The following is a 57,671-nucleotide window of genomic DNA, read 5'->3' on the forward strand; positions in this document are numbered from 1 at the left end:
TTAGCCTGTGCGTTACGACAAAACATTTCTGCCATTGTAGCCATTTATTTCTTTTTATATATCCCATTAGCACTTCTAGGAATTCCAGCAGAAGTTGTTGCTCTAGTAGCTCCTATTCATTTTTTTGCTCAGTTTTGGTACCATACGCGCTTGATTGATAAAATGGGATTTTTGGAATATGTCATAGTTACGCCCTCTCATCATAGAGTTCATCATGCTATTAACGATATCTATTTAGATAAAAATTATGCCGAAATTTTCATTGTTTGGGATAAGCTTTTTGGATCTTTTCAAAAAGAGCTTGATGAAGTACCTGCGGTGTATGGCGTAAAAAAACCAGTAAATACTTGGAATCCCTTTTTAATCAATTTTATGCATTTGTGGGGAATACTTAAGGATGCCTGGCGAACAAAAAGCCTTAAGGATAAATTGAAGATTTGGTTTATGCCTACAGGTTGGAGACCAGATGATGTTGCAGTCCTATATCCGATTCAATTAATTGAAGATCCATATGCTAGGGTAAAGTATACAGGTAATCGTTCTTATCTACTTAAAATATGGAGCTGGTTTCAATTAGTGATTACCATATTGCTAATGTATCATCTATTGATTAGTATAGCTGATCTTGGTTTTATTGATGTAGTAAACTACACACTCTTCTTGGCTATTTCAATTTTTGCCTATACTTCTTTAATGGATGGACATATTTTTTCATTGTATGCGGAGTTTATTAAATTGAGTTTTGGGCTTTATGTTGTTATTGATGCAGGGTGGTTTGGACTGGAAGAATTCTTTGGGTTTGCAAACACCGTAATGATCATTTACTTGCTTTCATCATTTATAATAACAGTTTACTTTCAGTGGGTAGCACCAAGAATGTTACTTAATGCTAAAAAAGTAGGTGCATAAAAAAACTCCTTTTCAATCTAATGAAAAGGAGTTTTTATGTCTTTAAATGGTTGATCTATTCAATCAAACCAGCTGAATATGTAGTATTGTAGGCTGATACATCTACTAAATTCCCTGAAGCTTCAAAGTTAGAGCCGTATGTAGCGTCAATAGCTTTAAGCATTTCATTGGCGATTAACGCATACCCTCTTGATGTTGGATGCACACCATCTAAGGAAAATGCACCACCAGTAACGAGGTTTGATGTTAATACCAAGTTATTTGTTGCGATACCTGTTGCTGCTAACTGATCTAATAAAGCGTTGGCATCTAATAGCGCAAAACCATTTGCTGTTGCGGCTGCTTCTATTACGCCATTATAGGCGATAGTTGCAGTTTCAATATCACTTTGCTCTTCAGGTGTTAATACCCATCTGTCTGCAAGGGGTATTGCTACACCATTTATGGTTCGTGGATCCCCTTCGACTGCTTCCGTACCAATAAAACTCGAAGCTGGTAATACTAATAAGTCTTCAGCAGTAGCTTGTCTCATATTAGTTAATGCCGGATTGATGGCAGTAAGGTCAGTTAAATCTTCATCAAGAATCACTACTGCGTTTCCTGCTCCTGCACTAAAGCTAATGGTTCTTCTTGCAATTTCTGCATCAGCTTCCTCTTGTGTAAGCGCCCCTTGCCCTACTAAAAAAGCAAAAGCCTGTACAATTCCACCATTATATGCAGCGTATGCACCATTAACAGCATCTGCTGTTGCTTGATCTAATGGTACTGGGTTGTGAGGAACCGTGGTAAAATGCGGTATAGCCGTTACATTTGGAATATTCGCTAAAATACCCTGTAAGCCGTCTATGTTAGCTGTTAACGACCCTATGATTGTTTGGTAAGTAGCTTCAAAACCTACACCAGCAGGTCCATCAATTGGTGTTATTGGGTTAGTACCATCACCACCAGATAGTGCATATCCTAATACATCATTGTTACCAATCCATAGTGAAATAAAGGATGGTTGCTGTGCAATAGCATCTGCTACAACGCTTGTACTAGCGCTACTAGCCATCCTTACGAAATAAGGATTAGCTGTTGCTGGACTTGCAAAAATACCATTTAAATCTCCATATCCAGGAGCTAGTAAATGAAAGCTTTTTGCACCTGGTACACCTAAGTTATTAAAGGGTCCTGTAGGATTATTCAATACGATATCCGTTGTTGAAACTGCAGCGGGATTTAATAGAGGTAGTGGAACAGGTCTAGGACTAGGACCACTTAGATCCAAAGCTAATCTTGCGCCAAAACCAGGTAGTTGATTTCCTCCGGCTAACAAACCACCAACGTTATCATTCATTAGGGGTTGTGTAAAACTACCTCCATTTCCTAAAGCAGCAAATTGCTGAGCCAATATTGCAGGCGTAGAATTTTCTTGAGAAATTTTATAAAGAGCGCCGTCAGCAAAACCAGCTGTTAACGAGTTTCCTAATGATACATAGGTGGAAAAATCAGCGCTTCCTTGCGTGAAAACTTCAAGCTCTACAGGCTCTTGTTGTCCTCTAGATCTTAAGTCTTCCAAAGTATCGTTCTCACAGGAAATAAATCCTATGGCAAGAAGAGACAATGTTATGTATTTAAGTTTTTTCATGATAATTTTTAATTTCTATTTTACAAGTTGTTAATTGTCCACGATAAAAAGTACTGAGAACCAATAAATCCAGTTCCAAACGCAGTAAAGTATTCATCTTGTAGTAAGTTGGTCGCACCTAACTTAAATGTAGACTTCAAACTAGGAATAGTATAGTTAAGCTGTGCATCAACTACGTGATAAGCAGGAACTTCACCATCTCCAAAAGAGGCTTCCCAGAAGAAGTTATCACTCCATCTCCAAGAAGTGTTAAATCCAAAGTTTTTAAATAAATCAGTTTTACCGAACGAAACTTTTACCTTATGTTCTGGTGTGTTAAACTGAGTTCTAAAATCTGGATTTTGAGTTACATCAAAGTCTAATCTTGCCCAAGTATAGTTAGCATCAAGATCAAAACCATTTAATATTTTGGTAGACAAAGAAATAGCTGCACCATACGAGTTAATATCTAAGTCTGAATTGGTATAGGTTTGATACGCTTGGAAATCACCGTTAGCAAGTGCACCAAAAGCCTGTGGATCTGAATCAACCTGACCATTTCCATCAGCATCAACACTACCATATAGAGGAGCTATAACCGTTTCGTTAGCTAAAAAGTCTTGATACTTATTGTAATATGCAGAAGCATCAATGATAACTTTGTTTACTTTACCACGATATCCAACCTCTACGGAAGTTACCTGTTCTGGTTGTGCTAAAGAAGAGTTTCCTACTTCTAGGTCATTTGGATTACCTGACTCAGCAAATGCTTGAACAGAACTTGCTAAATAAGAATTGAAATAAGCAGCTTCACCAGTTTGCGTTATCTGAGATGGTTGCCCTTGGCTTTGCCCATCATTACTCACAGGATATGTTCTGGAATAACGACCGGGGTTGTCAAAAGCACTACCTACTAATACCGCTCTACCAACATCTAAACCAATGTAAAGATCTTGAGTGGTTGGATTTCTAAATCCTGTTTGGAAAGAGGCTCTAAAGTTATGGTTATCATTTAAGGTAAAACCTGCAGATAGTCTTGGAGAGAAAAATCCATCAAACAACTCAGACTTGTCATATCGAATTGATCCTGTAAGTTTTAATTCTAAACTACTGCTTAACTCTAATTGCTTTTGAGCTTGTGTATACACCCCAAACTCTGAATAGTCGATAGGGCCATCCGTATCTGTATAAATGGTACCGAAAGAATTAAGCTCATATCGCCTTGCAGAACCACCTACTTGTATTTCTACAGCATCCCAAAGATGACTAAAGTTATAATTAGCATCTGCGTGATAAATTTTAGAATTATCAGCAAATCGAGATCCAGTTGAAAGGTCTGGGTTACTTGTTATTCTATTAAAAGCCTCTTCAAATTCTGGCGTACCTGGTAGGTAACGACCAGTGTCTGCTGCAGCTCTTGCAGCATCGTGTTTTTGCTGAGTTGTCAGGCCTTGTGGGTTACCCGTCAATTCTATAGTAGCATAGGTTGCGATATAATCTCCAAACCACTCTTGGTCACTTTTCCAATCGCGGTTAATGTTGATTCCAGTGAAAACCATATCGTAAGAATCTCCTGACTTATCTTCAGTAACATAACCTCTTACAAAAAAGTTGTTGTTCTTAATTTCTAATTTATGTTGCTGTAAAAAGAAGTTTTTAATATTGTAACGGTTTGCACCTTGATAAATGGTGTTACCAGTACCTACTTTTCCAACGTATTGAATTTCGAAATCTGTAGCCCACGGACGGAAGTATAATCCCCAATCTGCTTTAACACTTTCGGCGTTGTAGTTGGTCAAATTTACTTCATCATATCCTGTTCTACTAACCTCTACATCTGGTATAATCGCTAAACCAGAAGCATCTCTTATGTTGGTAGAAACTTCATCTCCGTAAACATTAATACCATCATAATCGGTGGCAGCTCTAGTCAACCCTCTATTAAATTTATCTTCTCGGTTTGTTGCAAACCAATCAGTACCTTTTAAATACCCGAAATTAACTTTGGCTGCAAACTTATCACTGAATTTATGGGCTATACGAATACCAAAATCCTTATATTCATTATCACCAGCAGCTTCTTGAGAGGTTACTCCTCCTTTAATATAAGCACTTATACCTTGGTGGTCAAAAGGAGTCTTACTTCGCATAAATAAAATTCCGTTAAAAGCATTTGCTCCATATAGAGCTGATGCAGCTCCTGGAAGAATTTCTACACTTTGAACATCCGTTTCAACCATTCCTAAAAGGTTACCTAAAGGGAAGTTCAGTGCAGGAGCAGAGTTGTCCATACCATCAACAAGCTGCATAAACCTTGTGTTAGCAAAGCTGGCAAAACCTCTCGTGTTTATGGACTTAAACGTTAAACTGTTCGTATTAATATCAACTCCTTTTAAATTTTCCAAACCACCATAAAAATCTGCAGATGGTGTATTTTTTACTTGTTTTATCCCGAATCGCTCCACTGTAACTGGTGATTCAAAGATTCTTTCTGGTGTTCGAGAAGCCGATACGACAACTTCATCCAGTTCCGTACCTTCCTTAAGAACAACATTTACTTCTTGTCCACTAGAAGTGATTTCTACCGTTTGTGAATCGAAACCAACAACACTTATATTAATAGTAAATGGTGGCTTAATATCGGTAGTTAGTGTAAAAAGCCCATCAAAATCTGTTACTGTTCCGACGGCTTGACCTTGAACCGCAATGTTTACTCCAGGAATAGGAACATTACTTTGGTCTGTTACTTTACCGGTAACGGTTGTTTGCGCAGTAGCGATAGTTGACGCAAGAAGAACTATCACCAACAAAATTTTTTTCATACCCCTTATATTTTTAAAGTTACGACACCAATATACGGTTTTTTATTAATTCCTTAACACAAAAGTTAAAAATTGACCACTTTGAACAATATTTAGTTAAAAAAATAGCTAAAAAAAGCCCACTTACCTTTATAAGTGGGCTTTTTTGATGGTTGTTTGGGGTTATAAATTGTTTAGTGATAAGCCAATATAATACTGTGATCCGATAAATCCAGTTCCTATGCCTGCATAGTATTCGTTACCTCCAATATTTGTTGCTCCCATTTTAAGTGCTGCTTTTAATTTAGGAATTCTATAATTAAGCTGCGCATCAATAACGGTAAAAGATGGAACTTCTGTCGATCCAAAAGCATCATTCCACTGAAAACTGTCACTCCACTTAAGACTAGTATTAAAACCAAAATTTTTGAAAAGGTTTCGGTTACCAAATAATACTTTTACTCTATGTTCTGGACTATTAAATTCTGATTGGAAATTACTTTGATTCTGATTGTCCAAATCTTCTTTAGCATAAGTATAGTTAACACCTAGATCATAATCTCTTAAAATACTACTTTCCACTCCTACAGTAGCACCGTACGAATTTACATCTACAGCGGTATTTGTGGCGATATTATACACTTTAAAATCACCATTAGCTATTGCTTGTACAGCAGTTAGTGAACCTACGGAGCCATATAGCGGAACTATTACAACCTCACTCGTAATAAAATCTTGGTACATATTATAATACCCACCAACTTCAATTGAAAAATCATCAAATTTTCCACGGTATCCTAGTTCTATACTTGATACTTGTTCTGGCTTAACTAATTCCGGTGAAGCTTGCTCTAGACGTGTAGGGTCTGCTGAAGATGAAAATGCCAGTGCCGAAGCTAAGGTATAAGAATTTTCAAAAGCGTCTCTACCTGTAATGGTAACGGAATTTTGACCAGTAAGTACTGTTCCTTGCGTACTTAAATCAAAATCTCTACGTTCTCTATCCAGGTTTTCAGGAGCTGAACCAATAGCTATGGCTCCGACAAGATCTAGTCCCATATAGAGGTTTTGCGTAGTTGGGTTTCTAAAACCTGTCTGGTATGAAGCTCTAATGTTATGATTTCTTTTTTCACCTAAAGTATATCCAACAGCTGCTCTAGGCGAATAATTTCCATCAAATAGTTGAGACTTGTCATAGCGCACAGATCCTGTGAATTTTAATCGTTCATCTAAGAATTTCTTCTGTATTTGTGCATATACACCAATTTCGGAATATTTTATAGGTCCATCTGCATCAGTAAAGATGGAACCGTCAGATCTTAAGTTATATTCTCTAAAAGATCCTCCGACTTGTATATCTGCAAACTCGTTGACAAGATGGCTAAAATTATAATTAGCATCTACATGTCTTAACTGGCTCTCATCCTTAAATTTAGCACCAGTGGTAAAATCAGGATCATTGATTACACTTTCAAAAACTTCTTGAAATTCAGGTGTTCCAGGAATTAGTCGCCCTGTATCTGCTTGAGCTCTAGCTGCTTGATGTGCTTGTTCTGAAGTCGCGCCTCCACCAATAGCTGCAGCATAAGTACCAAAATATTCAGCATACCAGGTTTCATTATCTTTCCATCTATTGTTGATGTTTGTTGCTGCAACTCGGGTGTCGTAAGTATCCCCTGCATCTGAATCGGTAATATACCCTCGAATAAAGAAATTATTATTTTTTATTTCTAATTTATGTTGTTGTAAAAAGAAGTTTGGGGAATAAAAACGATTGGCATTTTGAAAAATCGTCGTACCTCTACCTATACGACCATTGTATATGATTTCAAAATCATCTTCAAACGGTCTATAGTGTATTGCACTACTAAATTTAACGCTTTCTGCTTCATAGTCCACAAGGTCTATTTCTTGGTAACCAGTTCTACTTACAAACCCTATACCTGGTAAATTTAAAGTTACTTCATCACCATATACATTAACACCGTTATAATTAGGGTCTGTAGCTCTATTTAACGATGGGTTATTAATATTGTTTTGGTTAACGGCAAACCAATCGGTACCTCTGAACATGGTAAAATTAGCTTTAACTGCTAATTTTTTTGAGAATGCTTTGGCTACTCTTATTCCAACGTCATAAAATGGGTTGGTACCTGCAGCATCTTGTGAGGTTACACCACCTCTTGAATATGCGCTTATACCTTCTGCATCAAATGGGTTTTTACTGGTGTATGTTAATAAACCATTAAAAGCATTGGCTCCGTATAGTGCAGATGAAGCTCCTGGTAGTAATTCAACTCTTTGAATATCCAGTTCGGAAACACTTACTAAATTTCCTAAAGAAAAGTTTAAGGAAGGTGAGCTGTTATCCATACCATCGACCAACTGAACAAATCGTGTGTTTGAAAATGATCCATATCCTCTGGTATTAACAGTTTTGTACGTTAAACTATTGCTTAAGACTTCTACACCTTTAATGTTTTCTAGTCCACTATAATAATCAATTGATGGCGTAAACTTTATTTCTCGAGTTCCGTAATATTCAACACGTACTGGTGATTCGAATATTCTTTCTGGTTTTCTTGATGCTGATAAAATAACAACATCTAGATCGGTTCCTTCTTGAAGGGTAACTAAAATTTGTTTTTCACTTGAAGTAATAGTTTGGGTTACTGTTTCATATCCTACACTACTAAAATAAAGGGTTACGGGCAATACTTCATCCATAGGCAAAACAAATTCTCCATCAAAATTGGTTACTGCACCCACGGCATAGCCTCTTAATTTTACATTGACTAATGGAATAGGATTACCAGCTTGGTCTACAACCTTTCCGGTTAAGGTCGTTACCTGAGCGGAAAGTATACCGCATAATAAGGTTAAGAAAAAAAATAATTTTCTTTTCATAATAAATTAAATGTTAGGTTTAAGTGTTTGGGGCACTTGTTGAGTTATTAAATAGATCCTTTTTATTTTTTTAAAGGAAGACGAAAGTAATAAAAATTGGATAAAATACACAAAAAATAACCCTATTGTTTTGTAGGTAGGAAAAAACTTATTTTAAATAACAAAAAAAGATGGTTCTTATCTGATAATCCAAAAATATTGATGTACTGAAATAAAAAAACCGGCTAAGTTAGCCGGTTTTTTTAAAGTATTTAAATTTATTCTATAGATTATTAAAGTACAATCCAATATAATACTGTGAGCCGATATTACCGGTACCTAATGCGGTAAAATATTCTTCACCGGTTAAGTTTGTACCTCCTAATTTGATCTTTGCTTTCAGTGCAGGGATTCTATAGTTAATTTGTGCATCAAAGACAGTAAAGGAAGGAACTTCACCTACTGCAAATGCGGATTCCCAAATATAATCAGTGCTCCATCTAACAGCGGTATTGAAACCGAAGTTTCTCAATAAGTTTTCGTTACCAAACATAGCTTTGAACTTATGTCTTGGCGTATTAAAACTAGTTCTAAACCCAGGGTCTTGACTTTGATCAAAATCTTGCTCAGCAAACGTATAGCTGGTATTCAATTCATAATTGCCGAAAACTCTTGCAGATATTCCGAATACTGCTCCATAAGAGTTGATATCCGCAGTAGAGTTGGTTATGGTTTGGAAACCAGCGAAGTTACCCGCTCTTAACGAATTTTCTGCTTCTGTAGTTCCCACATCACCCGATAACGGACTTGCTACATCAACTGTAGCAATAAAGTCTTGATACATATTGTAGTACCCGCTAACATCTAATAATAATTTACCAAAATCGGCGCGGTACCCCAGTTCAATTGCAGTTACTTTTTCTGGTTTTACAATGTCTGGGTTTGCGATTTCTAATACAGAAGTATCCGTTCCTCCAGTTTGTAAAAACGCTCTTACCGAGTTGGCAGTATATGAATTTTCATAGGCTGCACGACCACTAATTTGTGTTCCATTAACTACTCTTGTATAACGATCTAAATTAGCTTCTGCAGAACCGACAACTGCACCCTCACCTATATCTAACCCAATAAACAAGTCTTGAGTAGTTGGGTTTCTAAAACCTGTTTGGATAGAAGCTCTAATATTTCTGTTTCGATTTCTACCCAGGGTATAACCTACAGAGAATCTAGGAGAATAGTTTCCATCGAAAAGCTCGGACTTATCATATCGAACAGATCCAGTTAGTTTTAAACGATCATCAATTAATTTTTTCTGTATTTGTGAATATATACCAAACTCAGAGTAGTCGATAGATCCATCAAAATCCGTATAGATGGTTCCGTCAGAAATTAAATTATATTCTCTAAATGATCCACCAATTTGTATATCTGCAAAATCACCTAATAGATGTGAAAAATTGTAATTGGCATCGTGGTGTGTAAATTGTGTTTTAGAAATAAATCTAGCACCTGTTTCAAAATCAGGGTCACTAGTTACTGAATTAAATGCATTCTGAAATTCAGCTGTACCCGGCTCAAAGCGACCCGTATCTGCAAAGTCTCTTGCAGCACTATGCGCTAATTCTTCTGATCCTGTTTGAGAAAATGCCTGTTGAAAAGCAAAAGCGTACTCGCCAAACCATTGTTGGTCACTCTTCCATCTGCGGTTAATATTTATTCCTGCAAATCGAGTGTCGTATGCATCTCCCGCATCTTCTGCAGTGATATAGCTTCTAATAAAGAAATTGTCATTTCTAACTTCAAGTTTGTGTTGTTGTAATAGGAAGTTTTTTAACGAGAAGCGATTGGAATCTTGAAACATAGTTTGTCCCTTACCAACTTTGGCAGCATATATAATTTCGAAATCATCACCAAAAGGTCTGTAGTGCAGTGATCCATCAAATTTTATACTTTCTGCTTCGTAATCGGTTAAGTCGGCTTCATCATATCCAGTTCTTGAAACAAATCCGATGCCCGGTAAAGCGGTCCTCACTTCATCTCCATATACATTTAAACCGTCGTAAGCAGGATCTTCCGCTCTACTTTCACCAGGATTTAATACGTTATCTCTATTGGAAGCGTACCAATCCGTACCTCTCAAATAGGCAAAGTTCACTTTGGCTGCAAATTTATCTCCAAAGGCTTTTGCCATTCGTAAACCTACATCATAAAACTCATTATCACCAGCTGCTTCTTGTGACGTTATACCAGTTTTAAAATAGGTGCTTATACCTTGATGATCAAACGGATTTTTGGTATTCATAAATAAAATACCATTAAATGCATTTGCTCCATATAAAGCCGATGATGCACCAGGTAATAATTCTATATTTTGGACATCCAATTCATTAACCCCAATAAGGTTACCTAATGCGAAATTCAAGGATGGAGAAACATTGTCCATTCCATCGATTAATTGTACAAATCGAGTGTTAGTAAAGGTTGCAAACCCTCTGGTATTTATAGATTGAAAGGTTAAACTATTGGTATTTACGTCAACTCCTTTTATATTTTCTAAGCCAGCATAAAAATCAGCAGATGGCGCAGCTTTGACGTCATTAATACCATAACGTTCAATACTAACCGGAGACTCAAAGATACGTTCTGGAGCTCTAGATGCTGCAACTACAAGCTCATCAAGAAAGCTGATTTCTTTTAAGGTAATATTTACTTCAATAGTTCCTGAGTTTACTACTTCAGTAACAGGTTCAAAACCTACACTGCTAATCTCTAAAGTATAGGGATACTCTTTATTGGTAGTAATAGCAAAAAAACCATCGAAATCTGAGATAGTTCTTTGGTCTGTTCCTTTAAGTTGTACGGAAACTCCAGGAATCGGTTGACCGTATTCGTCGGTAATATTACCATAGAGCGATGTTTGCGCAAAGCTAATAATGCTTATAAAAAGCATCAGTAGGGTAGTAATAATTTTCATAATGGATAAAATTTAGATTTGGATCCGCGAAAATACTGTAAATCCGTATATTAGAAAATTTTAATGCGGTTTTACCATAATTTTTATGGCTTTGAAAAATAAAGCCTATAAAATTTAAAGAAAAATCAACATATCCACTAAGTTCTTAAAAAACAAGCAAGTATTGTGTTAAATTAAAACTAAATATATAACGTATGGCTGTCTAGAAGTTATTCTACTGTAACTGATTTTGCTAAATTTCTGGGTTGATCCACATTTTTTCCTAACATAACCGCGATATAGTAGGATAATATTTGTAATGGGATGGTTGTAAGTAAGGGCGTTAAAAATTCTTCAGTTTCGGGGATTTCAATAACGTGATCAGCTAATTCTTTTACAGTAACATCTCCTTCTGTAACAACAGCTATAATTTTACCTTGGCGAGATTTAATTTCTTGAATATTGCTAACGATTTTATCGTAATGGCCTTTTTTGGTAGCAATAACAACTACAGGCATTTGCTCATCGATAAGAGCAATAGGACCATGTTTCATTTCTGCTGCTGGATACCCTTCTGCATGGATGTACGAAATTTCTTTCAACTTTAATGCTCCTTCTAAAGCTACTGGAAAATTAAAACCTCTACCTAAATACAAGAAATTTTTGGCTTCCTTGTAAGTTTCTGCAATACTTTTTACGTGCGCTGCGGATTGAAGTGAAATTTTTACTTTTTCAGGAATTCGCTCTAATTCTTGTAAGTAATAGTGAAAATCACTTTTAGGAATTGTTCCTTTACTCTCCGCTAGCTTAAGTGCAATAAGTGCTAAAACGGTGATTTGAGTTGTAAATGCTTTAGTAGATGCTACACCAATTTCTGGACCTGCGTGAGTGTAGGCTCCTGCATGCGTTTCTCTTGATATCGAAGAGCCAACTACATTACAAACACCAAAAACAAAAGCTCCTTTTTCTTTAGCTAGCTTAATAGCCGCCATAGTATCTGCGGTTTCGCCACTTTGAGATATAGCAATAATAACATCATCCTGGTGTATTACTGGGTTACGGTATCTAAATTCAGAAGCATACTCAACCTCTACAGGTAATCTAACTAATTCTTCGAAAATGTACTCAGCAACTAATCCGGCGTGCCAAGAGGTACCACACGCAACAATTACAATCCGTTTTGCGTTTAATAATTTTGTTAAATTATCATCAACACCAGCCATTTTGATAATGCCTTCATCCACTCGCATTCTACCTCTAAAGGTATCACTGATCGCATTAGGTTGCTCATAGATTTCTTTGAGCATAAAATGATCATAGCCTCCCTTTTCGATTTGCTCAAGGTTTAATTGCAATTCTTGTAAATAAGGATCAACGCTGGTATCATCCTTAATTTTACGAACTTTAACTTCTTTACCTCTTCTAACTATTGCCATTTCTCCGTCTTCAAGATAAATCGCATTATTGGTGTATTCGATAAATGGAGAAGCATCAGAGGCGATAAAAAATTCATCTTCACCAACACCTATGGCAAGGGGACTACCTAACCTAGCAACAATAATTTCATCAGGCTTATTTTTATCAAAAACCGCTATAGCGTAAGCGCCAATAGTTTGGTTTAGCGCTAATTGCACAGCTTTTCCTAATTTTACGTTTTCTTTAGTTTTAACTTCTTCTATTAGATTTACTAAAACTTCAGTATCGGTATCAGAAGTAAAGGTATACCCTCTCTTTTTTAATTCCGTCTTTAAAGCGTCATAATTTTCTATAATTCCATTATGAATTATCACTAGGTCGCCAGAGTTGGAATAATGTGGATGTGAGTTAACATCATTAGGCACTCCATGTGTGGCCCATCTGGTGTGTCCTATGCCAATAGTACCCTCAGTGCTAATTTCATTTTCTAACTTATCCTGTAGATCTGCTACCTTACCCTTGGTTTTAGAAAGCTTAATAGTCTTGCCATCATAAAGCGCTATACCAGCTGAATCATAGCCTCGATATTCTAATCGTTTTAATCCTTTTAATATAATTGGATATGCTTGTCTATGTCCTATGTAACCTACAATTCCGCACATATGAGTTGATATTATGTATTTGAATTACTGTATCGTAATTATTTTGTATAAAAAATTTCCAGCTTTACTCGCTTAGACTCTGGAACGTTGGCACCTGGTCCGTGTAAAATAGTACCCTCATGAGAAACTATGGATGAAAAAGGTATTCTTCTATCAGCTTCGTCTGCAGGGGTATTAAATCCATTAGCCAATCCGGTAATATTTACATTTTGAGAAACGGCTATACCTAATTTAACATTGTCCTCGTCGCGATTTAAGACATCAATTATATGTCTTGTTAATCGAATTTTATAGAATTCACCATTTTCATCAGCATCTCTTGATAATCTTTCCAGGTGATTTGTTATAGAATTAATAGGGTTACTTTCATTATTGGTGCCATCAAAATAATCTATAAGTACTGAGCCTGTATTTTCATTAAATATAAAAATTCTTTCTGGTTCATTGCTTCCGGAAACCATTTTATCTTGATCAACATATATCTTTAAATTTGCTTCATTAATTAACCATTCTTGGTTTCTGAGATACTCTAATTCAGTAATTTGCTCTCCCTCTTCGTTGAAAACAGGATCTCCATTTTCATCAAATGCAGGTTCATTAAAGAATTCTAAAACTCCATATGAACCTTCACCTCCTTTTAAATAGATATTCTCTTCACCAGAAATTTCTCCTTGTTCTTCAGGGCCATAAGTGGCCTCAATATCAGGGTTTAAGGTATTGGATATAGCATTAATTACATTGTTGGTAAAACTAAACACATATTCTTGTTGACCCCTTACCGTATCGTCTGTTGATCCGTCATTATTGGTGTCCTCAATATCTCTGATATCCGTGGTATATTGTAAAGTAATAGTTGCCTCAGAAATATCAAACTTAAACATATTACCGGCAGAGGCACTTTCTGTTTTAATATATATTCCTCTAAAATAATTTCTGAAGTTATTTGCATTGCTCAACTCTGGTTGCCCTTCTTTATCTATGATCTCTTGTTTGAAATAATTTACTATTTCTTCACTAAATTCTATTCTTAATTGAGGTGGAAGTCTTTGAATCTGAGGAGGCGTATCTTCATCATTGTCATCGTCTATTTCTACAAGAACTTCTTCTGCAGAAGGTTTAAAATCAAGTGTGTCTGCTAATAGTTGTCCTTCTAAGGATGAAAAAGTACTGATGTCGTTAGAATAATATATTTTTCTTTCCTCAGGCATACTAGGATTAAAGTCAGAAAGGAAATAATTAGACCTATAAATTCTTAAATTAATAGTGCTTTCTCCATATACGGAGTCCAGTTCATAAGTATTTACTATTTCTTCGTTCTCATTAGTTTCAGTTGAAATTAACTCTGAATAATAAGGGATGCTAAGTATCACTTTATCCAAAACAGGATTTTCCCCAAAAACAGGATTATAATTAGGAGGCTCTATCTGTGATAATAAACTATATTCTGTTTTGCCATAAACCGGATCTACATATATACCTAACATATTGCAGGGTAAATTCGTTGCCTGAACCGCACTCAATTTTTTGGTAACAGCAGTTGGATAGGCAATGTAACTGTCATTCTGAAAATTTACATCTCCAATAATTTCATCACCAACTGTATTAAAATCATCATTACAGGATATGGCTGTTAAAGCTATGGTAAAACAAACCACTGCTTTTACTATTCTATTTTTCAAATTCATAAATGTTTATAAGCTTATACCAATACTTCAGACTCATAAAAAGTCTCATAGGCATCCGCAAATTCTTCCGGTTTTTTATACTCTAAAACCGGTTGCTCAATACTTTTTAAATGCTCCTCAATTTCTGAAGGAATTTCTTCAGAACCAACAATAATGGCATCAGAGTGATTGATGGCAACTTTCATGATGTTCGCATATGAAGGTTTAGCCAAAATTTCAATTTTATCTTCAGCTATACCGTCAAATTTAATCTTATCCATCATTTTCTTATCTAACGTACCATCAAATCCTTGATTGTATACTGAGGTAACTATTTTGCTTTCGCTAAATAAGGGTTCATTAGCATAGTAGTTCCTTAAGTACAATGGTAATAAAGAGGCTAACCAACCGTGAACGTGAATCACATCTGGTGACCAATTTAATTTTTTCACCGTTTCAATAACTCCCTTAGCAAAAAAGATTGCTCGCTCATCGTTATCTGGGAAAAGATTTCCATCTTCATCCGATAAGGTTGCTTTTCTTTTAAAATAATCTTCATTATCAATGAAATATACCTGCATCCGTTCTTTAGGAATGGAAGCCACCTTTATAATCAATGGCATGTCCAAATCGTTAATTACTAAGTTCATACCAGACAAACGGATCACTTCGTGAAGTTGATGTCTTCTTTCATTAATGTTACCGTATCGAGGCATAAAAATCCTAATTTGGCCACCTTTACTATTGACCATTCTTGGAGCCTCAAATGACATTGATGAAATTTCCGTTTCTGGTAAATAAGGTATTACTTCTGATGATACGTACAATATCCTCTTGTCTTTCATATAAATCGAAACTTTGTCGTCTTCCTAAGAATAAATTTTTGCAAAATTACGAAAATTTATGTAGTCTCCCAGTAATATCTTATTTTTGCACGCTTTTAATGCAAAAAATCAATGGAGCTATACACCAAAAGACGGGATCTAGAAGCAGAAGTTGCAAAACTAAAAAAACAAAATCTGGATATAGGTTTTGTCCCTACTATGGGAGCATTACATAGTGGGCACTTAGCTTTGGTAAAGCAAGCCGCTAAAGATAACGAAATAGTGGTAGTTAGCATCTTTGTCAATCCAACTCAATTTAATAATAAAGCAGATTTAGCACACTATCCAAGAACGCTTAAGGAGGATATGGATTTGTTGACAAATATATTAGAAACTGTTATGGTTTTTGCTCCTGCCCCAGAGGAGGTTTATGGTGAGGAGGCAAAAGCTACTTCGTATGATTTTGGTGGTTTGGAGTTAGAAATGGAAGGAAAATTTAGACCAGGCCATTTTAATGGGGTAGGGACTGTGCTAAAACATTTATTTGATATCGTAAAGCCAGATCGTGCTTATTTTGGTGAAAAGGATTATCAGCAATTACAAATTGTAAAGAAACTTGTAGAAATTGAAAAAATGGCAGTTCAAATAATTGGGTGCCCTATTTATCGCGAAAGCTCTGGATTGGCTTTAAGTTCGCGAAATACAAGGTTAAACTCAGTGCAAACAAAAGCATCACCCAAAATATATGAAGTTCTTAAGCAAGTTAAAGAAGACTTTGGCACAAAAAGTGTAGAGGAACTAAATGCCTGGGTGTCAGAACAATTTAGTGATGATCCTGATCTCAAATTAGAATATTTTGAAATCGCAAACGCAATTAATCTCAAAACCGCAAAGCGAAAGAATAAAGGAGAAGAATATCGTGCATTTATTGCTGTTTTTGCGGGAGAAGTGAGGTTGATTGATAACATTGCCCTAAATTAAAATTAATTAACTTTGTAACATGTTTGTACACGTAGTAAAATCTAAAATACATAGAGTAAAAGTTACAGGAGCTGATCTAAATTATATTGGTAGTATTACCATAGATCAGGACCTGATGGATGCTGCCAATATTATTGAAGGCGAAAAAGTTCAGATTGTAAATAATAACAATGGAGAGCGCCTAGAGACTTATGCAATTCCTGGTCCAAGGAATAGTGGTGAAATAACGCTAAATGGAGCAGCTGCTCGAAAAGTAGCAAAAGGAGATGTGCTTATCTTGATCGCATATGCGATGATGGATATTGAAGAGGCTAAAAATTTTAAACCAAAATTGCTTTTTCCTGATGAGGAAACTAATTTATTAAAATAAGTGAATTCTAAACTCAGTAAAGCCTTAAAGATCATACTCCCACTACTGTTGGGAGTTTTTTTAATATGGTATTCTATAGCTTCTGCCACTGAGGAAGAAAAAAAAGAATTGGCTCATTATATCTCCAATGCTGATCTATCTTGGGTGGTATTATCTATTGTTTTAGGTTTAATATCACATTTATCGCGTGCCTATCGATGGAATTTTTTATTAAAACCAATAGGGTATTCTGTATCACTTCAAAATAGCTTTATGGCTATAATGGCAGGCTATTTAGCTAATTTAGGAATTCCAAGATCAGGTGAATTGATTAGAGCGGGCATTATCACTACCTACGAAGAGGTGCCTTTTAAGAAATCATTCGGCACTATTATTTCAGAGCGTGTGGTGGATTTATTGATGCTTTGCTTAATAATTTTGATCACATTACTATTTGAATCAGAACAACTATTGTCCTATTTAGGTAGCAAATTGGCGAATCCATTAATTACAGTTTTGATTTTAATAAGCGCAATACTTGCAGGTATTTTTTTACTGCGTTTACTTAAAAAATCAGAAAACCGTTTAGTGATCAAGATTAGAAATTTTGGAGAAGGATTATTGGAGGGCGTAAAAAGTATTTACCAGTTAAAAAAGAAATGGCCGTTTATTATACATACCTTGCTTATTTGGGCACTATATGTATTAATGTTTTATGTGGTAAAGTATACGGTTCCTGGCGGAGCAGAAATTGGGATAGGCATAATATTAGTCACTTTTGTTGCAGGATCCTTGGCCATTTCTCTAACCAATGGAGGCATTGGTGTTTTTCCATTGGCCATAGCTGTTGTTTTGCAATTATATGATATTGATAAATCTATTGGATTAGCTTATGGATGGATCTTATGGGGTTCTCAAACTGCAATAACTATCCTATTTGGAGCGTTATCCTTTTTGTTGCTACCGCTATTAAATAGAGTCAAATAATTATTATATATTGCTAGTTACTTAACCTAAATAAATTGTTTATGAAAAAAAGTATCTTTTTTTTATTACTAAGTTTGCTGATTGCGCCTGTAGCTCAAGCCCAGGCGATTTATGAATCTTTTCGCTCAGTAAAACTTGATCAAACAAGAGAGCTAAAAATTCAATTGCCAAGAAACTATCAAAGAAATGAGGATAAGATTTATCCTGTGATACTGGTGTTAGATGGGGATTATCTATTCGAACCTGTCGCAGGAATGGTTGATTATTTTTCGTATTGGGAAGATATGCCAGAGTCCATAGTGGTTGGGATAAATCAGAGAAAGACTAGGTTAGAGGATGGTAGGTACGATACAGCGCAGTATTTACCAACAGGAAGCGGTGCAAATTTTTATGAATTTATAGGGCAAGAATTAATGCCTTATATAAATGAAACGTATAGAACAGCACCTCTGAAAATTATTGTAGGTCACGATTATACTTCTAATTTTATCAATTATTTCATGTTTAAGGATAATCCAATATTTCAGGGCTATATCAACTTAAGTCCTGAGTTAGCTCCTACTATGATTGAGAAAATATCCAATGTATTATCCAAAGACCCTAAAAATACCTGGTATTATTTAGCTACAGGGGCAAATGACTCTGATCAAATAAAAGAAGATGTAATTCAATTAGATGCCAGAATTGATAGTTTAAAGTTACAGAATCTAAATTATCACTTTGATAACTTTGCGGAATCTACTCATTACACCTTGGTAGGAAAAGCTATTCCTAAGGCATTAGAGGATTTTTTCCAGATGTATAGACCGATCAGTAAAAAGATATATAGAGATGTTATTTTACCCATGGAAGACGAATCCAGGTTTGAGTATTTAACCAACATTTATAAAACTACTGAAGAGTTATACGGTTTTAAAAGAAAGGTTAGAATAAATGATTTTATAGCCATATCCACTGCAGTTGAAAAAACTGAAGACTGGGAGGAATTAGAACCATTAGGTGATTTGGCGGTTAAAGAATATCCGGATAGTATGTTGGGATATTATTATTTAGGCATTTATTATGAACAAATTGGTGAACCTAAAAAAGCATTACGAGCCTACGAAAAAGGATTTCAAAAGGAAGAAATTGCATTTTTAACTAAAGATTATATGTTAGAAAAAGCAACGAAGATCAAAGAAGATTTTGGTTGGTAGTAGGTATAAAAAAAGAATAGTAAAGATCTTCTGTTTAGAAGATCTTTTTTTTAACTGGTTATCTTGATATTGTAATTATAGCGTTAATATATTGGCTTCATTATGGCAAAAACAAAAACAGTATTTTATTGTCAAAATTGTGGCGCTCAGTATTCTAAATGGCAAGGACAATGTACCTCCTGTAAAGCCTGGAATACAATTGCTGAAGAACTCGTACAAAAAGCAGAAAAAAATGATTGGAAACAATCGTCTCTTACAGGATCTACTGCAAAAAGAGCTTCAAAGCCATTAAAAGTATCCGAAATTGATACTTCCACCGAAGCGAGATACAAAACCGATGATGAAGAACTGGATCGTGTTTTAGGCGGAGGATTAGTGCCAGGGTCTTTAACCTTATTAGGAGGAGAACCAGGCATCGGCAAAAGTACCTTGCTATTACAAATTAGTATTCGTTTACCTTTTAAAACACTATACGTATCTGGAGAGGAAAGTCAAAAGCAAATAAAAATGCGGGCTGAGCGGATTTCATCAAAAACTGATAACTGTTATATACTTACCGAAACAAAGACGCAACATATTTTTAGACAAATCGAGGCGATAACTCCCGATATTGTTATTATTGATTCTATACAAACGCTTCATAGTGATTATATAGAAAGTAGTGCCGGAAGCATTTCTCAAATCCGAGAATGTACTACCGAACTGATAAAGTTTGCAAAAGAAACTTCAACACCAGTTGTTTTGATTGGGCATATTACTAAAGATGGCCATATTGCCGGACCCAAGATATTGGAGCATATGGTAGATACAGTGCTTCAATTTGAAGGAGATAGAAACCACGTATATCGCATATTAAGAGCGCTTAAAAATAGATTTGGCTCTACTTCAGAGCTTGGAATATATGAAATGTTAGGTCACGGATTGCGACAGGTCAGCAATCCGAGTGAAATATTGATATCCAAAAAAGATGAAGAGTTAAGTGGTAATGCCATTGCAGCTACGCTTGAGGGTATGAGACCACTGATGATAGAGATACAGGCACTGGTAAGCACAGCAGTATATGGAACACCGCAACGAAGCGCAACAGGCTATAATCTTAAACGGCTAAATATGATCTTGGCAGTTTTAGAAAAAAGAGCAGGGTTTCGATTAGGAGCAAAAGATGTATTTCTTAATGTTACTGGAGGGATCTCTGTGGATGATCCTGCCATTGATCTAGCTGTGGTTGCAGCTATACTTTCTTCAAATGAAGATGTGTATATTCCTAAGGATTACTGTTTTGCTGCGGAGGTCGGGCTGGCTGGTGAAGTTAGACCAGTAACTCGAGTGGAGCAACGCATTCAGGAAGCAGAAAAACTAGGTTTTTCAACAATTTTTGTCTCCAAATACAACAAATTAGCCCACAAGCCTACCAATATTAAAGTGCAATTAGTTGCAAAAGTAGAAGATGTGGTAGAGCTGCTATTTGCTTAATTAAGGAGCTGGGTTGGGAATATCATTATGTACTTCATTTATCTTTTGCAAAATTTCTTTGGATAATGAAATATTGATACTATCGATATTCTCTTTGAGTTGCTCCATAGTAGTTGCACCAATAATCGTACTGGTTACAAAAGGTCTTTCTGTAACAAAGGATAGTGCCATTTTTGTGAGACTTATATTGTGTTCTTTGGCAATTTCATTGTAAGCTCTTGTTGCAGCAAATGAATTGGTATTATGATACCTATTAAATTGTGGAAATAGCGTAACTCTCGCGTTGGGTGGGGTTTCATCTAAGTATTTGCCAGTTAGTTGTCCAAATCCAAGAGGCGAATACGGTAAATGACCAATATTTTCTCGGTGCAGGATTTCAGTGAGTCCGATTTCATCTTTTCGATTCAACAAACTATATGGATTTTGAACAGTAATCATTTTTGGAGCTCCTTTGCGAGCTTCTTCGGCATAGCGCATCACTCCATAAGGTGTTTCATTAGACAAACCAATCTGACGAATTTTACCTTCTTTAATAAAATCTTCTAAATAGCTTAGGACAGCAGCAAAGTTATCTTGCCACTGTTCATCTGCATCGTGTTCATATCCTCTTACACCAAAAAAATTGGTATTTCGATCCGGCCAATGTAATTGGTATAGATCAATGTAATCTGTTTGTAACCTTTTTAAGCTTTTGTGGATAGCATCGCTAAACTCTGATTTGGTAAAACCGCCAGTTCTAATGTGTTTTACAAACTCTCTTGGCCCTACAATCTTTGTTGCTAACACAATTTTGTCTCTTTTACCCGTTTTTTGCAGCCATTTGCCAATTATTGTCTCCGTTGCGCCTTGTGTTTCTTTCTTTGCTGGCACTGCATAAAGCTCGGCTGTATCAATAAAATTAATGCCTTTTTGTAAGGCGTAATCTAATTGTTGATGGGCTTCTTGCTCGGTGTTTTGTTCTCCCCAGGTCATGGTTCCTAGGCACAGTTTACTAACGGATATATCGGTATTGGGTAAGCGAGTGTATTTCACGATGTACTTTTTTTCAAAAGTAGAAAGTTATACTGGAGTAGATCTAAAAATTATCTTAAATAGATAAATAAACAAAAGTAAAAAAACAAAAACGGATGCGCCTATACCCCCCGCATCCGTTATGTTATAAAAGACTCAATCAATAAATCCACTTATGATTAATGTCTTACGTTTCAGAAATTATTAATTCAAATATAGAATTAAACAAGAGCTTGTTATTCTATCAACTAGTATATGAGGAAAATAATTTAGCGAACGTTAGGTATTTACGAGAATTCGATTATTATATTTTTTGCTGCAATTAAAAAAATAGGTTTTTTTTGGAGAATAATATTTTGTGGCACACTTTTGGCAATAATGAAATAAATTGATTAATTTACCCCTTCATTAGGGTTACTTTAATACTAAACAGTTTATTATTCCGTTAGTTGATGATGGGATAGAACAATGAAATATAATTAATACTTTAACACCCAAACACGATGAAAAAATTATTTCTTTTATTATTTGTGCTTAGCGCAGGAGTTTCAATGCAAGCTCAACAAAACGATTGGACCGAATTAGCAAAAATTTACGATGAAGAGTTATATCCTTTAGCAAAAGATGTTGCTGAAATTACCGATAAAGTAATTGCAAACAAGAGTGTAATTTCTATTGTTAAAAGTACAGGTACTACTTCTATTGTTAAAGAGCGTGCCAATGATGTGCCCGTAGAGTTTTATAATTATAAGCTTTTAACTTCTGCAGGTAGAGAAATTAAACTTACAGATCAATTGATGGCCAATAAAGTTGTCAATAAATTTTTTGAAGTACTACGAAGAGTAAAAGAAAGTTCTAAGAAAGATAACAAAGCTGAAATTGAAGCTATCTTAGACTCTCTATAAGAAAAGATACCTACAAAAAGTAAAGAAAAAGCTTCCAAATAGTTGGAAGCTTTTTTATTTTGATTCAATATTTGAAATACAGATACCTAGTATTACATATCGTTAAGAAGCTTAGTAATTTCATCTAGCTTTGGCGTTAAAATTACTTCAATTCTTCTATTTTTAGCTTTTCCTTCTGCAGTTTCGTTACTCGCAATAGGAGAAAATTCACTTCTACCCGCTGCGGTCAGGTTTTTAGGATCTATTTTTTTGTTTTCTAATAAGAGTTGGACAATCGCAGTAGCTCGTTTGGTAGATAAATCCCAATTGCTTGATATCTGGCCGTTACCCAGGTAGGGGTCATTGTCCGTGTGTCCTTCTATTAAAACAGCAATATCAGAATTTTCTGCTAGCACCGAACCTAGTTGTTTTACTGCTTGCTTACCTTGTGATCCAATTGCCCAACTACCGGAATCAAATAGTAATTTGTTTTCCATAGAGATGTAGACCTTTCCATTGCGTTCTTCGACGGTTAATCCTTTACCTTCAAAATTACGTAGGGCATTAGCTATAGCCGTTTTTAAGGCTTTCATTTTTTGTTCTTGAGCTGCAATTAGACCCTCGAGCTCATCAACGCGTTTGGCTCTTGCTTGCAGGTCTCTTTGTAATTGATCTAAGCGTGTACGTTCTTTTGCAAGATCTTGCTCTTTTTGCTCTAATTGCGCTAATAGCTCTCTATTCTTTTTGCTATTGGCTGCAATGGCAGCTGAGCTGTTTTTTTCTAACGCATCATACGATTCTTTTAAATTGTTGTAATTGGCTAAAGTAGCATCATACTTTCGTTGTAATTCGTCTCGCTGCGCTATGGTTTTTTGGTATTCACCTGTTAATTTTTCAAGTGCAGTTTCAGTATTCTCATTTTGTTTCTGTAACGCTTCAAGATTAGATTGGAGCTGTCTATTTTCTCGCTTTACATTGGCATACTTACTTTCTAATTCTTTATGCACTTTTAACGATACACAAGAGGTAAAAAGCATACCTCCTACCATTAATACGATTACATTTTTTATCATATTATTTCTTACTTTGTTTTTTTGATATTAATTATTGTACTTTACAAAATTGAGTTAATCTGCCATCAATTTTTTAAAATTAATGTGTTACCTCCATTTACTATAATAACGGTATAAGTCTGGAAACATTACAAAATGTAGATTATAAATCAAGTTCTACTAAAATAGGGCAATGATCACTGTGCTTTGCTTCTGATAGGATGGCTGCTCTAGTCAATTTATCTTCGAGCGTTTCTGAAACCATTCCATAGTCTAAACGCCAACCCTTGTTATTAGCCCTAGCATTAGCCCGATAACTCCACCAACTATAGTTGTCAGGTTCTTGGTTAAAATATCTAAAGGAATCAATAAAACCACCATCAATAAAATTTCCAATCCACTCGCGTTCCACTGGTAAAAATCCTGATACATTTTTATTACGAACCGGATCGTGGATATCAATAGCTTTATGACAAATATTATAATCCCCACAAATAATTAGATTGGGATAATTTTTCTTTAATTCATCTATATAATCCCGAAAATCGGCCATATATTGCAGTTTGTGGTCCAGTCGATCTATATTAGTTCCACTAGGTAAATATAGGCTCATCACCGATACACCATTGATATCAACCCTTAGATTTCTTCCTTCGTGATCCATGTAGTCAATACCAGTACCAAATGTTACTTGATCTGGTTCTTTTTTTGAAAGGACGGCAACTCCACTATACCCTTTTTTTTGAGCACTATACCAGTAATGAAACGGATACCCAGCTTCTTCAAAAAGTGTAAGATCTAATTGTTCTTGATTTGCTTTAATTTCCTGAAGACAAATAACGTCAGGATTTGCCTGTTGTAACCATTCGATAAAGCCCTTTTTAATTGCGGCACGTATTCCATTAACGTTATAAGAAATGATTTTCATGAAATCTTTATTAATGTTAGTAATTTTTTTCAAAGATAAAAGACTTATTCATAATTGAAGGGATAAGAAGTACCCAAACAAGAAAAGCATTAGTTTTGTGCATATGATTAAGGTGGTGAAAAAATTAGGAGTATTTTTCCTCTTCGGAATATTTTTTTCGAATGCTCAGGAGATTCCATCCCATACAACCACTAAGCAATTTGCGATATCGGATACAATTAGAATTGATACCGTAAGTATCAACCCTGCAGTGTTTCAAGTTTTTATCAGAGATAGCTTGGTTGAAAAATCTAAGTATGCGATAAACTTTGAAAAAGCAATTCTTGTTCCTTCAGGTGTTTTAAAAAAAAGATCGGATTCTATATCTGTGGTTTATAAACGGTATCCTGATTTTTTAACACGAGCGTATTTTGAGTTTGATCCTAAAATAATTGTAAATAGTACCGGTAATCTTGAAAAACTATATGCATTATCTTCACCAAATACCAAAGAGGAGTTTACGCCCTTTGATGGATTAACTACATCAGGTAGTATCTCTCGTGGTGTAACAGTAGGTACAAATCAAAACGCCGTTTTGAATTCTGAATTGGATTTGCAAATCACAGGAAAAATAAGTGAAAAAGTATCCTTAAGGGCCTCAATACAAGATGCCAATGTTCCTGTTCAACAAGGTGGTTACTCTCAAAATTTAGATGAGTTTGATCAGATTTTTATTGAACTCAATAGTAAAAACTGGAATGTTAGAGCAGGTGATGTAATTTTACAAAATACAGAAAGCTATTTCAGCAGGTTTACCAAGAATGTTCAAGGTATTTCTATCAATGCTGCTTTGGATCATACCACTTCCAAAACCAATGTATTTGCTTCAGGGGCGCTGGTAAGAGGTGTTTTTAATCGAAGCCAATTTACTGGACAGGAGGGTAACCAAGGGCCTTATAAGCTAACTGGACCTAATGGGGAATTATTCATCTTAGTAGTATCAGGTAGCGAACGCGTATATGTTAATGGCTTATTGTTGGAAAGAGGAGAAAATGAAGATTATGTGATTGACTATAATGCTGGCGAGGTTACTTTTAATCCTACCTACCCCATTACTTCGGATATGCGTATTTCAATAGAATATCAAACTACTGAGCGCAGTTATGCGCGTATAATAGCATATGGTGGAGGGGTACATCAAAGTGATAAATTGAAACTAGGAGCTTATGTATATTCCGAAAATGATGCTAAAAATCAATCACTACAACAAAACTTAAATGATGATCAAAAACAGATTTTAGCTCAAGCAGGAGATGATAGTTCTCAAATGATTGCACCCTCCGCAGTACCTGATACTTTTGATGAAAATAAAATATTATATAGAAAAGAAGTAGTGGATGGCGTTGAAGTGTTTGTATATTCAACAGATCCTGAAGATGAATTATTTAATGTGCGATTTACTCAGGTGGGAACCAATCAAGGAAATTATAGGGTAAGTAATGTAAACACAATTAGTCGTGTTTTTGAATATGTAGCACCTATTGATGGAGTTCCGCAAGGTGATTTTGAACCTGTAATACAGTTACAGGCCCCAACAAAATTACAAATAGGAGTGGTGCAAGGAACTTATGATCCCAGTTCAAAAACTTCAATTTCTTTCGAATTAGCGGGTAGTAAAAAGGATTTGAATTTGTTTTCTGATATTGGTGATAATGATAATAATGGTTTTGCTGGTCGAATGCTTTGGAATCAAAAGCTAATTCAAAGAGATAGTAGTTGGACACTTAATTTTTTTGCCGGTGGTGATTACGTTCAAGATCAATACAATAGTATTGAAAGAATTTATAATGTAGAGTTTTCAAGAGACTGGAATCTCACGAATCCATTGGGAAATCAGCAATTATTAACTTCAGGGATGCATTTAATTCATCCCCAAAAAGGAGCTGCAAAATACTCCTTTGAACAGCTAAATTTTTCAGAAAATTATAAGGGTAACAGACATTCATTGAATGCCAATTTAACTTTAGGGCGGTTACGAGTAGCATCTGTAACAAGTTTATTAAACAGTAACTCTAGCACTATTGATTCTCGATTTTTCAGGACTTACTCTGGGGTAAGTTATGGATTTGATAAAAGTTGGATTGGTACTAGAACCAGTATTGAAGAAAATAAAGAAATCAATAAAGCAGATGTCCAATATACCAACAACACACAGCGTTTTAAATCATATTTGGTATATGCTGGGGTAGGAGACAGTACAAAAATTTACACGGAATTGGGTTATAAGCACAGAATAAATGATAGTGTGCGAAATAATAAATTAAATACCATTAGTGTTTCTAACACCTACTATCTTAAGTCTAATTTAATTAGTAATTCAAAAACGAGATTATCACTATTCTTAAATTATAGAAATTTGAATAATCTAAATGAAAACCAATCAGATGAAGAGTCTTTCAATTCAAGATTGCTGTATAATCAACGTTTTTTTGGTAATAAAATGGATTGGAATACAGTTTATGAAACAAACAGTGGAACATTAGCACAACAAGAATATACGTTTGTAGAAGTAGACCCAGGACGAGGAACTCATGTTTGGAATGATTACAACAATAATGGTATTCAAGAACTCAATGAATTTGAAATCGCACAGTTCACGGATCAAGCAACGTTTTTAAGAATTTTATTACCGAATCAAGTTTTTGTACAAACACATCAAAACAAATTAAGTCAAATCATAACCTTAAACCCGAATTCTTGGGTAAATTCTAATAATAGCACCCTACAGTTTTTATCGCATTTTTACAATCAAACCGCTTATATTATTGAAAGAAAAAATCGAAGACAAGGAGCTGAATTTCGACTTAATCCTTTTAACGAAAGTGATAATGAACTTGGATTAAATCTTAGTTTTAGAAATACTTTATTTTATAACCGAGGTAAACAAAAATATACTACGGCTTATACTTACGTTTCTTCAAAAAGCAAAAATTTGCTGTTAACAGGCTTACAAGAAAACACACAACAAAGTCATCAATTTAATTTTACGCATAAAATAGCCAACCTTTGGCTGTTGGATTTGAAATCAGATCTTGTTGAAATTAGCAGTAGCTCAGAGAATTTTGATAATCGAAACTATGAATTAAATGGATATATTCTAACACCAAAAGTGTCTTATCTGCTCTCCGATCAAACACAGTTTAGTCTCTCATATACGCTGGATGAGCAAAAGAATGATTTAGGACTTGAGCAGCTAACACAACAAAATTTATCAATTTCGTTTGCCTACGCAAACAAGCAAAGCTTTTCTGTGCTTGGAGAAATAAATTACGTAAATAATGATTTTACAGGAAATGCCTTTTCTCCTGTGGGCTATCAGTTATTAGACGGTTTACAGCCTGGTAACAATTTTACGTGGTCACTAATCGCACAAAAAAAGTTGACTAAGTTTTTAGATTTAAATCTAAACTACTCTGGGAGAAAGAGTGAGTCTTCATCGACCATACATACAGGCAGTGTGCAGTTAAGAGCATTATTCTAATTTTTTTTCTGATCTTTAGCACCAACAACCTAATCGATACGTTATGAGTATACTATTCAAATCTTTTTTCTTTTTATCTTTTATTATTGTGTGCACTAGCTGCAATGCAACCAAAACATCTAATTCATCAACCGAAGATAACGATTTAACGAATTCTGAGTATTCCGAAATGAAAAGCCAAGGTTTTAGCTTAGGAACTTTATCGACAAATAAATCTTCAGGATGCTCAATAGTTCTTACTATCGAAAAGATGGAAGATAAATTGGATCCCGTTAATATTGAAGAGTTTGTTAAAGGTGGGATGCCTCAAAAAGTTTGGGTGAAGTATGCAAGTATGAGAATGGCTAATCGTTGCGAAAATGCAAGACCAGTAACCATACAGGAGATGCAGATTATAGTACAATAAATTTCTTTTGTTTATCCCCTAGCGTAACGAAATATATACCAGTACTGGCATAAGACATGTCCAAGGCGTATACAAACCTACCATTAACATCTTTGATAAGTATATTCGTAGCGATAACTTGTCCGGTAATGGTATAAATATAAATACGTAAATTATTCGGAGCATTGGAATCATTCATAGTGATCAAATATTGATCATTCTCTTGATAGACTACAATAAGATCTGTAGTAGGTGTGGTGTTTTCTCCAATTACTACGGTATAATCGTGTGTGGTACCGAATTGCATAGAACCACACGGGTCGTTTAAGTCTGCTCCGGTATTACTTGAGGTATCTCCTGCTCTTATTCTTAGGGTATGGTTTCCTAAATTAGCTTGCTGTGGTACTAAAAAAGGAAAACTTAAATCCGTATTTTCTTCTGACAATACTTGATTACTGATGATACGTTCCTCATCTTCAAATATAGTATTATCATTAAAGTCAATCCACACAGACATCCGTTCAGCGTCTCCCTGAGCAAAACCAGTACGTACAACAAGATTATATACCCCTACTGCACGATCCAGATTGATATTTAAATTAGTATAGTCCTCGTAACCTGATCCACAGGTTATATTGGTATTGTTAATATTTGATAGCGAAAAAAAAGTAATTCCGTCTCCAAACTGAGCACAGTTCGAAGTAGGGGTGCATTGCCGATATTCTAAAATACGTAAGATATTATTGTTAGTGGTATCCTCATCGGTAGCTAAGGTTGTACCAAGTACAAATTCATAGGTGCCAAAATTGGATAGATCAGCAGTTTGCGAGAAAGCGTATGTTACACGAGACCCTGGCATTAATGTACCCGTAAAAACTTCAGAAATTATTACCCCAGAGTTGATTTGATAAAATACGGGAATGTCGGTTTGGGGACTACCCCCATAATTGAAAAGCTCTATAACAATAACTTCATTTGCAGTAAAACTGCTGTTTGCAATGGGTGAAAGTAAATCAACTACCCCGACATCATTATTGAAAAGATTTTTAACAATAATAGAGGCACAATCGTTTGCAATAGTTTCGTCACTAAGCAAATTAGTTTCTACTATGATTTCGTAATTAATTTCTTGTGTAAGATCGGCTGTAGTAGCAAATGAAAAGGGTAAACTCTCACCAGGGTTTATAGTTCCCGTAAAAATTTCTTCAACAGCTGGGCTGCCATTAACAGTATAGGAAATAGCGAAATTGCTTTGCGGCTCAGTTCCAAAATTCTTAACGGTAACTGTAATTGTTTCTGAAGTAGTAAAAACAGCTTCCGATGGATTGGTAACTTCTACAACCCCAACATCATTTGCTTTTTCAGTTGCTATTTTAAAAACCCCTACAATATTACGGGCATTATTACCGGAATTTTGAAAATATTCTGCGGTATGCCAAAATGTAAGATCGTCGACAGGATCGACGGTTAATTGGGCATAATCCCCATATCGTTGAGCTCCGTTCCTTTGTATATCTGTGCCTTCTACTATAGTTGTCTCAGCAAAGGTCATAACTCCTAATGGGTCATCAGCAAGCCTTCCTGTATATTGAATGGCAGCAAAACTATTTTGATTAGCTCCGTTTGCGGTGGTTCCCATAGTGGTATACCCCATCCCAATGTTACCATAAATATCCATAGCCATGCTACCACACCAAGCACTTTTACCATTGGGCGAAGTATAGGTGCCTTCCTGATATACAGACCAGGGTTCGCCATCAGCAGACTGTCTCAGTTCGTACCATCTTATGGCAGCAATATTATCGCTATTCGCTCGATCGTCAATATCAACCGCGAAATTTAATAGCACTGAATTATACTCGCAAAATCTGCGATAATTGGTAGCATACATTACAGCTCCTTGTAGTACGTCAATATCGTCTCCTTCAGTACCTGGTTGGGGTAAATTGCTAAAAGAGCCACCATCGAAGGTGGAATCAAAAGGACTAATAGTTCCGTTAGAAACACTTAGTTCCTCAGCTTCTTCGATCGTTGAGGTATTCGGATTTAACCAGTTTGGGCTAATTTTCCATAGTTTTAATGCATCATTATCCACTCCTTGCCAGGCATCATCTTGGAAATAAATGATTCTAGCATCTCCATTAGGTGGCAATAGGGTACCCATAGCATTAAAACCAGCTGGGCTATAAAATCCGTTAATACGGGCACCAGGTAACGGAAATCCTAAAAGTTTGATATTAGGTTCTCCGAGCAGCATTTTTTCACGCTCTATAACGTATACAACTTCTGAAGTTTGTTGCTGACCTTGATTTTTATTTGCAGTAATATAATATCCATCGGACCAAATGGAGAATTTAGTGTAATCAGGAAAACTACCGGTTTCAAAACGATAGGTATACCATCCATCGTTTACTGGATCTGGACTTTGACTAACTGCTACTAAAAATCCGTTTGGTGAATTTGAAAATTGAGTTATTACAAAACGATCTGCAAAACTATCGTAGAAAACGATAGGATCCCCTAAATTTTCTCTCGGAAAAATATTTTCTAGTCCAGTTGAAGGTATTAACGTATTTCCATTTTTATCAAAAATAGCAAAGGCTGAGTTTTTTGCGGTTACGTAGTGATTGGGACCCACGGCTCCGGTAGGGTCTGTTGGAGATCTATCGGAGGAATTTGATTCAAATGTTAGAATCGGAAACTTGGTAGACCTAAGTACGCTATTTGATTTCTGCTTAGACAACAAGGGGTCTTGCCCTTTTGGCAAACCTTTACCGGGTACTATTTGGTTTGCTCCTTTTAGTTTAGGATTAATGGGACCGATTCTTTCTTTTTCAGGTATCAATTTTCTGTTAGCAAGTGGTGTTATTTTACTAAACGAAGAAGCTGAGGTAATCAAAGTTGGATTGGCCCTTTGCTTTTTTACTTGTTGTGCTTGTACGGTTAGGAAGGAAATAAAAAAACAAATAATCCATGTTCTTCGTAGTAACATTGATAATGATTTAAATACTTGTAACTATTCGTATTACTAAAATAGAATTAATCCATATGTTAACCGAATTTTCAAACAGATAAATTTGATCATTAGTACTGTTGATTTTTAAATTCGTATTTGATTTACCTTGATTTTATTAAAATTAAGTTAAATTTGCGCATTGTAATTGTGTAATATTTAACACATTCAAATAAATAATAGTAACTTTTAATAGACTCATTTGATGTTAAAAAAATTAAATCTAATCAGTGTCTTAGTACTACTTTTGGGGATTAGTACTTATGGCCAGGTTAATGAAACAATTAAACCAAACAGAATTGAACAATCTTCATCTTTGCGAATAGTTCAGCCCCTGAACTCAAAAAGTCAACTTATTCCTGCTAAAAAGAGTGCTGGGGAAATAAAAGACGCCAGATCTTCAAGAAATAAAGTGGTGATAGGAAAAGGTTCTACTGGTGATGATAAACTGAGCAAGAATCCAAATAAATTGAATCAAAAGGTTCCTGGAACCCCACCTTCATTGGTTTTTGATACGGCTGAATCTAATTCTCAACCAACAGACCCTTCTTTGGCAGTTGGTAGAACTCAAGTAATTGCTGTATTTAATACGGGCTTCAAAGTATTTGATAAAAACGGTAATGCACTTACAGGTGATTTATCTCCAGATAATTTATTTTCTCCAGGCAGTTGTTGTGATTTAACTATTTCATACGATCATACCGTTGATCGATGGGTGATGTCTATATTGTACGGAACTGATGGTCATGTTGAGGTGGCAGTTTCTCAAGGTCCTGATGCAGTTAATGACGCTTGGTCCGTTTATTCTTTTGATAATGTAAATGATTATCAAAAATTATCGGTGTGGTCAGATGGGTATTATATGACCGCTAATGTAAATTCCGGTTCTGCAGGTACAAGTGATGTTATTTTCGTTATGGATAGAACCGCTATGCTTGCAGGAGAACCAACTGCAACATTGGTTACTTTTCCACTACCAGGAATAAGCACCAATGGATTCTATAGTCCACAGGCTTTTAATGTTAGTAATGGTGATATGCCAGCCCTGGGTAATGCACCTATTGTTTATATGCAGGATGATGCATGGTCTGGTGTTGCTGATGACCATATTAAAATATGGACTGTTGATGTGGATTTTGCCAATCCTGGTAATTCAACAATATCTCAACCAACTGAACTTGTAACAACAGATTTTGTTTCTGTTTTTGATGGTGGAAGCTTTTCAAATTTACCTCAACCTAATGGAGGAAGCTTGGTAGATGCACTGCAAGCAACAATTATGAATCAAGCTCAATTCAGAAAATTTGATAACCATAACTCGGCACTATTTAATTTTGTGGTCGATACAGATGGTTCTAATGCTAAAGTTGCAGGTATTCGCTGGATAGAATTAAGACAATCTGCGGATGGCCAGCCTTGGACTATTTTTCAAGAAGGAACCTATAACGCAACTGATGGTAAAAATGCGTGGAATGCAAGTTTAATTATGGATGGTGATGGAAACATAGGAATGGGTTATACTGGTATGGGCGGAACAACAGACACTTTTGTAAGTTCTTATTACACTGGGAGGTTTGCTGATGATCCTCTGGGAACGATGACCATTGATGAAACACTTATTGCTACTGGTAATGGAAATATTCCTGGAACAAGATATGGGGACTATAGCAAAATAGATATAGATCCATTAACGGATTCTAAATTTTGGTATGTAACCGAATATGTAAACGCCGCTAATAATAGAGCTAACGTAGCAGGAGTTTTTCAACTAAAGTCAGATTTAGCGAATGATGTAGCTCCTGTGGCCTTAGATATTGAAGCTGAGGGAATATTCACAAATAGTGAGGATATTACCATTACAGTTTATAATCTTGGTACGAGTCCGGTTTCTAATTTTGATGTAAGTTACCAGATTAATGGTGGAGCAATGGTCACTGAAACCATAACTAGTTCTATAGCTCCAAATCAGAGTGTTGATTTTACTTTTGCACAAACTGCAGACTTATCTGCGGAAGGTCAAGATTTTGCCATAAGCGTAATTACCAATTTAACCGGAGATGAGCGTATTGAAAATAATACGTATACTACCTTAGTTAAAACATTATTCTCTAAAGAAATTGGAGTAACTGATATAATTGCGCCTGTTAGCGGACAAAACTTAGGTGCTGAGCAAGTAACGATTGCCATTACTAATTTTGGAGGTGAGGCACAATCAAATTTCGATGTTTCTTATTCCTTAAATGGAGGTTCATTGATTATAGAAACATTTACCGGTACTTTGAACCCAGGAGCAACACAGAACTATACCTTTACACAAACCGCTGACTTTTCAACTGCTGGAACTTACGAGGTTGTTGCTACCAGTTTATTGGAAGGAGACAGTCGAGCTGACAATGATGCTTTTACCAAAAGCATAAGTAATTTTACCTGTACTGAATTTGAAAACACCACTGCAGTTGCTATTGTAGACAATACTACAGTTACTTCTATAATCGATTCTAATTTAGATGAAATCGTTGAGGATATTATAGTTCGGGTGAATATTGAACATACCTTCAATCAAGATTTAATCATTAAACTTATTGCACCTGATAATCAAGAGGTGATTTTGAGTAATAGAAATGGAAGCAGTTCTGATAATTTTCAAAATACTATCTTTAGTGATTCAGCAGCGGATCCAATAGCAAGTGGAACCGGACCTTTTATAGGAACTTTTAGACCTGATACTCCTTTATCTGATTTAACAGGTTTGTCTACATTAGGTCAATGGACTTTATCCGTGCAGGATAATGCTGGTGCAGATACTGGACAAATCGTAGATTGGTCTATTAGCTTTTGTACAGCACCACCATTGAGTACAGGAGAAAATCTAGATCCGAATAGTGATTTAATTATTGTATACAAAGAAAATAATCAGTTTGAAATTAGATTTGAATCTGAGTCTATTTCAAGCCAATTAGATATGGATGTTTTTAATCTCAGTGGACAGCGCTTGCTGAATTATAGACTAGACAAAGAAGGTAAAGGATATTTTTATAATTTAGATATGTCTTATGCCGCTTCGGGAGTTTATTTAGTAAGATTAAAGGATAAACAAAACAGATCAAAGGTAAAACGTTTAATCGTTAAATAAATATTTATAAACTATATAAGAAGAGGAGTTTGTTTAGCTCCTCTTTTTTTTAATAAAAAAGCCGTTTCATTTCGAAACGGCTTTAATATGTAGAGAACTCTTGTATTTATTTTAGCCAATGTTCGGCATCTGTCTTTTGGGCTATTATGGGTTTTAAGTCAGCTATGGCGACTCTTTTTTGTTCCATAGTATCTCGATCTCGTAAGGTTACCGTTTGATCGTTTAAGGTGTCATGATCCACAGTAATACAAAATGGCGTACCGTTGGCATCTTGTCTGCGATACCTTCGACCAATAGCATCTTTTTCATCATACATCACATTGAATTTCCATTTTAGATCATCTACAATTTGTTGTGCAACTTCTGGTAAACCATCTTTTTTTACTAATGGCAAAATAGCTGCTTTTACCGGCGCTACAACTGCGGGTAATTTTAAAACGGTTCGCTGTGATCCATCTTCTAATTCTTCTTCTTGTAAGGCTTTAGAAAATACTGCCAAAAATAAACGATCTAGGCCCACTGAGGTTTCCACTACATAAGGAACATAGCTTTTACCTAATTCTGGGTCAAAGAATTGTAATTTTTTTCCAGAGTATTCTTCGTGTGCTTTTAGGTCAAAATCGGTCCTGGAGTGAATGCCTTCTAATTCTTTAAAACCAAACGGAAAGTCAAATTCAATGTCTGCAGCAGCATTGGCATAATGTGCTAACTTATCATGATCGTGAAAGCGATAGTTCTCCTCACCCAACCCTAACGATAGGTGCCATTGTAAGCGGGTTTCTTTCCAATACTCATACCATTTCATTTCTTCTCCAGGGCGAACAAAAAATTGCATTTCCATTTGCTCAAACTCTCGCATTCTAAAAATGAATTGTCTCGCTACAATTTCATTTCTAAATGCTTTTCCTGTTTGGGCAATACCAAAAGGAATTTTCATTCTTCCGGTTTTTTGAACATTTAAGAAGTTGACAAATATACCTTGAGCCGTTTCAGGTCTTAGGTATAGATCAGTGGCAGACTCTGCGGATGCGCCAAGTTTGGTACCAAACATAAGATTAAATTGTCTTACATCGGTCCAGTTTTTTGACCCACTTTCAGGACAAGCAATACCAAGATCTTCGATTAATTGCTTAAAACCAACCAAGTCATTTTCTTCCTGTACTCTGGTAAGTTCCGCAGTAATATCATCGATTTCTTTTTGACGGCGAAGTACATTAGGATTTGTATTTCTAAATTCATTTTCATCAAAAGCCTCACCAAAACGTTTTTGGGCTTTGGCTATATCCTTTTCAATCTTTTGATTGATTTTTTCACGATAATCCTCTACTAAAACATCGGCTCTATAGCGTTTTTTAGAATCTTTATTATCAATTAAAGGATCGTTAAACGCATCTACGTGACCGGAGGCTTTCCAAGTGGTAGGGTGCATAAATATAGCAGAATCAAGACCTACAATATTTTGATGCATAAACACCATACTTTTCCACCAGTATTCTCTAAGATTCTTTTTTAATTCAGCCCCGTTTTGTCCATAGTCATAAACTGCACTTAGGCCATCATATATTTCACTAGAACCAAATATGTACCCATACTCCTTAGCGTGGGAAATTACTTTTTTAAAAACATCTTCTTGCTTTGCCATATGTGCAAAATAATTGAGTTGGAATGATTAGACTGCGAATTTATTTAATTATTGTGGTAGACAAAAAGTTATTCTATATAAAATGAAAAAACCCTTGTATTTTTAAAAAACACAAGGGTTGAATTATAGGGATAGATTTGAATTATTTCAATTCAAATTGAGTGTTTGCAATCATTTTTGGTCCTGAGAAAAGGTTTACCACATAATTTCCTTCTACCAACTCACCTTCTGCTGTATCCACCAGGATACAAACATCTAAAGCGTCATTTTCGTAAAATACCTTATTTCTACCACTGTAAGTAAGGACAGCATCTTCAAAATTAACGGATATCTTATCTCCGATTAGATTGTTTTTAGGATTAACAACCTGTACAAAAAGGTCTTTATCTCCTTTTTCAGTTAATTTATTAGGTGCTAAGGTAAAACAAACTCTTACTTTTTCTGCTCTGTTAGATCTGGATGTAGAAACAATTTTACCACTACTTCTTACTTTTACTCCTTCTGCTTTAATGTTAGCTGCTGTTAATGCAGCTCCACGCTCTACAATTTCGGCTAGCTTTGCATTTTCAGTGTTTAGAGAGTCAGAATAAATGATTCTTTCATTTAATGCAGTAGAAGTACTATCAAGATCGGTTGCTAGCTGCGTATTGGCAGCAGTAAGACTATCGGCTAGTTTGAAAAGTCTTTCGCGTTCTTTTTTAAGCTTACTTACCTCTCTTCTGTATCGAGCAATTAGGGCTACATTGGCCTCAAAATCTTTTACGCTATCAAGTAGAAGTACAATTCTTTCTTTTGCTTTTAAAAGATGATCGTCCATAACCTCGTTTAAGGCTATTGCATTATCGTATTTGGTAATTAGCTCACCTAATTCACTTTCAATAACTTCTTTTTCCTCTTGTAATATCGCTTTATTTCGCTTTTCTTCGTTATAGAATTTATAGGTAAAAATCCCAAGAATTAATAACAATGCCCCTAAAACTCCAATAAGGATTTTAAGTGTTAAATTATTGTTTTGAGTTGTCATAATAAATTTCTAAATTAATTTGATGGTTAAATAGTAGATTAAAATTAGCTAAATATAATAATTAATGTCAATTCCCCTAATAATATGCTAAGAGACTTAGTCTATCTATTTTTTCCTTATCACTGTCCGGGTTGTCATAATCCTATGTATCGTAATGAAGGAGTAATATGTATGTCTTGTCGTCACAAGCTACCATTAGGTAATTTCCATAACGTAAACGCAAAAAAATTAGAAAAAGTATTTTATGGTCGAGCGAATATTGAAAATGCAACTTCATTATTAATTTTTCAGAAGGGAACTATTGTTCAAAATATATTGCACGATCTAAAATATCGGGGCAATCAACGAATTGGTGAAGAGCTTGGAAAATGGTTAGGGGATGAATTAAAATTAAATGCGAGATATACCACCGTAGATACTATAATTCCGGTTCCTTTACACAAAAAAAGATTTAAAGAAAGAGGGTACAACCAAGTTGAAAAATTTGGAAAACAAATTGCAGAACGATTGCAGGCTTCCTATGAAGATAGAGTTTTGATCAAAACCACCTATAATAAAAAACAATCCAAATCAGGAAGATTTACCCGATGGATTAATGCTTCTGAAACTTTTGCTATTAAAAACAAGTCTTTATTAGAAAATCAACATGTATTGTTGGTAGATGATATTATAACTACCGGTTCTACTTTAGAAGCCTGTGTGGAGCAATTAAAAAAAATCAAGAACATAAAAATAAGTATTGCTACTATGGCTTTTACAGATGAAGATTCTTAAAAAGAGTTTAAAATATTCTTACAAATAATTGTTTCTTTGTGGTTTTATTAAATAAGAGATAAATGTCTAAAGGGCTAAAAATCATAGTATTAGTTTTAGGGTGTTGTATAGCTATAATTGGATGTGCAAAACGGGGATCAATTACAGGTGGTGAAAAAGACATCACACCACCGAAATTTATTAAAGCAAATCCACCTAATTTTTCTACTAATTTCGATAAAAAAGAAATTCGAATCTATTTTGACGAATATATAAAGCTAGAAGAAGCACAGAAACAGATCATTATATCACCACCTATGGACCCTAAACCTACAATCACACCATTAGGAGGAGCCAGCAAATATGTAAAAATTGAATTTTTAGATACGCTATTAGAAAATACTACGTACAGTATAAATTTTGGGGAAAGTGTGGTGGATAATAATGAATCCAATCCATTACCTTTTTTTAGATATGTGTTTTCAACAGGAAATTATTTAGATTCTCTCAGTATTAAAGGTACAGTTACCGATGCATTAAATAAGGTGCCAGACTCCTATATAACGGTAGCCTTGTATGAAGTAAATGATACTTTTAATGACTCCACGATTTATAAAGAAGTGCCAAGATATATCACTAGCACCTTAGATACGGTCGGTTTTGAATTAAATAATTTAAAAAGTGGTTCTTATAAGCTAATTGCACTAAAAGATGCTTCCTTAAATTATAAATATGAGCCAAAGCAGGATAAAATCGGTTTCTATGAAAAAACTGTTGAGCTACCTGCGGATACGGCAACATTTTTTGAATTTCCATTATTTAAAGAAAACCTGGAGTTTAGAGCGATTAAACCAAAACAAACTTCAAAGAATAGTTTTGATTTTGGATATGAAGGTGTTAGGGATAGTATGCAAATTAAAATACTTAGCGCAACTCCAGAGAATTTTGAAACACGGGTGTTTCCTGAAAAAGAAAAAGATACATTGCAATACTGGTTTAAACCTTTTTTTGAAGCAGATTCATTGGTATTTGAGGTTACGAATGGTAATTATTATAAAGACACTCTGGTAGCTCGTTTTAAAGATCAATATAAGGATTCACTTATGATTTCTCCTGTGGATAGAGGAACGCTACCTTTAAATAAAAAGCTGAGATTGTCTGCAAATACGCCTTTAGTTCGAATTAATGATAGCTTGATTAGTTTAACAGACAAGGATACAGTAGCCGTATCATTTAATACAAAAATCGATACAATAGCTAATGAAGCGATAATCGATTTTGAAAAAACGGAAAGTAATGCATATACCTTAGAATTACGACCTGAAGCGATACTTGATTTTGTTGAAAATAAAAGTGACTCACTTTCTTTTACATTTAGAACTAAAAAAATGGCAGATTATGGAAAGGTTTTTTTAACACTTCAAAATATTAAGAAATATCCGGTGATTGCTCAATTGACAAATGAAAAAGGAGAAGTGTTATCCGAAAGAATGGTGAAAGAAGAAAAAGTGATTGTTTTTGATTATTTGGATCCAGCCAAATATAACTTACGAGTGATACTTGATGAAAATGCAAATGGTCAGTGGGATACAGGTAGTTATCTCAAAAAACTTTTACCAGAAAAGGTTACCTATTATCCAGATGTTATTGAAGTAAGAGCAAACTGGGATTTGAAACAAACTTTTATCTTAAAAGAGTAATTTAAAGGAATCCCGGTCCTGTAAAAAACCTAATTTACTACGCTGCTCGATTATATGCTTTTTCACCAAAGTAGTCAATAAAATAGTTTCATTTTCAACCGGAAGGTTGTCAATAAGGCTATTTCCAAGTACATCATACACGGCAGAATGGCCGTTGTATTCAAACCCTTTTCCGTCAATTCCCACACGATTGACACCAATAGCATAACACATATTTTCAATAGCTCTGGCTTGCAATAATATATCCCAGGCATTGATTCGTTTTTTGGGCCAGCTCGCTACATATAATAAAACATCATAGTCTGTAGTGTTTCGAGCCCAAACAGGAAAACGCAAATCATAACAAATTTGAGGTTTAATTTTCCAACCTTTATAATCTATAATGACTTCTTGCTGTCCTGCAGTAAAAACATCTTGTTCCTTCGCCAAGGTAAATAATTGATGTTTGTCATAGTGCTGTATCTGACCGTTAGGTTGAACAAATAATAGCCGATTATAATAGGACCCATTTTCTTCAATAATAATACTTCCGGTGATAGCACATTCTTTTTCTATAGCCATCTGTATAAGCCAAGAGACTGTTTCGCCATCCATTTGTTCAGCAACTGGTGCTGCATTCATAGTAAAACCAGTACTAAACATTTCGGGCAAAATAATAAGATCAACCGGCTTTGGAATTGAGTTTATTTGATCAGAAAAATGAGCCTTATTAGCTGCAGGGTTTTCCCAAATAAGATTACTTTGTATAAGTGCAATTTTCAGCTTTTCTTTCATTCTTAAACCGTTATTATGGTTGTATAAATGTACTAATTTCATCACACTCTAATTTATGTGAACCGGTATAAATAATTAAGTTGATATTGTAACGTGTATTTCAAAGCGTAGTACTCGCCATTTTTAATTAAAATCCTTATTTTCGCAGACTTAATTGAAAGAACGACAAAATGAGCACTAAGTTTCCTGAATATAAAGGACTTGACTTACCAAAAGTAGCAGAAGAAATACTTGATTATTGGAAGCAAAATTCCATATTTGAAAAAAGTATTACCGAGCGTGATGGAGCTGAACCTTTCGTGTTTTTTGAAGGCCCTCCATCTGCTAATGGATTGCCAGGTATTCACCACGTTATGGCAAGAGCAATCAAAGATATTTTTTGTAGGTATAAGACTCAAAAAGGCTTTCAGGTAAAACGAAAAGCAGGTTGGGACACTCACGGTCTTCCTATTGAGTTAGGAGTAGAAAAAGAGTTAGGAATCACCAAAGAGGATATCGGTAAAAAGATCTCCGTAGAAGAATATAATGCAGCGTGTAAGAAAGCAGTGATGCGTTATACCGATGTGTGGAATGATCTAACGGAAAAGATAGGATACTGGGTAGATATGGATGACCCATACATTACCTATAAGCCTAAGTACATGGAAACGGTATGGTGGTTGCTTGCTCAAATCTATAAAAAAGGATGGTTGTATAAGGGCTATACCATACAACCGTATTCTCCTAAGGCCGGTACAGGCTTAAGCTCTCATGAGCTTAATCAACCTGGTACCTATCAGGATGTAACAGATACTACGGTAGTGGCACAATTTAAAGCCTTAAAAGAAACACTACCTAAAGCACTACAAGAGGTTGAGGGCGAAACATTTTTCTTGGCTTGGACCACTACCCCATGGACGCTTCCGTCTAATACGGCACTAACTGTAGGGGCTAAGATAGACTATGTACTGGTAAAAACATTCAACCAGTATACGTTCGAACCTATAAATGTAGTTTTGGCTAAGAACCTTATTGGTAGTCTATTTTCAGGTAAATTTAAGGAAGTTCCAGGTGAAGAAGAATTAGGAACGTATAAAGAAGGGGATAAGAAAATACCATATTACATCGCTCAAGAATGTAAAGGTGCTGATTTAGTAGAATCTAGATATGAGCAATTAATTGATTATGTAAAACCTTATCACAACCCAGAAAATGCGTTTAGAGTAATTGCTGGTGATTTTGTGACTACTGAAGATGGTACCGGAATCGTACATACCTCACCTACCTTTGGGGCAGATGATGCCCTAGTTGCAAAACAAGCAAAACCAGAGGTGCCTGCACTACTAGTAAAAGACAAAAATGGCAACTTAGTACCGACCGTTGACTTGCAAGGTAAATTTATTGAAGAGCTAGGTGAGTTTGGAGGCAAGTATGTAAAGAATGAATACTACGACAATGGTGAAGCTCCTGAAAAATCGGTAGATGTAGAATTAGCGATTAAGTTAAAGACAGAAAATAGAGCATTTAAAGTTGAAAAATACGTTCATAGTTATCCAAATTGTTGGAGAACGGATAAACCAATTTTATATTACCCATTAGATTCTTGGTTTATTAAAGTTACGGACTTTAAAGACCGTATGCACGAGCTAAACTTAGGAATCAACTGGAAACCAAAAGCTACAGGAGAGGGACGTTTTGGCAATTGGCTGGCTAATGCTAACGATTGGAACTTATCTCGATCTCGTTATTGGGGTATACCGCTACCGATATGGAGAACTGAGGACGGTAAGGAAGAACTTATTATTGGATCTGTAGAAGAGCTTAAAAATGAAATGGCTAAGGCCGTGGATGCTGGGGTAATGAAATCCGATATATTTAGTGATTTTGTTATCGGTGATATGAGTGAAGAAAACTATGACAAGGTAGATTTGCATAAAAACATTGTAGACCAGATCATCTTAGTATCTCCATCAGGTAAACCGATGAAAAGAGAAAGTGATTTGATAGATGTATGGTTTGACTCTGGTTCTATGCCTTATGCTCAGTGGCATTACCCTTTTGAAAATAAAGAAAAAGTAGAAGGTGGTGCGCGTAAAGCAGATTTCATTGCCGAAGGTGTAGATCAAACTCGCGGGTGGTTTTACACACTCCATGCCATAGCGACCATGACTTTTGACGATGTAGCCTATAAAAATGTAGTGTCCAATGGATTAGTATTGGATAAAAATGGACAAAAAATGTCCAAAAGGCTTGGTAACGCAGTTGATCCGTTTGAAACCTTAAAGGAATTTGGACCAGATGCCACACGCTGGTATATGATCAGTAATGCCAATCCTTGGGATAATCTTAAATTTGATGCAGAAGGTATAGGAGAAGTAAAAAGAAAGTTTTTCGGAACACTGTACAACACCTATTCTTTCTTTACATTATATGCCAATATCGACAAATTTACCTTTGCCGAATCCGAAGTGCCGATCGCGGAACGACCTGAAATCGATCGATGGATACTGAGCGAATTAAATACATTGATCAAAAATGTAGATGCTTTTTACTCGGATTATGAACCCACAAAGGCTACACGTGCCATATCGGAGTTTGTACAAGAAAACCTTAGTAACTGGTTTGTTCGTTTAAGTAGAAGAAGATTTTGGAAAGGTGATTATCAACAAGACAAAATCTCAGCCTATCAAACGTTATATACCTGTATGCTAACCGTTGCAAAATTAGGTGCTCCTGTAGCCCCTTTCTTTATGGATCGATTATACAAGGATTTAATTACTGGAACGCAAAAAGAAAAAGCGGAGAGCGTGCACTTAGCTGATTTCCCAACTTATGATGAATCCTTTGTGGATAAGGCGCTGGAACATAAAATGCAAAAAGCACAAACCATATCTTCATTAGTACTCTCATTACGTCAAAAAGAAAAGATTAAAGTTAGACAGCCGTTACAGCGCATTATGATTCCTGTGCTTAGCGATGCGGATAAAAATGAGATCAATGACATTCAGGATTTGATAAAAAGTGAGGTAAATGTTAAGGAAATTGAGCTAATTGATGATGCTTCAGGCATATTGGTGAAGCAAATTAAGCCCAATTTCAAAAATTTAGGCCCTCGTTTTGGTAAAGATATGAAGTTGATTGCTAATGAAATACGAGGTTTTGACCAGGTAGCAATTAAAAATTTGGAGCGTAATGGTCAAATTGATATAGAAATTAATAATAAAATTATTACATTAGGAATTGATGACGTAGAGATAAGTTCTCAAGATATAGCGGGTTGGTTAGTTGCTAATTCAGGTGCTTTAACAGTAGCTTTAGATGTAACGATCACTCCAGAACTTCGTAAAGAAGGTATAGCAAGAGAGTTGGTGAATCGAATTCAAAACATCCGCAAGGATAGTGGGTTAGAAGTGACAGATAAAATAGAAATTGTTTTTCAAGAAAATAAAACGGTTCAAGAAGCCGTCGCTACCAATGAAACTTATATAAAGAATGAAACCTTAACCGAGTCAATTGAGTTTGCTACCGATATAATAAATGGTACAGAAATTGCGTTTGACGACATTGCAACCCAATTGATCATTAAAAAACATTAAAATTATGGCAGAAGACGTAAAAGTAAGGTATAGTGATGCGGACTTAGCTAAGTTTAAGGAGTTGATCCTTGAAAAAATGGAAAAAGCTAATAAAGATTTAGAGCTTTTAAGAAGTTCGTATAAGAATGATGGTAATAATGGTACGGATGATACTTCCCCAACCTTCAAAGCTTTTGAAGAAGGAAGTGAAACCATGTCCAAGGAGGCAAATACACAATTGGCAATACGACAAGAGAAATTTGTACGTGACTTAAAAAATGCACTATTAAGAATCGAAAATAAAACTTATGGTATTTGTAGAGTTACAGGAAAATTAATTAATCCTGAGCGATTGAAGTTAGTGCCTCATGCAACTTTAAGTATTGAAGCTAAAAATATGCAAAGTTAAATCAGTAAACTTTATAAATGTATTAGAAAGTGCTTAACCATTCTTGTGGATAAGCACTTTTTTTAATTATTATGGGTAGTATGAAATTTCAATATCTGTTGCTTAGCTTTTTGCTGTCAATGGTTGGGTATGGGCAGTCTACTGTCGATAAAATCATCGATGCCGAGGGCATACAAAAAGTAATCATCAAATTAGATAAAACTGCTAAGGTAAAAATAGAAACGACTACAACTAATCGAATTACCTTAAGTGCTATCTCTGAAGGCGAATATAAAGATCACTTGTTATTTGATTCAACCCGAGACAATACGGTGTTGAACATAAGTGAAGTTAAGCAACCTTTTGTCGCTCAATTTAATGATAAACTAAGTGCACATAAAATTCATGCGATGTCCATCATTGTAAAGCTGCCTATAGATTTGTCTGTGGAGGTCTTTGCAAAAAATAGTTCACTCCATATAAACGGTGAATATGAGCTAGTATTTGTTGAATTATTTTCAGGAGACTGTTTACTGAAACCATTCATTGGAGATGCAAAAATTAATACGGTTAATGCGAATATTAGTGTTTATACCAAAAATGCTAATATTAACGCTCAAACAAAATTGGGAAAGATAAATAAAACACCGATACAAGGTAGTAATCGGCTAGAGTTAACTTCGATCCGAGGAGATATTAATATCCATAGAATGCAATGAGTTCCATAAATTACTTGTAACAACTAAAATAAAAAACCTATTTTTGTCCGTCAATCCATAAGATTACAATATACTAAAGATGTCATTGAAGAAATCTATCCTGGTGATCGTATTAGTTTTACTAATAGATCAAATATCAAAAATATATATCAAAACAAATTTTGCTTTACACGAGCAGGTAACCGTATTTTCTTGGTTAAAAATTGTATTTGTTGAAAATAAAGGAATGGCCTGGGGCTTTGAGTTACCAGGTAGTTATGGTAAATTGGTGCTAACGCTATTTAGGCTAATTGCCATATGTGGTATTGCATACTGGTTATACGATTCGGTAAAGAAAAATAGTCCAGCAATACTAACATTTTGCATCGCATTAATATTCGCAGGAGCCTTTGGTAATATTATTGATTCCGTGTTTTATGGTGTATTATTTAGTAAGAGCACACAGATTGATATTGCAACATTTATGCCTGAAGGCGGAGGATACGAAGATGTGTTTTATGGAAAAGTGGTGGATATGATTCAATTTACTTTCTATGATGACACCTTACCCGAGTGGATTCCTTTTTGGGGAGGAGAACACTTTTCGTTTTTTGATCCGGTCTTTAATATTGCGGATTCTGCTATAAGCATTGGTGTGTTTTTATTAGTCGTATTCTATAAAAAAGCATTTCCTAAACAGGCTTAAGAACTAAAGCTATAGACTTGTTGAGGAGTAATGCAATAATCAAGAGGAATGTCTGTTGTAGATAGATCAGCTATGTGATCTTCAGGTTCAAAAAAAGACAAACCTATCTTGATGACATCTTCTTTACATTGTGCTAAGAACCGATCGTAAAATCCTTTGCCATATCCAATTCGATTTCCTTTCTTATCAAAGGCCAGTAAAGGGATAAATACTACATCTAGCATTTTGGCTTCTATTGGGATTCCAGCCTCGGGTTCGGGGATACCGAAGGAGTTAACTTTAATTTTGGTTGTATCTGTTAGTAAATAGTGCGTCAAGGATGCGTCTTGAAAATTACTCTTGGAAAGCACTACATTTTTATCCTTTCCTAAAAGAATATTGAGCACGTACTCAGTTTCTACTTCTTTCAGTTTTTTAATGGCTAAAAACAGGTGATAAAATTCATGGTGCCAGATGTTGAGGGTAATCAAATGATTAGCAATAGCGATACTTTTATCATCGATTTCCTCATCGCTCAATGAGGCTCTGAGTGCCTTGTATTTTTTTCGTAATGCAGTTTTAGACATTTTCGTCTAACTCTTTTGAAATTCTAAAAATGGCATCACCTTTATACACAATTGGAGATTCATTTACATTTATCACATAACCTTCTACCGGCGATTTCACTACGTGTCTTTTACTGCCATATGGATCAGTAATAGTAGCCAGCACTTCTCCTTTTTCTACGTGCTTTGAGATTGGAATTTTAACATGCAATAATCCACTATATTTTGCACGGAGCCATTGACTATTTCGTATGATAATAGAATCGGCGTGGGGTATGGGTGGTTCAAATTGTTTGTTCAACATCCCTAGGTGTGATAATATGCGCATAGTGCCTTCTACACCTTCTCTGGCAATTTCTTTTGAACTGCTTTGTGATTTACCTCCTTCAAACAAAAGAATATCAATATTTCGTTTAGCGCAGGTTGAACGATATGAACCGTCTAAATTTTTAGAATATAAGATAAAAGGCGCATTAAATACTTTGGCATATTCAATTAACTTTTCGTCATTAGGAGCTACTCTAATATGTGGTGCGTTAAATCTACTGGCTCCTCCGGTATGAAAATCTAAACAAAATTCGGCGGCTGGTAAAATTTCATTGACAAATTGGTAAGCAAATCTACTGGCCAGAGAACCATTTTTTGTTCCCGGAAAAACACGATTGAGATCTCTACCATCAGGGAAAGCACGATCCATACTTAAAAATCCAAACACATTAAGTACAGGTATACAGATGATACTTCCCTTTGCCGGTTTATTTATCTTTTTTGCAATGATTTGCCGTACAATCTCTACGCCATTGATTTCATCTCCGTGTACACCGGCTGTGATTAAAATTGTAGGCCCAGGTTTCTTAGACCTTTCAATGATTACAGGTATCTCTATTTTGGTTGAGGTGTAGAGCTTTGCAATATTAAAATTTATGGTCTTGCTTGTCCCTAGAGGGATTTCTTCACCTAAAATATTTAGTATGTTCTTTTTTTTGGTGCTCATTAAATGCTGCGTTCTATATAACGAATAATAGATTTAGCAATATCTTTTCCTGTAGCTTTTTCAATACCTTCAAGACCTGGAGAAGAATTTACTTCCAAGATCAATGGGCCTCGTTCACTTTGCAATAAATCTACTCCGGCAATACCAAGGCGCATAGCTCTTGCAGCTTTAATAGCAGCATTTTCTTCTTCGTCACTTAGTTCAATGACTGATGCAGTTCCACCGCGATGCAAATTGGATCTAAATTCACCTTCTTTTCCCTGGCGTTTCATAGCACCTACAACGTGCCCATCCACTACAAAAACACGAATGTCCGCACCTTTAGCCTCCTTGATGTATTCTTGAACAATCACTCTGGCTTGTAATCCATTGAAGGCTTCAATTACAGATTCTGCAGCCTTATTAGTTTCTGCCAGGACTACACCTAAACCTTGGGTTCCTTCTAAAACTTTTATAATTAGTGGTGCTCCACCAACGTGTTCAATAACCCCAGATACGTCTCTACCATAATTGGTAAATACCGTTTTGGGTAAACCTAAACCCGCTTTGGACAGGATTTGTAAGCTTCTTAACTTATCTCTTGAGCGCACTAATGCCTGGGACTCAACTGTCGTAAACACGTTCATCATTTCAAACTGACGTACTACAGCGGTACCATAAAAAGTAATGGAAGCACCAATTCTTGGAATTACGGCATCTACGTGGTCCAGCTTTTTACCTTGATAATAAATTTCGGGTTTTCTCTTTTCTATGACGATGTCACATTTTAAAGGATCAATAACCTGAATATTATGTTTTCTTTTTATGGCAGCTTGTACAATTGCATCAGTTGAGTACAATTTAGAGCTGCGAGAAAGAATTTTAATGTTCATTTAAACTTTGATTATAGGATTGATTTTCTAATTGTGGATCCACAATATATTTACCGCTTAAAAATTTTCTGCCTATCAGAACAGGGAAACGCATGTCCTCTCTGGAGGATAAAGTGAGGGTTATAGAATGTGTTTCCCCAAAAACGATTACTTGGGTTTTTATGGCATAGCGCACTTCAACCTTTCCATTACTGCTTTTTACTGCAGTAATATCGTAATTGGTAAATGTAAATTTTTTACCATTATATTCAGGATGAGTAGCGTCAAGGAAACTGCATTGTAGCGTTTGATCTATTTCTATGATATCTACACAGTGAATTGAAGAGGTATATGCACCGGTATCAACTTTGGCGTCTATTCCATAAATTTCCAATAACGGAAAATCAATTTTATCCGTTCTTCCGATTATTTTTTTTTCTACTCCCAAAAATTAACATTTATAACGCTAATGTAAGAAAAATACAGATGTTATGTAAAGTTTGTTCATGAATTAATTTGATACTAAAAATCAGGACAGTGCTGTTTTTTAACAAAATTTATGTAGATCATTTCTGGGCTCATTAGTTCTATACTTTACCTTTACATTACAATTATGGAAGAAGCATCGCTAGAAATACAAATAAAAACTTTGCCGTCAAGTCCAGGGGTGTATCAATATTATGATAAATCCGGAAAATTATTATATGTAGGTAAAGCCAAAAACTTAAAGAAAAGGGTGGGTTCGTATTTTACAAAAAGTCACGACAGTCATCGAATTCGTGTTTTGGTAAAAAAAATCAAAAAAATAAAACACATAGTTGTAGAAACGGAGACAGACGCCCTTTTATTAGAGAACAATCTCATCAAAAAACATCAGCCAAGGTTTAATGTGATGCTCAAAGACGACAAAACCTATCCTTGGATTTGTATAAAGAATGAGCGGTTTCCTAGAATTTTTCTGACTCGAAATCTGATAAAAGATGGTTCTGAATATTATGGTCCCTATACTTCAGTCAAAACAGTCAATGCATTATTGGATTTGATACGAGGCTTGTATCCATTGCGGACTTGTAATTATGATTTAGCAAAAGAAAAAATCGACAATGGTAAGTACAAAGTTTGCTTAGAATATCATTTAGAAAACTGTAAAGGTCCTTGTGAGGACTTACAGTCTGAAGAAGAATATATGGAAAATTTAACCGCAATTCGTCAGATTGTAAAAGGTAATTTTAAAGATTCACTCCATAGGTTTCGACAACAAATGATGGAATATGCTGACAATATGCAGTTTGAAGATGCACAGCGAATTAAAGACAAAATTGTAATCCTGGAGAAGTACCAGGCTAAGTCTACAGTGGTTAATCCAAACATCAGTAATGTTGATGTTTTCAGTATCATTTCAGATGAAGCCTTTGGCTATGTCAATTTTTTGCAATTGTCGTATGGGTCGATTGTACGATCTCATACTATAGAAATGAAAAAAAAGCTTCAGGAGTCGGACAAAGAACTATTGGAGTTGGCTATTGTAGAAATTAGGCAACGGTTTAATTCTAAATCAAAAGAAATTTATACGCCTTTTAAAGTAGATGTAGGAGAAGAGCTAAAAATTACCGTTCCGAAACTGGGTGACAAAAAAAAGATAGTAGATCTTTCTCTAAGAAATGCTAAATATTATAGACAAGAACGATTTAAACAAATAAAAATTATTGATCCCGATCGGCATGTCAACCGACTTATGGGACAAATGAAAAAGGATCTTAGATTACCAGAAGAACCCAGGCACATTGAGTGTTTTGATAATTCTAACATTCAGGGTACAAATCCTGTGGCGGCCTGTGTTGTTTTTAGAGATGGAAAACCTAGTAAAAAAGAGTACCGAAAATTTAACATCAAAACGGTTGAAGGGCCTAACGATTTTGCATCTATGGAAGAGGTAGTGTATAGGCGTTATAAACGTTTGCTCGAAGAAGAACAGCCATTACCGCAACTTGTTATTGTTGATGGCGGTAAAGGTCAGCTTTCTTCAGGTTTAAAAGCATTAGATCAATTAAACATACGTGGACAAGTCACTATCATCGGTATCGCAAAGCGATTAGAAGAAATATACTATCCCGGTGATTCTATACCGCTTTATTTGGATAAAAAATCTGAAACTTTAAAGGTTATTCAGCATTTACGAAATGAAGCGCATCGATTTGGGATCACTTTTCATAGGCAAAAGCGAAGTAAATCTGCTATAGATACTGAACTAAATACGATACCGGGTATAGGAGAAAAAACAGTGGTTGAATTATTAAAGAATTTTAGATCCGTAAAAAGAATCAGTAAAGCAACCAAAGAAGAATTGTCAGAAATTATTGGTGATTCTAGAGCAACCAAAGTATATAATTTTTATCTTTCTAAAAAAGAGAAGTAAATGCGCAATACCAAACAAACTTTCCTGCTGTTATCAGTACTTATCCTGCTGCAGGCGATTACAGGTTTGGTTAGTGCACAAGAAATACAAATTAATAATAATGTAAATGATAGTTTGCCAAATGACGTGAAGGTAGGTTTGGTGCTCAGTGGAGGTGGAGCAAAAGGGTTGGCGCATATTGGAGCCCTTAAAGTGATAGAAGAAATAGGTATACGCATTGACTATATCGGGGGTACAAGTATGGGCGCTATAGTAGGTGCGCTCTATGCATCAGGATATAATGCTAAGCAATTAGACTCTATTTTTAGAGCTGCAGACTTCGATGCCTTTATACAGGATGAACTACCTAGACAGGCAAAAACATTTTATGAACGCGAGGACGCGGAAAAATATGCAGTTACTTTACCCTTTGATGATTTTAAAATAGATTTACCTAAAAGTCTATCCAAAGGGCAAAATTTTTACAATCAATTTTCCAGGTATACGCAGCACGTTAATCGCATACGAAATTTTGATAGTTTACCTATTCCGTTTTTTTGTATGGCCACTAATATCGAAAACGGATCGCAGGTACTCTTGGATAAAGGCTATTTACCAGAAGCTGTTTCTGCTAGTGGAGCACTACCCTCTGTCTTCAGCCCTGTAGAGGTAGATGGCATTTTAATGACAGACGGGGGAGTGGCAAATAATTACCCTATAAAAGAAATCAAAGCAAAAGGGGCAGAGATTGTTATTGGTATAGATGTACAGGATAGCTTAATGGACAGAAAAGAATTGAACTCGGTGACTAATATCATGTTACAGATCAGTAATTTTAGAACGATTAATGATATGAAAACTAAAGCTCCAGCTACCGATGTTTACATAAAACCTGCCATTGAAAAGTTTTCAGTCATATCTTTTGATCAGGCTGATGAAATAATTGCTAATGGCGAAAAAGCAGCTTTTGCTAAATATGAAAAGTTGAAGCGCATAAAGCAAATGCAACAACAATCGCCTCAAAAATTTAAGATAGAAACCACCGTATCAGATAGTTTAGACATCGATATCATGAGTATTACCGGGAATGATGCCTATACACGATCATATATTTTAGGAAAACTAAAGCTTCAATCACCAGCAAAAACAACCTATACTAAACTTAATGAGGGTATCAATAACCTATCAGCAACCGGCAATTTTGATCGCATAAGTCATCGAATCATAAATACGGATAATGGTAATGCTTTATTGCTTAATGTAAAAGAAAGTGAAAATAAAATGTTATTCCGTTTTGCATTGCATTATGATGATCTACTTAAAACTGCTGCTTTGGTTAATGTAACCCGGAAAAGGCTTTTGGTTAACAACGATGTTTTTTCCGTTGATGTTGCGCTTGGCGATAATATACGGTATAATATTGATTACTATATCGATAAGGGGTATTACTGGAGTATAGGACTAAACTCTAGATATTATAAGTTTGGTCGAAGTATAGATATAGATGTACTAGATCAATTCGGAGAACCCCCAACAACTACGGATATCAATAGCTTTAACGTAGATTACAGAGATTTTACCACAAGTATCTATTTTGAAACACTTTTGAAGCAAACCTTTTCTTTTGGGGTGGGAGCGGAATATAAAAGACTCCAAATTTTTTCTAATACGTTTGGAGAGGAAGAGGATACTCCCAGGACGGTGTTTGATGATAGTGACTATTATAGTGTTTTTGGATATTTAAAGTTGGACACTTACGACAACAAGTATTTTCCTACTAAGGGATTTTTATTTGAAGGAGATGTGCACGGGTATCTTCTTTCTTCGGATTTTACCAATTCGTTCAATCAATTCTCGATAGCAAAAGCAAATTTCGGCTACGCCACGCCATTATCGGATAGGTTGTCTTTTAACCTTGGTTTAGAGGCCGGAACAAAAATTGGCAATACAGGAGTTTCTTCGCTAGACTTTTTATTGGGAGGTTTTGGTGCTAAGATGGTAAATAACTTTATACCGTTTTATGGTTATGACTTCATCGGGATAACCGGTGAAAGTTTTGCTAAAGTTCTCGTGCACTTGGATTATGAATTATTCAACAAAAATCACCTTAATGCTTCAATAAACTATGCCAATGCAGGCAGTAAATTATTTAGTACGGGTGATTGGTTATCCTCGCCGGAGTTCTCGGGTTATGCTCTTGGATATGGTGTGGAAACCTTTGCAGGTCCAATTCAGATAAAATATACCTACTCTCCTGAAGTAAAAGAGAGCCAATGGTTTTTTAGTGTAGGATTTTGGTTTTAAGAATCAGATTCAGGTATAAGATCTTCTGGTGGATGTGCTGAAAAAAAGTAATTTTTTTACGATATTTGTAATATTATGAGTCAATCTTGGCAAAATTTATTATTGCTTTTACACTACCTTATCAAAAGAAATCCTGAATAAGGAAGGTTTGCTATTTCCTAATAAGTAGTTCTGTATAACCTTTATAATTAAAACTCATGCCTTTTTATCATACGTTGGGAGAAATCCCTAAAAAACGACATACCATATTCAGAAAACCAAGTGGAGACCTGTATTACGAACAATTATTTGGTACCATTGGTTTTGATGGAATGTCTACAAACATGTACCATCACCATCGTCCTACTCAAGTAAAAGAGATTAAAGGAAAATATGATGTAAGTCCAAATGTTGCGTTGAACAATAATATCCAATCCTATCGTTTTCACGGATTTAAAGTTAAAGCAGCAAATGATTATTTGGAGAGTAGAACTTGTGTATTAACAAACAGTGATGTCAATATCATTTTAGCTGCACCTCAGGAATCTACGACTGACTATTTCTATAAAAATACGGATGCCGACGAGCTTATCTTTGTACATAGAGGTAGTGGTAAGTTCAGAAGCCATTTAGGGAACATTGATTTTAAATACGGAGATTATGTATTGATTCCTAGGGGGACTATTTATAAATTAGATTTTGATACGACGGATAACCGATTGTTTATTGTTGAATCAAGGAGACCTATTTATACGCCTAAACGATACCGAAATTGGTTTGGACAACTGTTAGAGCATTCTCCATTCTGTGAGCGTGATTTACGTGCGCCCTACGAGTTAGAATCACACGATGAAAAAGGAGATTTTTTGATGAAGATAAAGAAGCAGGATGAAATTTTTGATATGGTATACGCTACCCACCCTTTTGATGTAGTGGGTTACGATGGATATAATTTTCCTTATGCTTTTTCCATTCACGATTTTGAACCCATCACCGGTAGAATTCATCAACCCCCACCAGTTCATCAAACTTTTGAAACGGATGCTTTTGTAGTATGTTCTTTTGTACCTAGGCTATATGATTATCATCCAGATTCAATACCAGCTCCTTATAATCACAGTAATATTGATAGTGATGAGGTGTTGTATTACGTAGATGGAGATTTTATGAGTAGAAATGATATCGATGCAGGTCATATTTCACTTCACCCTGCAGGAATCCCACATGGGCCACACCCTGGTGCTGTGGAACGAAGTATTGGTAAAGAAAAAACAGATGAGCTCGCCGTAATGGTCGATACCTTTAAACCCTTGATGGTTACCAAGGAAGCCTTAGAAATAGCAGATGAAAAATATTATAAATCTTGGTTAGAATGATGAGGTTAAGTGTTGAATATCTTTTTGCTCAAACTAGTGCGATGTGGTAATGATATGCTATAACGCACGGATTAAAAAAATATAATATTAAATCAAAATTTAGATCAAAATGAATACAAATATATCACCACAAAATTTAGAAAAAGTTGTACCTCAAGCAGAAGATTTTCTACCATTATTAGGTACTGATTACGTAGAGCTTTATGTAGGTAATGCTAAGCAAGCGGCCTATTATTATCAAACTGCTTGGGGATTTCAACCTGTAGCCTATGCTGGTTTAGAAACAGGGATTAAGGATAGAGTTTCTTATGTGCTAGAGCAGGATAAGATAAGGCTGGTACTAACCTCGCCACTGCAGCCAGATGGAGACATCAATAAACATATTAACGCACACGGGGATGGCGTAAAGGTAGTGGCACTTTGGGTAGACGATGCCACCAAAAGTTTTGAGGAAACTGTTAAACGAGGAGCAAAACCATATATGGAACCTACTACAGAAAAGGATGAACACGGAGAAGTAGTACGTTCAGGGATCCATACTTATGGTGAAACGGTTCATATTTTTGTAGAAAGAAAAAATTATAACGGCGCCTTCTTACCTGGGTATAAAGCTTGGAACAAACCTTATAAAACCAATACCGTTGGTTTAAAATACATTGACCATATGGTGGGTAATGTAGGTTGGAATGAGATGAATAAATGGTGTGAGTTTTATGCGAAGGTAATGGGGTTTGCACAGTTGGTTTCGTTTGATGATAAAGACATTTCTACGGAGTATACGGCATTGATGAGTAAAGTGATGAGTAACGGAAACGGTAGAATTAAATTCCCTATCAATGAACCAGCAGAAGGAAGAAAGAAATCTCAAATTGAAGAGTACATCGATTTTTATAAAGGAGCTGGGGTGCAACACATTGCAGTAGCCACGGATAATATCATAGAAACTGTATCCGAATTACAACGTAGAGGAGTAGAATTTTTAACCGTACCTGCAACCTACTATGACACGGTTTTAGATAGAGTAGGTGAAATTGATGAGGATTTGGAACCACTTAGAGAGCTTGGCATATTAATCGACCGCGATGATGAAGGGTACTTATTACAAATATTTACTAAACCTGTTTTAGACCGGCCAACTATGTTTTTTGAAATTATCCAAAGAAAAGGAGCGCAGTCTTTTGGAAAAGGAAATTTCAAAGCACTTTTTGAAGCAATTGAACGCGAACAGCAAGAAAGAGGTACTTTATAAAAACTGAATCAATTTTGAGGATATATGAATTTGAGGTACGATCGAGCTAGGTATATTAATATATTATAATTTTTAACGGTGTTTTTTGTTAAATTCAATAATAAAAAAACGTTTTCGGTTGATAATTATTCAAAAATGTTTGATATTTGTACCGTAAGTGGAGTGGTTACCACTTATACCAAAAACAATAATTATTCTCATAATTTAAGTTTTTAGTTGGTTAATAAAAGTAAAAAGAGAGCTGTGGTGGCTCTCTTTTTTTATGGTACACTCCCATACGTTTTATATTATATTTTAATGTTTAGGTATTTATAGTACTTTTGGAATGGATATTGTAAATCAACTTAATACACAATAAAATTAAATAATACCCAAATACTATGAGAGTACTTTTATTGCTCGCAATGATGATAACTTTTCCTGTATTGGCACAGGATAAACACGAGGCCTTCGATTCAGGAGAGTGGTTTCAATTTAGGATCCATTATGGTGTTTTTACAGCAAGTTACGCTACGCTAGAAGTTAAAGATGACATTATAGATGGAAAACCTGTATATCATATTGAAGGTGCAGGTAAATCTTCAGGTTTTCTGAGTTTGTTTTTTAAAGTCGAAGACTATTATGAAACATATATAGATAAAGATAAGGTGATGCCTTATCGTTTTATTAGAAAGATTAACGAAGGAGGTTATACGAAGGATATTGAAATTAATTTTGACCATGACGCTAAAGAGGCATTAGTACACGATAAAAAACACAAAACAAAAAAGACAGTTTCCCTCAAAGATAATGTGCAGGATATGGTTTCTTCCTTCTATTATCTCAGAAATAATATCGATGTATCTTCTCTAAAAAAAGGAGAATCTCATTATGTAAATATGTTTTTTGATAGTGAAAATTATCAATTTAAGCTTAAATTTTTAGGTCGAGAAGTAATTAAAACCAAGATGGGTAAGATAGCCTGTCTAAAATTTAGACCCTATGTACAAGCAGATCGTGTATTTAAAGAAGAAGAGAGTATGACCGTTTGGATAAGTGACGACGACAATAGGATGCCAGTAAAAATAAAAGCAGATATACTAGTTGGATCTATAGAAGCAGATCTTAATGCTTTTAAAGGATTAAAACACCCTTTTAAAATTATTGTTGAATAAATGAACGAACCAATCAAACCCGAAATTGTTGATAAAATTCGGCAATTAGAAACTAAATTTAAAAACTCTGGTCAAGATTTAGGATCTTATCTAGACGGACTATTGCACGATAGATATTTAACGTATTGGGATTATATTCATCTCGATACTTTGTTAAGCTTACAAATACCTAGAACCCATTTTCCTGACGAGGAGATTTTTATCACCTATCACCAAATAACAGAGCTTTATTTTAAGTTGATCATACACGAGCTCAAGCAAATTATAGACGATAAGTTACAAAATGCTTCCTTTTTTACCGAACGCTTGGAGCGTGTCAATCGTTATTTTAGAATACTAATTGACTCTTTTGATGTGATGATTCGAGGGATGGAGAAGGATCAATTTTTAAAATATAGAATGTCACTACTACCAGCTAGTGGTTTTCAGTCGGTACAGTTTAGATTGATCGAAATTTATGCTACTCCATTGTATCATTTAGTGGGTGCACAGGAACGCAGTGATTTTGATGAACAAAACTCTTTAGAAGAAGTTTTTGAACATTTGTATTGGAAATCTGGTGCTACTGATATCAAAACTGGAGAGAAAACCTTAACACTAAAGCAATTTGAATATCGATATACTCCGCGAATGATGCGAATTGCTAAAGAGGTTCAGTCCAGTACGATTTATCATAAATATCTTGATTTACCCGAAAAGGAGCGAAATAATGTGGAGCTTATCAAAGCTTTGCGTACTTTTGACACCAATGTGAATATTAATTGGTTATTAATGCATATGGGTGCCGCCTTTCGATATTTAAATAAAGAAAAAGGTGAGGTATTAGCAACCGGTGGAACAAATTGGAAAAGTTTTCTACCACCTAGTTTTCAAAAAATTCATTTCTTTCCTAATTTATGGTCTGAAGCAGAAAAAGAAGATTGGGGCAAGCAATGGGTTACCCATCAGT

The 57,671-nt window shown here is 35.3% G+C and carries 40 protein-coding genes (2 of these 40 only partly in view); 22 read left to right on the forward strand and 18 right to left on the reverse strand.

Annotated elements, in window-relative coordinates:
* On the forward strand, positions 1 to 909 hold the 3' portion of the coding sequence (locus EV197_RS02820) for a sterol desaturase family protein (protein WP_130285221.1). 363 nt of this gene lie to the left of the window's left edge; the window shows 909 of its 1,272 coding nt (coding positions 364–1,272); its start codon lies off the left edge, out of view; its stop codon occupies positions 907 to 909.
* Between the two features lie 55 nt (positions 910 to 964).
* Here EV197_RS02820 and EV197_RS02825 read toward each other — a convergent pair whose 3' ends face one another.
* From EV197_RS02825 to EV197_RS02855, 7 genes are all read right to left on the reverse strand, one after another.
* A complete protein-coding gene (locus tag EV197_RS02825; protein ID WP_130285222.1) occupies positions 965 to 2,539 on the reverse strand; it encodes an SGNH/GDSL hydrolase family protein in 1,575 nt (524 codons plus the stop codon).
* A 20-nt stretch (positions 2,540 to 2,559) separates the two neighbouring features.
* Entirely contained in the window at positions 2,560 to 5,340 is a 2,781-nt protein-coding gene (locus EV197_RS02830) for a TonB-dependent receptor (protein WP_130285223.1), read from the reverse strand.
* Between the two features lie 162 nt (positions 5,341 to 5,502).
* The gene (locus tag EV197_RS02835) at positions 5,503 to 8,226 is read right to left on the reverse strand and encodes a TonB-dependent receptor (RefSeq protein ID WP_130285224.1); all 2,724 of its coding nucleotides are present in this window, start codon (positions 8,224 to 8,226) and stop codon (positions 5,503 to 5,505) included.
* 262 nt (positions 8,227 to 8,488) lie between these two features.
* Positions 8,489 to 11,179: a TonB-dependent receptor gene (locus tag EV197_RS02840; protein WP_130285225.1), complete on the reverse strand. Its 2,691-nt coding sequence runs from the start codon at positions 11,177 to 11,179 to the stop codon at positions 8,489 to 8,491.
* Between the two features lie 209 nt (positions 11,180 to 11,388).
* Entirely contained in the window at positions 11,389 to 13,236 is a 1,848-nt protein-coding gene (gene glmS, locus EV197_RS02845; RefSeq protein WP_130285226.1) for a glutamine--fructose-6-phosphate transaminase (isomerizing), read from the reverse strand.
* A 38-nt stretch (positions 13,237 to 13,274) separates the two neighbouring features.
* Positions 13,275 to 14,915, reverse strand: coding sequence for a BamH family beta-barrel-assembly machinery protein (gene bamH / locus EV197_RS02850; protein WP_165388984.1), 1,641 nt, complete (start codon positions 14,913 to 14,915; stop codon positions 13,275 to 13,277).
* Positions 14,916 to 14,935: 20 nt separating this feature from the next.
* Positions 14,936 to 15,745 carry a glycogen/starch synthase gene (locus EV197_RS02855; protein WP_130285228.1) on the reverse strand — a complete coding sequence of 270 codons (810 nt, stop codon included), beginning with the start codon at positions 15,743 to 15,745 and terminating at the stop codon, positions 14,936 to 14,938.
* Positions 15,746 to 15,856: 111 nt separating this feature from the next.
* On the opposite strand from EV197_RS02855, the gene panC reads away from it, so the two are divergent.
* From panC to radA, 5 genes are all read left to right on the forward strand, one after another.
* The gene (gene panC, locus EV197_RS02860; protein WP_130285229.1) at positions 15,857 to 16,705 is read left to right on the forward strand and encodes a pantoate--beta-alanine ligase; all 849 of its coding nucleotides are present in this window, start codon (positions 15,857 to 15,859) and stop codon (positions 16,703 to 16,705) included.
* A gap of 19 nt (positions 16,706 to 16,724) precedes the next feature.
* Positions 16,725 to 17,075: an aspartate 1-decarboxylase gene (gene panD, locus EV197_RS02865; RefSeq protein WP_130285230.1), complete on the forward strand. Its 351-nt coding sequence runs from the start codon at positions 16,725 to 16,727 to the stop codon at positions 17,073 to 17,075.
* The gene (locus EV197_RS02870) at positions 17,076 to 18,041 is read left to right on the forward strand and encodes a lysylphosphatidylglycerol synthase transmembrane domain-containing protein (protein WP_130285231.1); all 966 of its coding nucleotides are present in this window, start codon (positions 17,076 to 17,078) and stop codon (positions 18,039 to 18,041) included. It abuts the gene before it with no gap.
* Positions 18,042 to 18,082: 41 nt separating this feature from the next.
* Entirely contained in the window at positions 18,083 to 19,237 is a 1,155-nt protein-coding gene (locus EV197_RS02875) for an alpha/beta hydrolase (RefSeq protein WP_130285232.1), read from the forward strand.
* Between the two features lie 102 nt (positions 19,238 to 19,339).
* Positions 19,340 to 20,710, forward strand: coding sequence for a DNA repair protein RadA (radA, locus tag EV197_RS02880; RefSeq protein ID WP_130285233.1), 1,371 nt, complete (start codon positions 19,340 to 19,342; stop codon positions 20,708 to 20,710).
* On the opposite strand, the gene EV197_RS02885 is transcribed toward radA, so the two are convergent.
* Positions 20,711 to 21,742, reverse strand: a complete 1,032-nt coding sequence (locus tag EV197_RS02885) for an aldo/keto reductase (RefSeq protein ID WP_130285234.1) — start codon at positions 21,740 to 21,742, stop codon at positions 20,711 to 20,713. It lies immediately after the preceding gene.
* 482 nt (positions 21,743 to 22,224) lie between these two features.
* On the opposite strand from EV197_RS02885, the gene EV197_RS02890 reads away from it, so the two are divergent.
* Entirely contained in the window at positions 22,225 to 22,626 is a 402-nt protein-coding gene (locus EV197_RS02890; protein ID WP_130285235.1) for a hypothetical protein, read from the forward strand.
* Positions 22,627 to 22,718: 92 nt separating this feature from the next.
* Here the strand turns inward: EV197_RS02890 and EV197_RS02895 are convergent, their stop codons facing one another.
* Both EV197_RS02895 and EV197_RS02900 read right to left on the reverse strand, forming a co-directional pair.
* The gene (locus EV197_RS02895) at positions 22,719 to 23,678 is read right to left on the reverse strand and encodes an OmpA/MotB family protein (protein WP_130285236.1); all 960 of its coding nucleotides are present in this window, start codon (positions 23,676 to 23,678) and stop codon (positions 22,719 to 22,721) included.
* Positions 23,679 to 23,820: 142 nt separating this feature from the next.
* Entirely contained in the window at positions 23,821 to 24,585 is a 765-nt protein-coding gene (locus EV197_RS02900) for an exodeoxyribonuclease III (RefSeq protein WP_130285237.1), read from the reverse strand.
* A gap of 103 nt (positions 24,586 to 24,688) precedes the next feature.
* Here EV197_RS02900 and EV197_RS02905 point away from each other — a divergent pair, with 103 nt between their 5' ends.
* Positions 24,689 to 28,105, forward strand: a complete 3,417-nt coding sequence (locus tag EV197_RS02905; RefSeq protein ID WP_130286176.1) for a hypothetical protein — start codon at positions 24,689 to 24,691, stop codon at positions 28,103 to 28,105.
* Between the two features lie 43 nt (positions 28,106 to 28,148).
* Entirely contained in the window at positions 28,149 to 28,511 is a 363-nt protein-coding gene (locus EV197_RS02910; protein ID WP_130285238.1) for a hypothetical protein, read from the forward strand.
* Here EV197_RS02910 and EV197_RS02915 read toward each other — a convergent pair.
* Positions 28,498 to 31,482, reverse strand: a complete 2,985-nt coding sequence (locus tag EV197_RS02915; RefSeq protein ID WP_130285239.1) for a GEVED domain-containing protein — start codon at positions 31,480 to 31,482, stop codon at positions 28,498 to 28,500. The genes EV197_RS02910 and EV197_RS02915 overlap by 14 nt on opposite strands.
* 226 nt (positions 31,483 to 31,708) lie before the next feature.
* Between EV197_RS02915 and EV197_RS02920 the strand changes: the two genes are divergently transcribed.
* Entirely contained in the window at positions 31,709 to 34,636 is a 2,928-nt protein-coding gene (locus EV197_RS02920; RefSeq protein WP_130285240.1) for a proprotein convertase P-domain-containing protein, read from the forward strand.
* A 106-nt stretch (positions 34,637 to 34,742) separates the two neighbouring features.
* Here the strand turns inward: EV197_RS02920 and EV197_RS02925 are convergent, their stop codons facing one another.
* Positions 34,743 to 36,278 (reverse strand): glycine--tRNA ligase, encoded by a 1,536-nt coding sequence (locus EV197_RS02925; protein ID WP_130285241.1) that lies wholly within the window; start codon positions 36,276 to 36,278, stop codon positions 34,743 to 34,745.
* Between the two features lie 142 nt (positions 36,279 to 36,420).
* The gene (locus tag EV197_RS02930; RefSeq protein ID WP_130285242.1) at positions 36,421 to 37,302 is read right to left on the reverse strand and encodes a hypothetical protein; all 882 of its coding nucleotides are present in this window, start codon (positions 37,300 to 37,302) and stop codon (positions 36,421 to 36,423) included.
* Between the two features lie 84 nt (positions 37,303 to 37,386).
* Here EV197_RS02930 and EV197_RS02935 point away from each other — a divergent pair, with 84 nt between their 5' ends.
* Together EV197_RS02935 and EV197_RS02940 are read left to right on the forward strand one after the other, a co-directional pair.
* On the forward strand, positions 37,387 to 38,076 hold the full coding sequence (locus EV197_RS02935) for a ComF family protein (RefSeq protein ID WP_130285243.1): 690 nt from the start codon (positions 37,387 to 37,389) through the stop codon (positions 38,074 to 38,076).
* Positions 38,077 to 38,138: 62 nt separating this feature from the next.
* Positions 38,139 to 39,755 (forward strand): Ig-like domain-containing domain, encoded by a 1,617-nt coding sequence (locus EV197_RS02940; RefSeq protein WP_130285244.1) that lies wholly within the window; start codon positions 38,139 to 38,141, stop codon positions 39,753 to 39,755.
* On the opposite strand, the gene EV197_RS02945 is transcribed toward EV197_RS02940, so the two are convergent.
* Positions 39,744 to 40,571, reverse strand: coding sequence for an amidohydrolase (locus EV197_RS02945; RefSeq protein WP_242610682.1), 828 nt, complete (start codon positions 40,569 to 40,571; stop codon positions 39,744 to 39,746). The genes EV197_RS02940 and EV197_RS02945 overlap by 12 nt on opposite strands.
* Positions 40,572 to 40,699: 128 nt before the next feature.
* On the opposite strand from EV197_RS02945, the gene ileS reads away from it, so the two are divergent.
* The 4 genes from ileS to EV197_RS02965 all read left to right on the forward strand — a co-directional run bounded on the left by ileS (position 40,700) and on the right by EV197_RS02965 (position 45,875).
* Complete coding sequence (ileS, locus tag EV197_RS02950; RefSeq protein WP_130285245.1) at positions 40,700 to 44,104, forward strand: isoleucine--tRNA ligase; 3,405 nt, start codon at positions 40,700 to 40,702, stop codon at positions 44,102 to 44,104.
* A gap of 4 nt (positions 44,105 to 44,108) precedes the next feature.
* Positions 44,109 to 44,492: a TraR/DksA family transcriptional regulator gene (locus EV197_RS02955; RefSeq protein WP_130285246.1), complete on the forward strand. Its 384-nt coding sequence runs from the start codon at positions 44,109 to 44,111 to the stop codon at positions 44,490 to 44,492.
* Between the two features lie 80 nt (positions 44,493 to 44,572).
* Entirely contained in the window at positions 44,573 to 45,190 is a 618-nt protein-coding gene (locus EV197_RS02960; protein ID WP_130285247.1) for a DUF4097 family beta strand repeat-containing protein, read from the forward strand.
* Positions 45,191 to 45,269: 79 nt separating this feature from the next.
* A complete protein-coding gene (locus tag EV197_RS02965) occupies positions 45,270 to 45,875 on the forward strand; it encodes a lipoprotein signal peptidase (RefSeq protein WP_130285248.1) in 606 nt (201 codons plus the stop codon).
* Here the strand turns inward: EV197_RS02965 and EV197_RS02970 are convergent.
* From EV197_RS02970 to EV197_RS02985, 4 genes are read right to left on the reverse strand one after another with little or no spacing between them, the layout of a single operon-like run.
* Positions 45,872 to 46,441 (reverse strand): 5-formyltetrahydrofolate cyclo-ligase, encoded by a 570-nt coding sequence (locus EV197_RS02970; protein WP_130285249.1) that lies wholly within the window; start codon positions 46,439 to 46,441, stop codon positions 45,872 to 45,874. The genes EV197_RS02965 and EV197_RS02970 overlap by 4 nt on opposite strands.
* Positions 46,434 to 47,414 carry a succinylglutamate desuccinylase/aspartoacylase family protein gene (locus tag EV197_RS02975; protein ID WP_130285250.1) on the reverse strand — a complete coding sequence of 327 codons (981 nt, stop codon included), beginning with the start codon at positions 47,412 to 47,414 and terminating at the stop codon, positions 46,434 to 46,436. The genes EV197_RS02970 and EV197_RS02975 overlap by 8 nt, the downstream gene beginning before the upstream one ends.
* Complete coding sequence (gene rimK, locus EV197_RS02980; protein ID WP_130285251.1) at positions 47,414 to 48,286, reverse strand: 30S ribosomal protein S6--L-glutamate ligase; 873 nt, start codon at positions 48,284 to 48,286, stop codon at positions 47,414 to 47,416. The genes EV197_RS02975 and rimK overlap by 1 nt, the downstream gene beginning before the upstream one ends.
* Positions 48,276 to 48,713, reverse strand: a complete 438-nt coding sequence (locus EV197_RS02985) for an ATP-dependent zinc protease family protein (RefSeq protein WP_130285252.1) — start codon at positions 48,711 to 48,713, stop codon at positions 48,276 to 48,278. Before EV197_RS02985 ends, rimK begins: the two co-directional genes overlap by 11 nt.
* A 165-nt stretch (positions 48,714 to 48,878) precedes the next feature.
* Between EV197_RS02985 and uvrC the strand changes: the two genes are divergently transcribed.
* The 6 genes from uvrC to EV197_RS03015 all read left to right on the forward strand — a co-directional run.
* Positions 48,879 to 50,681, forward strand: a complete 1,803-nt coding sequence (gene uvrC / locus EV197_RS02990; protein ID WP_130285253.1) for an excinuclease ABC subunit UvrC — start codon at positions 48,879 to 48,881, stop codon at positions 50,679 to 50,681.
* Complete coding sequence (locus EV197_RS02995; protein WP_130285254.1) at positions 50,682 to 52,964, forward strand: patatin-like phospholipase family protein; 2,283 nt, start codon at positions 50,682 to 50,684, stop codon at positions 52,962 to 52,964.
* 197 nt (positions 52,965 to 53,161) lie between these two features.
* The gene (locus EV197_RS03000) at positions 53,162 to 54,319 is read left to right on the forward strand and encodes a homogentisate 1,2-dioxygenase (protein ID WP_130285255.1); all 1,158 of its coding nucleotides are present in this window, start codon (positions 53,162 to 53,164) and stop codon (positions 54,317 to 54,319) included.
* Positions 54,320 to 54,428: 109 nt separating this feature from the next.
* Complete coding sequence (gene hppD / locus EV197_RS03005) at positions 54,429 to 55,568, forward strand: 4-hydroxyphenylpyruvate dioxygenase (RefSeq protein ID WP_130285256.1); 1,140 nt, start codon at positions 54,429 to 54,431, stop codon at positions 55,566 to 55,568.
* Between the two features lie 380 nt (positions 55,569 to 55,948).
* Positions 55,949 to 56,722, forward strand: coding sequence for a DUF3108 domain-containing protein (locus EV197_RS03010; RefSeq protein ID WP_130285257.1), 774 nt, complete (start codon positions 55,949 to 55,951; stop codon positions 56,720 to 56,722).
* Positions 56,723 to 57,671 carry the 5' portion of a tryptophan 2,3-dioxygenase family protein gene (locus EV197_RS03015; protein ID WP_130285258.1) on the forward strand. Its footprint extends 17 nt past the window's final position, so only the first 949 of its 966 coding nucleotides appear in the window; it begins with the start codon at positions 56,723 to 56,725; the stop codon falls past the right edge of the window. It abuts the gene before it with no gap.

It is taken from the genome of Aquimarina brevivitae, assembly GCF_004216895.1.
Classification (GTDB): domain Bacteria; phylum Bacteroidota; class Bacteroidia; order Flavobacteriales; family Flavobacteriaceae; genus Aquimarina; species Aquimarina brevivitae.

What these genes read in the sequence shown, in the direction of transcription:
- EV197_RS02825 (WP_130285222.1), bottom strand. Translation starts at nt 2,539, where the DNA reads ATGAAAAAACTTAAATACATAACATTGTCTCTTCTTGCCATAGGATTT.
- EV197_RS02830 (WP_130285223.1), bottom strand. Translation starts at nt 5,340, where the DNA reads ATGAAAAAAATTTTGTTGGTGATAGTTCTTCTTGCGTCAACTATCGCT.
- EV197_RS02835 (WP_130285224.1), bottom strand. Translation starts at nt 8,226, where the DNA reads ATGAAAAGAAAATTATTTTTTTTCTTAACCTTATTATGCGGTATACTT.
- EV197_RS02840 (WP_130285225.1), bottom strand. Translation starts at nt 11,179, where the DNA reads ATGAAAATTATTACTACCCTACTGATGCTTTTTATAAGCATTATTAGC.
- glmS (WP_130285226.1), bottom strand. Translation starts at nt 13,236, where the DNA reads ATGTGCGGAATTGTAGGTTACATAGGACATAGACAAGCATATCCAATT.
- EV197_RS02855 (WP_130285228.1), bottom strand. Translation starts at nt 15,745, where the DNA reads ATGAAAGACAAGAGGATATTGTACGTATCATCAGAAGTAATACCTTAT.
- panC (WP_130285229.1), top strand. Translation starts at nt 15,857, where the DNA reads ATGGAGCTATACACCAAAAGACGGGATCTAGAAGCAGAAGTTGCAAAA.
- panD (WP_130285230.1), top strand. Translation starts at nt 16,725, where the DNA reads ATGTTTGTACACGTAGTAAAATCTAAAATACATAGAGTAAAAGTTACA.
- EV197_RS02875 (WP_130285232.1), top strand. Translation starts at nt 18,083, where the DNA reads ATGAAAAAAAGTATCTTTTTTTTATTACTAAGTTTGCTGATTGCGCCT.
- radA (WP_130285233.1), top strand. Translation starts at nt 19,340, where the DNA reads ATGGCAAAAACAAAAACAGTATTTTATTGTCAAAATTGTGGCGCTCAG.
- EV197_RS02890 (WP_130285235.1), top strand. Translation starts at nt 22,225, where the DNA reads ATGAAAAAATTATTTCTTTTATTATTTGTGCTTAGCGCAGGAGTTTCA.
- EV197_RS02895 (WP_130285236.1), bottom strand. Translation starts at nt 23,678, where the DNA reads ATGATAAAAAATGTAATCGTATTAATGGTAGGAGGTATGCTTTTTACC.
- EV197_RS02900 (WP_130285237.1), bottom strand. Translation starts at nt 24,585, where the DNA reads ATGAAAATCATTTCTTATAACGTTAATGGAATACGTGCCGCAATTAAA.
- EV197_RS02905 (WP_130286176.1), top strand. Translation starts at nt 24,689, where the DNA reads ATGATTAAGGTGGTGAAAAAATTAGGAGTATTTTTCCTCTTCGGAATA.
- EV197_RS02910 (WP_130285238.1), top strand. Translation starts at nt 28,149, where the DNA reads ATGAGTATACTATTCAAATCTTTTTTCTTTTTATCTTTTATTATTGTG.
- EV197_RS02915 (WP_130285239.1), bottom strand. Translation starts at nt 31,482, where the DNA reads ATGTTACTACGAAGAACATGGATTATTTGTTTTTTTATTTCCTTCCTA.
- EV197_RS02920 (WP_130285240.1), top strand. Translation starts at nt 31,709, where the DNA reads ATGTTAAAAAAATTAAATCTAATCAGTGTCTTAGTACTACTTTTGGGG.
- EV197_RS02925 (WP_130285241.1), bottom strand. Translation starts at nt 36,278, where the DNA reads ATGGCAAAGCAAGAAGATGTTTTTAAAAAAGTAATTTCCCACGCTAAG.
- EV197_RS02930 (WP_130285242.1), bottom strand. Translation starts at nt 37,302, where the DNA reads ATGACAACTCAAAACAATAATTTAACACTTAAAATCCTTATTGGAGTT.
- EV197_RS02935 (WP_130285243.1), top strand. Translation starts at nt 37,387, where the DNA reads ATGCTAAGAGACTTAGTCTATCTATTTTTTCCTTATCACTGTCCGGGT.
- EV197_RS02940 (WP_130285244.1), top strand. Translation starts at nt 38,139, where the DNA reads ATGTCTAAAGGGCTAAAAATCATAGTATTAGTTTTAGGGTGTTGTATA.
- EV197_RS02945 (WP_242610682.1), bottom strand. Translation starts at nt 40,571, where the DNA reads ATGAAATTAGTACATTTATACAACCATAATAACGGTTTAAGAATGAAA.
- ileS (WP_130285245.1), top strand. Translation starts at nt 40,700, where the DNA reads ATGAGCACTAAGTTTCCTGAATATAAAGGACTTGACTTACCAAAAGTA.
- EV197_RS02955 (WP_130285246.1), top strand. Translation starts at nt 44,109, where the DNA reads ATGGCAGAAGACGTAAAAGTAAGGTATAGTGATGCGGACTTAGCTAAG.
- EV197_RS02960 (WP_130285247.1), top strand. Translation starts at nt 44,573, where the DNA reads ATGAAATTTCAATATCTGTTGCTTAGCTTTTTGCTGTCAATGGTTGGG.
- EV197_RS02965 (WP_130285248.1), top strand. Translation starts at nt 45,270, where the DNA reads ATGTCATTGAAGAAATCTATCCTGGTGATCGTATTAGTTTTACTAATA.
- EV197_RS02970 (WP_130285249.1), bottom strand. Translation starts at nt 46,441, where the DNA reads ATGTCTAAAACTGCATTACGAAAAAAATACAAGGCACTCAGAGCCTCA.
- EV197_RS02975 (WP_130285250.1), bottom strand. Translation starts at nt 47,414, where the DNA reads ATGAGCACCAAAAAAAAGAACATACTAAATATTTTAGGTGAAGAAATC.
- rimK (WP_130285251.1), bottom strand. Translation starts at nt 48,286, where the DNA reads ATGAACATTAAAATTCTTTCTCGCAGCTCTAAATTGTACTCAACTGAT.
- uvrC (WP_130285253.1), top strand. Translation starts at nt 48,879, where the DNA reads ATGGAAGAAGCATCGCTAGAAATACAAATAAAAACTTTGCCGTCAAGT.
- EV197_RS02995 (WP_130285254.1), top strand. Translation starts at nt 50,682, where the DNA reads ATGCGCAATACCAAACAAACTTTCCTGCTGTTATCAGTACTTATCCTG.
- EV197_RS03000 (WP_130285255.1), top strand. Translation starts at nt 53,162, where the DNA reads ATGCCTTTTTATCATACGTTGGGAGAAATCCCTAAAAAACGACATACC.
- hppD (WP_130285256.1), top strand. Translation starts at nt 54,429, where the DNA reads ATGAATACAAATATATCACCACAAAATTTAGAAAAAGTTGTACCTCAA.
- EV197_RS03010 (WP_130285257.1), top strand. Translation starts at nt 55,949, where the DNA reads ATGAGAGTACTTTTATTGCTCGCAATGATGATAACTTTTCCTGTATTG.